Origin of the sequence: Methylobrevis albus (assembly GCF_015904235.1) — a bacterium.
Taxonomy (GTDB): domain Bacteria; phylum Pseudomonadota; class Alphaproteobacteria; order Rhizobiales; family Pleomorphomonadaceae; genus Methylobrevis_A; species Methylobrevis_A albus.
On record NZ_JADZLT010000016.1, the window covers coordinates 1 to 45,880 of the forward strand.

The window sequence follows — 45,880 nt, forward strand, 5'->3', positions numbered from 1 at the left end:
TACGTCGGCCGCAAGGACTTCGAGAACTACGCCGAATACCTCGCGCTCTATGGCAGCGAGCGGCTGATCCCGGAAATGCGCCGCGTGCGCATCTCCGCCCGGCGCCAGCTGCCGAAGGCGATCTGCACGCGCCTCGGCATCGCTTCGTTCGCCGAGGCGGTCGATCGCGACGCGGCCGAGTTGACGGCCCGGCTCGTCGCCGCCTGACGCGCGGGCGCGCCGAAGCGGATCGTGGAATCACGACGTCTGCGCGGGGCCTCGTGGGGTGCGCGGGTTCTGTCGGATTTGGCTTGAGGGGAATAGGGCATGGGTCTTGCTGGCATTAATCTGAATTCGATGGGCGGCGCGGACACGGTTTCGACCGGAACGACGGAGTCGGCTGGCAATGGCGACAACTTCGTCTACAACGTCGATGTTTCACCAGGGGAAACGGTGACGCTCACCGGCAACTGGGAGAGCGCTGATGGTGGAGACGGACAGTTCAACGGTTCCAACGGAAGTTACGCTGCCACCAATGGTCCAAGCTTCGGAACGTTTACACTGGATCCGGCCAGCGGCGCGATGAGCTGGACGTTTAACTATGACGACCTCGTCGCGAACGGTGGCCTGGAACAGTCGCCCGTCTTCCAGGTCTCCGGGCAGGATTTCTGGGGCAACCAGGACATCGACACCGTCACCGTCAACATCACCTGTTTCGTCGGAGGCACGCTGATCGCGACCCCGGCCGGCGAAGTGCCGGTGGAAAGCCTTGCCATCGGCGATCTGGTGACGACGGCGGACGGGCGCGCGGTGCCGGTGAAGTGGATCGGCCGGCAGACCATCCGCAATCACGTGTTCGTGTCGGACCGGATGATGCCCGTGTGCATCGCCGCCGGGGCGCTGGGCAGCGGCGTGCCGCACACCGACCTCTATCTCTCGGCCGACCACGGCATGATCGTCGACGGGCTGGTAGTGAACGCCGGCGCGCTGGTCAACGGCGAGACGATCCGCTTCGTCTCCCTCTCCGACATGCCGGCCGAATTCCGCTACTACCACGTCGAGACCGAGGCGCACGACGAGATCCTCGCCAACGGCGCGCCGGCGGAAACCTTCGTCGACTACGTCGGCCGCAAGGACTTCGAGAACTATCAGGAATACCTCGACCTCTACGGCAGCGAGCGGCTGATCCCCGAGATGCGCCGCGTCCGCATCTCCGCCCGGCGGCAGTTGCCCAAGCATCTCCGCGACCGCCTCGGCGTCGCCTCCTTCTCCGAGGCGGTCGACCGCGACGCCGCCGAGTTGATGGCGAGGCTGATCGCCGCCTGACCTGCAAGGCGCGCCTCGCGCGAGTATCCAGGCAACGCGTCTTTGCCACGGCCCCGGGCATCGCCGCCGGGGCCGTGGCTCGTGAACCCGGTGGAGGCAGATGGCGATCGGAACGGGACCGGCGGCGCTGGCGCGGATGGCGGCGGTCGATACCCTCGTCGCCGCCGGCGACCTCGACGGCGCGCTCGCCCATGTCGATGAACGTCTGGCGCACCGGCCGGGCGACGCGGCCTTCCAGCTCAGGCGCGGCGTCCTGCTGCGCCGGCTGCACCAGCATGGCGAGAGCCTCGCGCAGCTGTCGGCGCTGTTCGAGCGCTTTCCGGACGACGTCGAGGTGCGGCTGGAACTCGCCGCGGCCCGGCGCATGGCGGGCGACGGCGACGGCAGCATGCGGCTCTATGCCGAGGTGCTCGCCGAGGCGCCGGCGAACCGCGCGGCCCTTATCGGCCGCATCGACACGGCCCTGCATTTCCAGTTGACCGACGCGGCGCTGCGCCATGCCCTCGCCGGCCTCGCGGTGCTGCCCGGTCATGTCGGCCTCGCCGTGAAGCTCGGCGTCGTGCTGCGCAAGCTGCAGCGCCATGACGAAAGCCGCGCCCATCTCGCCGCTCTCGCCGCGCGCCATCCGGATAACCTCGCCGTGCGGCACGAACTCGCTGCCGCCTGCCGGATGACCGGGGATCGCGCGGCCAGCATGGGGCTCTACGACCGGACGCTCGCCACCGATCCCGGCAATCGCGACGCGCTCGTCGGCCGGGTCGACACGGCGGCGCATTTTGGCCGCGTCGATGAGGCGCTCGCCCATGCCGAGGCCGGCCTCGCGCGGCGGCCGGCGGAGCTGAAGCTGCTGGTGAAGAAGGGCGTCATGCTGCGCGAACTCGGGCGCCTCGACGCCTGCGTCGCGCATTTCGCCGACCTCGTCGCACGCCGGCCCGGCAACCTCTGGTTCCGGCACGAACTTGCCGCCGCCAAGCGCCAGATGGGTGATCGCGAGGCCAGCCTGCGGCTCTACGACGAGACGCTGCGCACGCTGCCCGGGCACCGGGTGGCGCGGCTCGGGCGGCTCGATACGGCGGTGCGCCTGGCGGGGAGCGACGAGATCGAGCGGGAACTTTGCGCCGCGCTCGGTGCGCTCGGGGCCGCCACCTCGGACGCGGGCCGCATCGGGGCCGCCTCGCTGGTGTGCCGGGCGCTCGCGGGCCTCTCGTCCGACCGCGCCGGGGTGGTGCTGCGCGCCCAGCGCGACCTCCTCGCCGCCGCGCGCGACCTGCTGCCGGGCAACCTGCTCTGGAGCGTCTACGAGATCGCCGATCTCCTCGGCCTCGGCGCGGACTATGCGCCGTTCGCGGCGAGCCTGCTTGCCCGCGAGACGATCGGGCCGGGCGAGGCGCGGCGGATCCTCATGAAGATCTTCGAGGTCGGCCTGCCCGGCTGGCCGGACATCGGCGCCTTCGTCGAGACCCGGATTCCGCCGGGCGATCGGCAGCTCTTCGCGCTCGAGCGCCGCGCCCTCGAAGGCGGCGCCGCCGCGGCGCTCGCCGCCCGGCCCCGCGTCCCCGGGCGCCGGCGCCCCGCGTCGGAAGTCCTGCTGCTCTCCCGCCTCCTCGTCCGCGTCGGCCGGCCGCGCCGCGCGGCGCGCTATCTCGGTCTCGCCGCGCGACAGGCGCCGCATGATGCCACCCTGTTCCGGGCGCATGTGCGTGCGCTGCTCGCCTGCGGTGCCGGCGAGCTGGCCGCCGCCCGCCTTGCGGCGCGGCTGGCGGAGGGCGCGGACCTTTCGCCCGACTGGCTGGCAGCCCTCTCCGACGGTCTCGCCGAACACGGCGACCTCGAGGGGGCGCGGTCACTGATCGAGCGGCACCGCAACGGCCAACTGCCGCCGAGGCTGCAGCACACCTACATCAACGTGCTGTTCGGCCTCGGCGATACGGTCGCCGCCGCCGCCGAGATCGCGCGGTTCCGCGACGCGGGCATGAACAAGCACGCCGCCCATTTCGCCCCGTCGCTGCTCGGCCTGCTCGCGGCCGACGCGCTGATGCAGGATGCCGATCCCGCGGCGGAGCCGGAGTTCGCCCTGGTCTCCCCGGCGATGCGGACGGTGCGCGACTGGCGGCAGCGCCCCCCCGCCGGCGCGCGCCCCGCCGCCGGCCCCGTGCCGCGGAAAATCGTGCAGTACTGGAACGATCCGGTGCCGCCGGCCGAGATCGCGGCGATCATGCGAAGCTGGGAAGCCGCCGCCGGCTTCGCCTATCATTGTTTCGACCGCGCCAGGGCGCTCGGCTTCCTGCGCGAACGGCTCGGCATCGACTGGGCCAAGGCGTTGAAGCACGCCGTCTCGCCGGCCGAGGAGAGCGACTACTTCCGCCTCTGCTACCTGATGCTCGAGGGCGGCCTCTACGCCGACTGCGACGACTGGCTGACCGGCGACGCCGAGGCGCTCGCCGGCGGCTCACCCGGACTGACGGTGATGCTCGAGCCGCGCGGCACGATCGGCAACAACCTCATCGTGGCCGCGCCACGTCATCCGGTGCTGGTCTGGGCCGCGGCGGCGGCCCGGCGCGCGCTGCTCGAGCGCCATAACGACAGCACCTGGACGAAGACCGGCCCGGGCCTGCTCACCCGCGCCGTCGCCCACTACCTCACCCGGTCGGACGCCGCCGGCACGCCCCCCGACGTCGCCATCCCGCACCGCTGGCAACTCGCCGCCCACGTCAGCTTCCACGTGCCGCTGCCCTACAAGCGCAGCCGCGGCTACTGGAACCGCCAGAGCATGGCCGGCGACCTCGCCCATTTCGGCGCGGCGTTCCGGGCGGTGGCGGGCGGGTGAGGGGGGCGGAATCATCGGCCGCACGAGCCCGAACCATGGCGAACCGATCGGATCACGATTCGCCCGCCAGCGATGGCTGGCCGCTGGGCGCCTGAATTGTCGATGAGTACTCTGGGAAAAGGGAGAGACTGGTGGAGCCAGGCGGAATCGAACCGCCGACCTCTTGAATGCCATTCAAGCGCTCTACCAACTGAGCTATGGCCCCACGCGTCTCTGTCGGAAATCGGCGTTCGCCGGTTTCCCTCGGGCGGTTCGTCACGAGGAGGATCCGTCCGTCGATTCCGTCGGTCCGAAGCGGACCGGGCGGCCGGAGCGGGCTCCGGGGTCGACGGCGCCGGGTATACTGACGCCCCGGCGCTCGATCAAGCGGTTTTTTTGACAACGTGTGACAGTCGCCGAAAACCCCGCAAATGCGCCGCCGATCCAGCCCACGGGCCGGCCGGCGGCACGGCCGTTCAGCGCTCGTCTTCGCTCTCGACGTCGCCGATGATGTCGGCGACGTCGTCGTCACCGTCCTCGTCTTCCTCGAGGAAGGCATCGACGACTTCCTCGTCGTCGTCTGCCACGATGCCGGCCTCCTCGAGGTCCGGCACGTCGTCGTCGGCGTCCGGCTCGGCGTCTTCGAGCGGCACGAACTCCGGCTTCAGCGCGGCGTCCTCCTCCTCCTCGATCTCCTCTTCCTCGACGACCTTGACGGCGCGTTCGGGCGCCGCTTTCGACCGCAGCACGACCTCGAAGGCCGACAGCGGATACGACTTGCCGGTGAAGGGCGAGACGATGGGAATGCGGTTGAGATCGTAGAACTTGCGCCCGGTCTCGGGGCAGATCCGCTTGGTGCCGAGTTCTTCTTTCGCCACGGGTGGCCTCTGATGGCTAAAGTGGGAAGGGGAAAAGTCTGCGGGTCGAGATATCTGCAAGCATCCGGCCTGTCAAAGCTGATCTGACTTGTGAGCACTTCGCGCCCCGCAGCCGGTGCGGCGAAGCGCCGGTGCCGGCCGGCGTGCGCTTCCGAGATGGCGGCGCGCCCGCGCCCGTGCTATGGGGCGCTCCGAATTTTTTGCGCCCGCCGGCTTGCCGATGCAATGCCGACCCGAGGACACCCGTCGATGGCCGCCCAGTCTTCCGCCGCTCCCCGCCCGCTTTCCGCCGGCCGCTCCGGCCCGCTCACCGGTCGCTTCCGCGTTCCCGGCGACAAGTCGATCTCGCACCGCGCGCTGATGCTCGGCGCGCTCGCGACCGGCGAGACGGTGGTGACCGGCCTGCTCGAGGCCGGCGACGTGATGAACACCGCCGCCGCGATGCGCGCCTTCGGCGCCGCGGTGACGCGCGATGGCGACGGCACCTGGCGGGTGCGCGGCGTCGGCGTCGGCGGCCTGCTCGAGCCGACCGGCGTCGTCGACTTCGGCAACGCCGGCACCGGGGTGCGCCTTTGCATGGGCCTCGTCGCCGGCCAGCCGATCTCGGTCACCTTCACCGGCGACGGCTCGCTGGTGAAGCGGCCGATGGGCCGGGTGCTGGAGCCGCTGCGCCGCATGGGCGTCGAGGTGATCGCCCGCTCCGGCGACCGGCTGCCGCTGACCCTGCGCGGCGCCGCGACGCCGCTGCCGATCGAATACCGCGTGCCGGTGCCCTCGGCGCAGGTGAAGTCCTGCGTGCTGCTCGCCGGCCTCGGCACCCCCGGCGTCACCACGGTGATCGAGCCGGTGTTCACCCGCGACCACACCGAGCGCATGCTCGCCGGCTTCGGCGCCGCGATCGAGGTCGAGACCGATGCGGACGGCGTGCGCACCATCCGCCTCGAAGGCCGCCCGGAGTTGAAGGCGCAGCACGTCACCGTGCCGGCGGACCCGAGCTCGGCCGCCTTCCCGATCGTCGCGGCGCTGATCGTGCCGGGCTCCGACCTCACCGTCGAGGGCGTGCTGATGAACCCGGCCCGCATCGGCCTGATCACCACGTTGATCGAGATGGGCGCCGACATCACGCTGGAAAACGAGCGCGAGAGCGGCGGCGAGAAGATCGCCGACGTCCGTGCCCGCGCCTCTGCCCTGAAGGGCGTCACCGTGCCGCCGGAGCGGGCGCCGTCGATGATCGACGAGTATCCGGTGCTCGCCGTCGCGGCCGCGGTCGCCGAGGGCGAGACGATGATGCTCGGCATCGAGGAGATGCGGGTGAAGGAATCCGACCGCGTCGCCGCGGTCGCCGCCGGCCTCGCCGCCAACGGCGTCAGCGTGCGCGAGGGCCCGGACTGGCTCGCCGTCACGGGGGGCCGGGTGCGCGGCGGCGGCCATGTCGTCACCCACCTCGACCATCGCATCGCCATGAGCTTCCTCGTGCTCGGCTTCGTCGCCGACCGGCCGGTGACGGTCGACGATGGCGCGGTGATTGCGACGAGCTTTCCCGACTTCGAAGCGTCGATGACCGCCGCCGGGGGCGGTTTCACGGAGGAACAGGCCGCATGATCATCGCGATCGACGGACCCGCGGCATCGGGCAAGGGCACGCTGGCCCGCCGGCTCGCCAGGCACTTCGGCCTGAACCACCTCGACACCGGCCTGCTCTACAGGGCGGTCGGCCAGCGCCTGCGCGCCGCCGGGCTCGATCCGGCCGACGAGGCGGCGGCGGTGCGGATGGCCGAGACGCTCGACCCGACCGGGCTCGATCCCGAGGCGCTGTCCGGCTCCGCCGTCGGCGAGGCGGCCTCGGTGGTCGCGGCGATCCCGGCGGTGCGCGCCGCGCTGCTCGACCTGCAGCGCCGCTTCGCGCATACGCCGCCCGGCGCCGTGCTCGACGGCCGCGACATCGGCACGGTGGTCTGCCCCGACGCAGAGGTGAAGCTCTTCGTCACCGCGAGCGCCGAGACCCGCGCCCGCCGCCGCCACGTCGACGACCTGCGCATCGACCCCGCCACCGCGTTCGAGACCGTGCTCGCCGATATCCAGAAGCGCGACGACCGCGATTCCTCGCGCGAGGTGGCGCCGCTCGCCGCCGCCGAGGATGCGGCGGTGCTCGACACCACCGACCTCGACGCCGAGGGCGCGTTTCGCGCGGCGGTCGCCCTCGTCGAGGAGGCGATGGCGCTGAAGTGACCCGATTTGCCGCGGCTCACGCGGCTTTGCCTTGCCGCGGCCGGCCATTCGGCGTATAGAGCCGCGCAATCGACGGTGCCCGCTTTGCGGGTGCCGCCGTCAACGTCGCCGTCCGCTCCGCCTCGCGCCGGCCCACACCCCTGAAGGGGCGTGGTCGCCTCCCTTGGGAAAGGGCAGGCGCGGAGCCCACGTCGACGCCCGTGAACACCAGCCCAGCCGGCGCCGCCAGACATGGCACCAGGAGTTTGAATGTCCGCCAACAATCCATCCCGCGAGGATTTCGCCGCTCTTCTCGAGGAGTCCTTCGCCACGTCCGAGCTCTATGAGGGCGCGGTCGTCAAGGGCATCGTCATCGCCATCGAGAAGGACCTCGCGGTCATCGACGTCGGTCTGAAGGTCGAGGGCCGGGTTCCGCTCAAGGAATTCGGTGTCCGCGCCCGCGACGGCGAGCTCAAGGTGGGCGACGAGGTCGAGGTCTACCTCGAGCGCGTCGAGAACGCCCTCGGCGAAGCGGTCCTGTCGCGCGACAAGGCTCGCCGCGAGGAAAGCTGGGTCCGGCTCGAAGTCGCGTTCGAAAAGAACGAGAAGGTCGTCGGCCACATCTTCAACCAGGTCAAGGGCGGCTTCACGGTCGACCTCGACGGCGCCACGGCCTTCCTGCCGCGCAGCCAGGTCGACATCCGCCCGGTGCGCGACGTCGGCCCGCTGATGCACACGCCGCAGCCGTTCCAGATCCTCAAGATGGACAAGCGCCGCGGCAACATCGTCGTGTCGCGCCGCGTCGTCCTCGAAGAGACCCGCGCCGAGCAGCGCTCCGAGCTCGTCCAGAGCCTAGAAGAGGGCCAGACCGTCGAGGGTGTCGTCAAGAACATCACCGACTACGGTGCCTTCGTCGACCTCGGCGGCATCGACGGCCTGCTGCACGTCACCGACATCGCCTGGCGCCGCATCAACCACCCGACCGAAGTGCTGTCCATCGGCCAGACGGTTCGCGTGCAGATCATCCGCGTCAACCAGGAAACGCACCGCATCTCGCTCGGCATGAAGCAGCTCGAGAGCGACCCCTGGTCCGGCATCGAGGCGAAGTACCCGGTCAACACCCGCTTCACCGGGCGCGTCACCAACATCACCGACTACGGCGCCTTCGTGGAGCTGGAGCCGGGCATCGAGGGGCTGATCCACGTCTCCGAGATGAGCTGGACCAAGAAGAACGTCCATCCGGGCAAGATCGTCGCCACCTCCCAGGAGGTCGAGGTGATGGTGCTCGAGGTCGATCCGGTCAAGCGCCGCATCTCGCTCGGCCTGAAGCAGACCCTGCAGAACCCCTGGGAAGCCTTCTCCGAGAAGTACCCGTCCGGCGCGGTCGTCGAAGGCGAGGTCAAGAACAAGACCGAATTCGGTCTGTTCATCGGCCTCGACGGCGACGTCGACGGCATGGTCCACCTCTCGGACCTCGACTGGAACCGTCCGGGCGAGCAGGTCATCGAGGAGTTCAACAAGGGCGACATGGTCAAGGCCGTGGTGCTCGACGTCGACATCGACAAGGAGCGCATCAGCCTCGGCATGAAGCAGCTCGGCGGCGATCCGATGGATGCGGCCTCGGCCGGCGAACTCCGTCGCAACGCCGTGGTGACCTGTGAGGTCGTCGAGATCAAGGACGCCGGCATCGAGGTGAAGATCGTCGACACCGACATCACCGCCTTCATCCGCCGCGCCGACCTCGCCCGCGACCGCGCCGACCAGCGCCCCGAGCGCTTCGCCGTCGGCGAGAAGCTCGATGCGCGCATCACGCAGTTCGACAAGAAGACCCGCAAGGTCGGCCTGTCGGTCAAGGCGCTCGAGATCGCCGAAGAGAAGGAAGCCGTCGCGCAGTTCGGTTCGTCCGACAGCGGCGCTTCGCTCGGCGACATCCTCGGCGCGGCGCTGCGCGCCCGCCAGGACGACGACGCGGCGTGAGGACTCCCCTCCGCCTCGCGCGGAGCTGACGATCGGCAAGGCCGGGCCGCGCAAGCGGTCCGGCCTTTTGCTGTTCGGGGCTGGGTCGTGCCGTGCGGCTTCCCTCCTCCCGTGCTGCGCACCTCCCCCGCAGGCGGGAGAGGGGACGATGGGGGATGGGGCTTTAAAAAAACGAAGGTTGCGCCGGACCGAAGTGCTGATGGCCGAGGCGTCCTCTCCTCCTGCGTCCCCTCTCCTGCGAAGCAGGGGAGGGACAGGGAGGGGGCCGCCCCACGGCAAGACCGCAGCCGCCCGCCTTGCACCCGCCCGCCCGCCCGTCTATTGCGGGACACCGGCGACCAGCGCCCGTGACGGAGACGCATGACCGAGGGCCCCCGATCTCCCGCTCCCGCCGCCCCGGCCGGCGAGCCGCCGCAGCGGCCGGCCTGGATGCCGCCGCCGGCGGCGCGGCTCGGGGCGTGGCACTGGACGCGCAACGATCTGCCGTGGCTCGGCCGCAGCCTCGGCGGCGGTCCGCTGCGCTCGCTCGCCGCCCCGCCCGGCGGGCTCGACGGCGTGCTCGGCTGGGGGCTGAAGCCGCTGGCCCATGCCGCCCGTGTGGTCGCAACCCTGCGCCGGCTGCCCTACTGGACGGCGGAGGACGGGCTGCTGCGCTCCGTCGGGCTCGGCAAGTCGGGCGTGCCGTCGATTTCGGTGGTCGTCGACGACATCGGCATCCACATCGACGCCCGCCGTCCGTCGCGGCTCGAACGGCTCTGTCTGGAGGCGCCCGACCCCGCCCTGCGACAGCGCGCAGGCGCCCTGCGCCGCAGCCTCGTCGCGCAGCGCCTGACGAAATACAATCATCTGCCCGACCGGCCGCTCGGGCTCGGCCCCGCGCCCGGCCGCCGCATCCTGCTCGTCGACCAGGTGTTCGGTGATCGCTCGATCGCGGGCGCCTGCGCCGATGCCGCCGCCTTCGCGGCGATGTGCGCCGCCGCCGATGCCGCGCCCGGTGCGGTGATCTGCGCCCGGGTGCATCCGGACGTCGCGGCCGGCTACGTCGAGGGCTACCTCGCCCCGCTGCTCGGCCGCCGGCCGGATGTCGTGCTGATCGACGGCGAGGTGGCGACCCACGCCGTGCTCGACGCCGTCGACGAGGTCTGGACCGTGTCGAGCCAGATGGGTTTCGACGCGCTGCTGCGCGGCATGCCGGTGCGCTGCTTCGGCGTGCCGTTCTATGCGGGCTGGGGGCTGACCGACGACCGGGCGGATACGGCGCTCGCGCGGGCGGCGCTCGCCCGGCGCGCGCCGCGGCGGCTCGATCTCGACGATCTCGTCGCGGCGGCGCTGATCGCCTATCCGCTCTACGCCTGCCCGGACACCGGCCGGCCGATCACGCCGGAGGCGGCGGTCGAGCGGCTCGTCGCCGAGCGGGCGGCCTATTTTGCCCGCTGAGCAGCGCCGCGCTCAGTTGCCGACGGCGCGGTAGACCGTGAGGCCGGTCATCGCCGGCTGCGTCACCGTGGTGACGAGCTGCAGGAACTTGCGGGTTTCGTTGAGGCCGGCCGGGGCGACATAGACGAGGTCGCCGTCGAACACCTCGAACGACTTCGCCATGAAGAGGCCCGAGGGGTCGCGCAGGTTGATGCGGTAGATCACCGGCACGTCGCCGGCATAGGCGTTGACGACCTGGCTCTGCGGCACCAGCCGCTGCACCACGGGGCGCTGCTCGACGCGGTAGATGAACACGCCGGCCGGGTCCGAGCGCTCGTCGACGAGGCCGCCGACCTTGGCGAGCGCCTCGTTCAGCGTCAAGCCTTCGGCGTCGAACGGCACCTCGGCGCTCTGGCCGAGCGCACCGAAGGCCGTGAAGGTCTGCGGGATGCGGGTGAGCGACAGCACGTCGCCGGCGGCGAGATAGATGTTCTCGGACGGATCGTCGATGATCCGCTGCAGCGGCACGCGCGCAGTCGCGGTGCGGCGGGTCAGGCTGACGAAGGTCTCGTGCGCAGGCGCCTTGACGCCGCCCGCCGTGGCGATGACGTCGAGCAGCCGGTCACCGTTCGGCGACAGCGGGATGCGCCCGCCGCCGACCACTTCGCCGGTCACCGTCACGGTGTTGAAGACGCTGGAGGTGACGTTGACCAGCGCCTGCGGCTCGATCGCCTTGCCGGCGAGGGCCGATTCGATGTCGGCGCGCACCTCGTCGGGCGTGCGGCCCGCGGCCTGGATCTGGCCGGCATAGGGAATGCTGATCTTGCCGGCCGAATTGACGGTCTGGTCGGGGATCGTGGCGCTTTTCGAGCCCGACCCGGCGATCGAGCCGGTCTCGCCCGAGAACAGGCCGCCGGAGGCCGCCTCCCAGATCACCACGGAGATGCGGTCGCCGACGCCGATCCGCCCGGTGGTGCCACCGCGCTGTCGGCCGAATCGCGCGGCGAAGGTCTCGTTGGTGCGGCCGCGCAGCGCGGAGATGCTGACCGGATTGACGTCGATCACCTCATACGACGTCATCGCGTCGGAGCCGACGCCGGCCTCGGAGAGAATGGTCGATGCAGACGGGCCTTCGGCCGGCAGGCTTGCGCAAGCGCCGACCGCAAGGGTCGACGCAAGCAGGACACTCGCTCGAAAACGCATTCCCGTCCGCTCTCCTGTTCCCGACGCCGCCGACATCCCGGGAAGGGCGGCAGCATCGCACAAGTCGGGCCTACTCGAAACTCGTCGGCGATCCCCGTCCTGGAGAACGCTGGGGAAAGCCGACACGACCCCGACTTTGGATCGAAACTGACCGGGTGGGCTTAACATCCCGTTATGCTTTTTCAGACGCGATCCGCAAGTCCGTGTAGCGCCCGATCGTGTCCGAAGCAAGCCGGGCCTCCGGCGGAGCACCGCGGCGCCCGCCGGGCGGCCCGGACAGCGCTTCGGTCCCCCTTTACCGCGGCGGCAGCGGCGCTGTAGCGTCGCCGCCGAATGCCGCCGCGGCCGCGGCGACGGGCCGCGCAGCGAGGAAGACGATGAGCAGCAACGACTTCGGATCTCTCGCCGACGGCCGCGCGGTCGAGATCGTCCGCCTCGCCGGCGGCGGGATCGTCGCCGAGGTGCTGAGCTACGGCGCCATCCTGCGCGACCTCCGGCTCGCGCTGCCCGGCGGCGAGCGGCGCCTGGTGCTCGGCTTCGACCGCATCGCCGACTACGAGATGCATTCGCCATACTTCGGCGCCGTCGTCGGCCGCTGCGCCAACCGCATCGGCGCCGGCCGGTTCCAGCTGGACGGCCGCGACCACCAGCTCGACCTGAACGACGGCGGCCGGGCGCATCTGCACGGCGGCGTTGAGGGGTTCGACCGCAAGCTCTGGACGATCGAAGCGGCGTCGACTGATTCGGTGACGCTCACCCTCGGCTCCCCCGATGGCGACCAGGGCTATCCGGGCACGGTGCAGGCCCGCTGCCGCTACACGCTCCCCGGCGAGGGCGTGCTGGTGATCGAGCTCGAGGCCGAGACCGACGCGCCGACGCCGGTGAACCTCGCGACCCACAGCTATTTCAACCTCGCCGGCACGCCGGACATCCTCGGCCATGTGCTGGAGATCCCGGCGGAGGCCTACCTGCCGGTCGACGGCGCGCTGATCCCGACCGGCGAGATCCGCCCCGTCGCCGGCACGGGCTTCGACTTCCGCAAGGCCCGCCCGATCGGCGCCGCGGACCGGCCGGAACGCGGCTACGACCACAATTTCGTCGTCGCCGAGGCGCGCAGCAATGTGCTCCGGCTGATGGCCCGCCTGACGGCCCCGGCCGGCGACGTGACGCTGGACATCTGGTCGACCGAGCCCGGCGTGCAGTTCTACGACGGCAACATGCTGGAGGTGCCGGTGCCGGGGCTGGACGGCGCGCGCTATGCCCTCAACGGCGGCCTCTGCCTCGAGCCGCAGGGCTTTCCCGATGCGGTCAACCGGCCGGAGTTCCCCGCGGTGATCCTGCGCCCGGGCGAGACCTACCGCCAGCGCACCGAATACCGGCTCGGCGCCGGCTGATCAGCCCGCCTCGTACTGCGCGACCTCGTCGGCGCTGCCGCAGACGATCGGTGCGCGGGCGTGGAGATGCGCCGGCACCTTGTCGAGGATCGCGGCGCCGTTGCCGTCGGTGGCGCGTCCCCCCGCCTGCTCGACCAGCATGGCGATCGGGTTGACCTCGTAGACATGGCGCAGCCGGCCGTTCGCCGCGTCGGGCCGCGCGTCGGCCGGGTAGAGGAACAGCCCGCCCGCGAGCAGGATGCGGTGCATGTCGACCACGGCCGCCGACTGCCAGCGCAGCCGGAGGTCGCGGCCGCGCGGGCCGGCGGCGCCGGCGAGCGCGGCGTCCGCAAAACGGGTCAGCTTTGCCGGCCAGTGGCGTCGGTTGGCCATGTCGGCGCCGAACTCGCCGCTCGTCGCCGGCACCTGCAGCTTCCGCCCGCCCTTGAAGCGGCCGTCGCGCCGGTCGAGCGTGAAGAGATACGTGCCGTCGCCGAGCGTGAGCCCCAGAACCGTCTCGTGGCCGTAGATCAGGTAGCCGGCGGCGATCTGATTGCGGCCGGCCTGAAGAAACGCGTCGCCGCCCGGCACCGCCGGCAGCACCGAAAAGAAGGTGCCCAGCGCCGCGGCGAGGCCGATGTGCGAGGAGCCGTCGATCGGGTCGAAGGCGGCGGCGACGAGGCCGGCGGGATCGCCGGGGATGACGGCCTCGGCCTCCTCCGACCCGACCGCCGCGACGCCGGCGGCGAGCAGCGCGTCCGTGAACATTCCGTGCGCCGCGACGTCGAGCGCCTTCTGCTTGTCGCCGTCGCTGTTGACACCGACGATCCGCCCCGGCTCCTCGAACAACGCCCCGTCGGCAAGCCGGGCGCCGAGCGCGATGCCGGTCGCAGCGATCGCCCGGACGGCGGCGACGGCGGCGAGCCGCTGGGGATCGGCGCCGGCCGCAGCGGCGAGGTGGTCTTCGAGGCTGATCATGACGGCTCCTGGAGGGTCGGCAGTGCGCCGGCGTGCGGGGCAGCGGCGGGCGCGGGGGGCTGGCGCCTTCCTACCAGCGGAACGCCGGCAGCACCACGTCGGGCACCGCGCGGTAGCGGGCGAATTCCGCGGCGAGGTCGGCCGGCCCGAGCCCGGCGCTGACCCCCGTGCAGACGAGGGCCGCCGCCGCGCCGATGCCACGCGCCCCGGCGACGTCGTGCTCCACGCTGTCGCCGATACACACCACCCGCGCGTCGGCCGCGACGCCGGCGAGGGCGAGGCGGTAGATCGCGGCGTGCGGCTTGCCGATCCACGTCACCGGCCCGCCGAGTTCCGCATAGAGCGCGGCGATGCGGCCGGCGCCGAAGGCGAGGCCGGTCGGCGTCAGCATCAGCCGGTCGGGATTGGTGCAGAGGCACGGCACGCCGCGCCGGGCGGCGTCGCCGAGCAGGGCGGCATAGGTCTCGAGCGGCACCACGTCGCCCCGGCTGCCGGCGATGATCACGACGTCGGCCTCGGCGCCGGTGGAGGCCTCGCCCCAGTGCAGCGCCTCGGCGAGGTTGCGGTCGCCGGAGCCGGAGATGGTGAGGCAGCGCCGCCCGCCGCCGGCGGCGACCGGGGCGTCCGGCCCGAGCATCAGCGCCAGCGCCGCGTCGCCCGAGGTGACGACGGCATCGAAGCTCGCCGGGTCGAAGCCGAGGTCCGCGAGGCGCGCGGCGTTGAAGCGGGCAGGGCGGCCGGAGTTCGACAAGACGACGATCCGGCCCCCCGTCGCCTTCAGCCGGGTGAGCGCCTCGGCGGCCCCGGGAAACGCCGCGCTGCCGTCGTGCAGCACGCCGAACTGGTCGACGAGATAGACATCGAAGGCGCCGGCGAGGTCACGGACGCCGCGGCCGGGCGCGGGGAGGGCGGTCATCGGCGCGAGTTCTCCGTCGGGTCCGGTATCACCGGCATGCGCGGCAAGCTAGCGCGCGGCGGGCGCCCGGAAACCTGCCGTGCCGGCAGGACAGACCGGCGCCGGGTGCGGGTCTCGTCAGCGCTGCGCCGTCTGCCAGTTCGCCGCTTCGTAGCGCGGCGCGTTCGACGGCGCGAGCCGCGGCCGGCCGAGGATGTGGTCGGCGGCCTTCTCGCCGATCATGATCGTCGGCGCGTTGAGGTTGCCGGTCGTCACCGACGGCATGATCGAGGAATCGACCACGCGCAGCCGCTCGACGCCATAGACCCGCGTCTCGGCGTCGACGACGGCCATCGGATCATCCTTCGCGCCCATCTTCGCCGTGCAGGAGGGATGATAGGCGCTCTCGACCTTCTCACGCACGAAGGCGTCGATCTCGTCGTCACTGGTGACGTCGGCGCCGGGCTGGATCTCGCGGCCGCGATAGGGGTCGAACGCGGCCTGCGCGAAGATCTCGCGGGTGAGGCGCACGCAGGCGCGCATCTCGGCGAGGTCGTCGGGGTGGCTGAGGTAGTTGAAGCGGATCTTCGGTGCTTCGAGCGGATCGGCCGAAGCGAGCCGCACCCAGCCGCGGCTCTTCGAGCGCATCGGCCCGACGTGCGCCTGGAAGCCGTGTTCGGAGGCGAGGCCCTTGCCGTCGTAGGTCACGGCGAGGGGGAGGAAATGATACTGGATGTCGGGATAGGGGATCCCCGGCGCCGAGCGGATGAAGCCGCAGGTCTCGAAGTGGTTGGTGGCGCCGAGGCCCTTCTTGGTCAGCAGCCAGCGCAGCCCGATCAGCCCGCGCGCAAAAAGCCCCATCGACGAATAGAGTGTGATCGGCAGCTTCGAGGCGACCTGGAAATAGAACTCGAGATGGTCCTGCAGGTTTTCGCCGACGCCCGGCAGGTCGTGCACCACCGGAAGGCCGTGCGCTTTCAGCTCCGCCGCCGGGCCGATGCCTGAGAGCTTCAGCAGCTGCGGCGAGTTGATCGGCCCGCCCGACAAGATCACCTCGGCATTCGCCCGGGCGATGTGCTCGGTGCCGCCGCGGAGATATCTCACGCCGACGGCGCGCCGGCCCTCGAAGACGATGCCGGTGGCGCGGGCGTGGGTGACGACCGAGAGATTGGATCGCGACATCGCCGGCTTCAGGTAGGCGTTCGCCGCCGACCAGCGCACGCCGTCCTTCACCGTCATGTCCATCCGGCCGAAGCCTTCCTGGGCGTGGCCGTTGATGTCCTCGGTGACGGGATAGCCCGCCTGCCGGCCGGCCTCGACGAAGGCGTGGTAGAGCGGGTTTTCCAGCCGGCCGTAGGTCGTCGCCAGCGGGCCGTCGCCGCCGCGATATTCGTCGCCGCCCTCGCGCCGCGTCTCGGCGCGCTTGAAATAGGGCAGCACGTCGGCATAGGCCCAGCCCGCCGCCCCCTCGTCGCGCCAGCGGTCGAAGTCGCCGGGATTGCCGCGGACGTAGACGAGGCCGTTGATCGACGACGAGCCGCCGAGCACTTTTCCACGCGGGCAGTGCATGCGGCGGCCGCCGAGACCGGGCTCCGGCTCGCTCTCGTACATCCAGTTGTATTTCTTCATGTTCATCGGGATCGACAGCGCGCTCGGCATCTGGATGAACACCGAGCGGTCGGAGCCGCCGAACTCGAGCACCAGCACGCTGTGCCGCCCGTCCGCCGACAGCCTATCGGCGAGCACGCAGCCCGCCGATCCGGCGCCGACGATGACGTAGTCGAAGGTGGAGGTGGTCATCGATCGATCCTTGGTGGAGCTTCGTCGTGTGGCGGGCCGGGCCCTTGCCGTGTGGCCTCCCCCCCTCCCTGTCCCTCCCCCGCTTCGCAGGAGAGGGGACGATGGGCGAGAGGGCCTTCGAAACACTGAGGCTGCGCCGGGCCGAAACGCTGTTGAAGCCGTCGCCCTCACCTCCTGCGTCCCCTCTCCTGCGAAGCGGGGGAGGGACAGGGAGGGGGCAGCGGCGCCCGCCGCCTTACACGCCCTCTCAGTACGGCGCCTCGACCCGGCCGAGGTTGACGTAGACGCTCTTCAGCTGGGTGTAGTGCTCGATCGCCGCCTTGCCGTTCTCGCGGCCGAGGCCGGACTGCTTGGCGCCGCCGAACGGCAGCTCGATCGGCGTCACGTTGTAGTGGTTGATCCAGCAGGTGCCGGCCTCGAGCTGCGCAATCACCCGGTGCCCCCGCGCGAGGTCCTTCGTGAAGACGCCGGCGGCGAGGCCGAAGTCGGTGGCGTTGGCGCGCGCGATCACCTCGTCCTCGCTGCCGAACGACAACACTGTCATCACCGGCCCGAAGATCTCCTCGCGCACGATCGCCATGTCGTCGGCGCAGCCGTCGAACACGGTGGGGGCGACGAAGCAGCCGGCGCCGAGCCCGCCCGCCGTGACGCGCTCGCCGCCGACGAGCAGCTTCGCGCCTTCGGCCGTGCCGCGCGCGATGTAGCCGAGCACCTTTTCCATGTGCGCTTCCGAGATCAGCGCGCCGACCTGCGTCGCCGGGTCGAGCGGATCGCCCACCGTCATCGCCGCGACGCGGGCGACCAGCTTGTCGAGGAAGGCGGCCTTGATGCTCTGGTGCACGAAGACGCGGGTGCCGTTCGAGCAGACCTCGCCGGCCGAATAGAAGTTGGCGAGCAGCGCGCCGGAGACCGCGTCGTCGAGGTCGGCGTCCTCGAACACGATCAGCGGCGACTTGCCGCCGAGCTCCAGCGTTACGTATTTCAGCGTGGCCGCGGCATCCGCCATCACCTTCTTGCCGGTGCCGACCTCGCCGGTGAGCGAGACCTTGGCGATCTTCGGGTGCCGCGTCAGCAGCCGGCCGGTGTCGGCAAAGCCCTGCACCACGCTGAAGACGCCGTCCGGCACGCCGGCTTCCGTCATGATCTCGGCGAGCTTCACGGCGGTGAGCGGGGTCAGTTCCGCCGGCTTGAAGATCATCGCGTTGCCGCAGGCGAGCGCCGGCGCCGACTTCCAGCACGCGATCTGCAGCGGATAGTTCCAGGCGCCGATGCCGGCGACGATGCCGAGCGGCTCGCGCCGGGTGTAGCCGAAGGCGGTCGGCCCGAGGTCGACGTGCTCGCCCGACAGCGTCGCGGCGAGCCCGGCGTAATACTCCAGGCAGTCGGCGCCGGAGATCACGTCGACGACGCTGGTCTCCTGGATCGGCTTGCCGGTGTCGAGGGTCTCGAGCCGGGCGAGCTCGTCGTTGCGGGCGCGCAGGATGTCCGCGACACGCTTCAGGATGCGGCCGCGCTCGGCGCCGGTCATCGCCGCCCAGACCTTCTGGCCGCGCGCGGCGGCGGCGACCGCCGCCTCGACCTCGGCCTCGCCGGCAATCTCGACCCGGGCGAGCACGGCACCGGTGGCGGGGTTGACGCTGTCGAAGGTCTCGCCACCTGCGGTGTCGACGAAGCGACTGCCGATATGGTTGCGGACGAGCGGAACGGCTGAACTCAAGGACGAAACTCCGGGCAGGGACGGCACCGACGCGATCTGTGCGTCGACGAAGGCGGTGGCGATGGCGCGGGCGGTGCCGCTGTCGGTCTCGCCCGTTGCAGACAGCGTCGAGCGCAGCCAGAGGCCGTCGATCACGGCGGCGATGGCGATGGCGAGGCGCTGGGCGTCGGCGGCGGGCACCAGCGCGCGCAGCGGCTGGCGCAGGTTGGAGAGCATGCGGCTCTGGTAGACCCGCTGCACGCGGCGCAGGCGGTCGGAATGCAGCACCTGGCCCCAGAAGGCGAGCCAGACCGAGCAGGTGCGCTGGTCGAATTCCTCCGGCGCGAGGTTCGCCTCGATCACCGCCTGCAGCCGGGCGCGCGGCGTGCGCGCCTGCTGCAGGCGCACCAGCACCGCATTGGCGACGCGGGAGGCGAGGAAGCGCAGCGTCGCCTCGAGCAGCCCGTCCTTGTCGCCGAAGTAATGCGCGACGAGGCCGGGCGAGACGCCGGCGCGCCGGGCGATCTGGGCGAGCGTGGTGGCGTTGAACCCGACCTCGACCAGCGAATCGATGGTCGCCTCGATCAGCTGGCGCCGGCGCACGTCTTCCGGCTCGCGCCGGCGTCCGTCCTCGATCTCGATCTGCGCCACGTCGCTCTCCGTCGGCTTTCCGGCCGTCGCGACGCCCCGATCAGAGGGCGCCCGACAGGCTTGCCTTATTGAATGATCGAATAATACACGGCGGCCGAGCGAACGGAAGTCGAGACTTTGGCCAGCCTGCACAAAAGCTCGCCGCGCTGCATCTGCGTGCTTTTGCTGCGCTGCGGCGCGGATTTGTGCGGTTCGTGATGCAAAAATGCGCGTGACAAGCGCAGCGACTTCGTATTGATTGCTTAATCAATAGAGCTCGCACAGAGCCATGGGAACAGCTGCCGACGATCGCATGAGCCGATCGTCGGTGCGGACTTCGGCGCGACGCTCCTTTGGGGTGGCTGCGATCGGGTGACCGCGACGACGACGGGCGCTAAGCTCCGCGTCGCCGGCCGGCAGGGGCGTTGCCGCACGACGGCCGCAGGGCCGCGCGGACACGGACAGACAGCGAGGGGAAGAGCGAACCATGACGAAGATCAGCATTTCGGCTGCGGCGACGAGGGCCGGGCTCGCCGGCGTGGCGCTCGCGGGCGTGCTCTACGCCGGGCCGGCGGCCGCCGCCGATCCCGAGGCCTGCAAGACCGTCCGCTTCGCCGACGTCGGCTGGACCGACATCACCGCGACGACGGCGATGGCCTCGGCCGTGCTCGAAGGCCTCGGCTACACGCCGACGACCCAGGTGCTGTCGGTGCCGGTGACCTACGCGTCGCTGAAGAACAAGGACATCGACGTCTTCCTCGGCAACTGGATGCCGACCATGGAAGGCGACCTCGCCCCCTACCGCGAGGACGGCTCGGTCGAGGTGCTCGGCGTCAATCTCGAGGGCGCGAAGTACACGCTCGCCGTGCCGGCGAAGCTCTACGACGAAGGCCTGAAGACCTTCGCCGACATCGCGACCTTCAAGGACAAGCTCGGCGGCAAGCTCTACGGCATCGAGCCGGGCAACGACGGCAACCGCCTGATCCTCGAGATGATCGAGGGCGACAAGTTCGGCCTCAAGAGCTTCGAGCTGGTCGAATCGAGCGAGCAGGGCATGCTGGCCCAGGTCGACCGCGCCGTGCGCCGCGACGAGGGCATCGTGTTCCTCGGCTGGGAGCCGCACCCGATGAACGCCAACTTCGAGATGAAGTATCTCGAGGGCGGCGACGAGGTGTTCGGCCCCAACCTCGGCGGCGCCACCATCTACACCAACGTCCGCGCCGGCTACACGGGCGAGTGCCCGAACGTCGGCGCGCTGCTCGCCAACCTGAAGTTCACGCTCGAAGCCGAGAACGTCGTGATGGGGTACATCCTCAACGACGGCATGGATCCGGCGCTCGCCGCCGAAAAGTGGATCAAGGACAATCCCGCCGTGCTCGACGGCTGGCTCGCGGGCGTCACCACGCTCGCCGGCGAGCCGGGGCTCGACGCGGTGAAGGCCGACCTCGGCCTCTGACAGGGGGCCGCGCCGCACCGGGGCCAGTCCCCGGTGCGGCCGTGCCACCACCCGAAGCCTCGATGCAAGAGACCTGATGCACGAGGGCGCCGGCGACCGCCGGGGCCGCCGGACGCGCACGTCCGCCATCCGCACCGCCAAAGCAGAACGGGGCAACGCCGATGTACGACTGGTTGACCGAGCACAAGATCCCGTTGGGTCTCTGGCTCAGAAACGTGGTGAATTTCCTCACCGACAACGTCCAGGGCCTGTTCGACCTGATCTCGCTGGTGCTCGGCGGTCTCGTCGACGGCTTCACCGCGGCGCTGCTCTGGTTCAACCCCTTCGTGCTGATCGCCCTCGTCGCGGCGCTCGCCTATGCGCTGCACCGGTCGCTGGCGCTGGTCGGCTTCATCGTCGCCGCCTTCCTGTTCATCGCCAACCTCGGCTACTGGGAAGCGACGATGCAGACGCTGGCGCTGATCTTCTGCGCCACCATCGTCTGCGTCGTGATCGGCGTGCCGATCGGCATCCTCGCCGCCCACCGCCCGCGCTTCTACGCGTCGATCCGGCCGGTGCTCGACCTGATGCAGACGCTGCCGACCTTCGTCTACCTGATCCCGACGCTGGTGCTGTTCGGCCTCGGCGCGGTGCCCGGACTGATCTCGACGGTGATCTTCGCGATCCCCGCCCCGATCCGCCTCACCCATCTCGGCATCTCCTCGGTGCCCAAGCAGCTCTATGAAGCCGGCGTCGCCTTCGGCGCCACCCGCAAGCAGCTCCTGTTCAAGGTCGAGCTGCCCTACGCGATGCCGACCATCATGGCCGGCGTTACCCAGTGCATCATGCTGAGCCTCTCGATGGTCGTCATCGCCGCCCTCGTCGGCGCCGACGGGCTCGGCAAGCCGGTGGTGCGCGCCCTCAACACCGTCAACATCGCCATGGGCTTCGAGGCCGGCATCGCCATCGTCCTCCTCGCCATCGTCCTCGACCGGGTCTGCAAGAGCCCCGAGCGCAAGTCGAAGAGGAACTGACCGATGCCCGCCGTCGAATTCCGCAACGTCGACATCGTCTTCGGCAGCCGCCAGAAGCAGGCGCTCGCCATGATCGATCGCGGCGCCACCCGCGACGAGATCCTCGCCGAAACCAACGCCGTGCTCGGCGCCGCCGGCGTCAGCCTCACGATCGAGCGCGGCGAGATCTGCGTGCTGATGGGCCTGTCGGGCTCCGGCAAGTCGACCATCCTGCGCGCCGTCAACCGCCTCAACGAGGTCGCCCGCGGCGAGGTGCTGGTCGAGCACGACGGCCGGCAAGTCGACGTCGCCTCCTGCGGCGAGGCGGAACTGCGCGACGTGCGCATCAAGACCGTGTCGATGGTGTTCCAGCAGTTCGGCCTGCTGCCCTGGCGCACCGTGCGCGAGAACGTCGGCTTCGGCCTCGAGATCCGCGGCGTGCCGGCCGATGAGCGCCGCCGCATCACCGACCAGAAGCTCGCCATGGTCGGCCTCACCGCCTGGGCCGACAAGTATGCCCACGAGCTCTCCGGCGGCATGCAGCAGCGCGTCGGCCTCGCCCGGGCGTTCGCCACCGACGCCGACATCCTGCTGATGGACGAGCCGTTCTCGGCGCTCGACCCGCTGATCCGCGACAAGCTTCAGGACGAGCTGCTCGACCTGCAGAAGTCAATCCAGAAGACGATCATCTTCGTCAGCCACGACCTCGACGAGGCGCTGAAGCTCGGCAACAAGATCGCCATCATGGAAGGCGGCCGCATCGTCCAGGCCGGCACCGCCGAGGACATCTTGCTGCGCCCGGCCAACGCCTACGTCGCCGAGTTCGTCAAGCACATGAACCCGCTCAACGTGCTGCGCGGCACCTCGGTGATGCGCCCGGCCGAGACGCTCCGCCGCGAGGCCGGCTGCGTGCTGCTCGACGCCGAGGGTGCGGTGCGCGTCACGGTGGATGCCTCCGACCGGCCGATCGCGGTCGACCTCAACGGCCGCAAGGGCGTGCTCGGCACCATCGACGACAGCGGCGAGCGCATCGAGGCCGACTGCGACGTCATCGTCGCCCCGGTCGACCTCAAGCTGAAGCAGGCGATCGCGCTGAAGCGCCAGACCAACCACCCGATCCTGCTCGTCGACAACCTCGGCCGCCTCGCCGGCCTCTGCGACGACGAGGAGATCTACCGCGGGCTGCTGCAGCGGGGGAACTGAGGGGCGGAGTCCGAGGCTCACCCCTCATCCGGCCTTCGGCCACCTTCTCCCGCAAGGGGAGAAGGGAAGGGGACCGAGAGGCTGGGGATTAGCCACCGGATACGTGGACCGATCGAGCGCTCCACTTCCTTCTCCCCTCGCGGGAGAAGGTGCCCGAAGGGCGGATGAGGGGGGCCTACTGCCCCCCTCCCTCACCCCGTCCAGCCGAGCCCGCCCGCGATGCAGTTCATCGAAAGCAGCAGGGGGACGAGCGACTCCTGCGAGCCCTCCGCCGCAGCGCCGCCCTTGTCGCGGAACTCGCGCAACAGCTCGACCTGCCAGCGGTTGGTGCGTTCGATCATCGGGCGCACGTGCTCGGTGCGCCGGTAAAGCGCCGGAAAGCGCGTCGCGAGCCGGCTCTCGCCCGAGATCGCCAGCACGTGCTTCACCGTGCGGGCATATTCCTGCCGCACCATGCCGAGGATGCGGTCGCGCACCTCCTCGTCCGGCACCAGTCCGGCGTAGAGCGCGGCGATCTCCATGTCGGCGAGGTAGAGCGTCTTCTCGACCTCGTCGATCATCAGCCGGAAGAAGCGCGACTGCTCGAACATCGTCCCGAGCAGCACCCGGCCATCCTCGCCGCGCACCTTGAGGAACGAGTCCAGCGCCGTCCCCATGCCGTACCAGCCGGTGATGAGATGGCGGTTCTGGCTCCAGGCGAACACCCACGGAATGGCGCGCAGATCCGCGAGCGCCCGGGCGCCGAAGCGGCGGGCCGGGCGCGAGCCGAGCTTCAGGAGCGCGAGTTCCTCGACCGGGCTCGCGGCGTTGAAATAGTCGATCAGCCCGGGCTGCTCGATCAGCTTGCGGTAGGAGGCGAGCGACAGGCCGGCGAGCGCTTCCACCGCCTCGTCGTGGCCGGCGTTCGGCAGCGGCTCGCGCGGCGACTTCACCGTATGGGCGAGCACGCTGGCGGCGAGCAGCTCGAGCTGGTAGCCGGCCGAGCCGCGGTTGGCGAACTTCGACGACACCACCTCGCCCTGCTCGGTGATGCGCAGCCGGCCGCCGACGGTGCCGGCCGGCTGCGCCGCGATCGCGCGCCCCGTCGGCGCGCCGCCGCGGCTGACCGAGCCGCCGCGGCCGTGGAAGAAGCAGATCTTGACGCCGCCCTTGCGGCCGACCTCGACGAGGCGCTTCTGCGCCTTGACGAGCTCCCAGCTCGAGCACAGGAAGCCGCCGTCCTTGTTGCTGTCCGAGTAGCCGAGCATGATCTCCTGCACCTGGCCGCGGGCGCGCAGCGAGCGGCGCACCACCGGCTCGGCGAACAGCTCCTGCATGATGCCGGGCGCCGCCTGCAGGTCCTCGATCGTCTCGAAGAGGGGGATCACCGTCACCGGCTCCTCGCCGCCGGCCCCGTTGACTTCCTCGCCCTGGCGCAGGCCGGCGTAGGCCGCGAGCAGGTAGAAGGCGAGCACGTCGGCGGCGGTGCCGGTCATCGACAGGATCAGCGCGCCGATCGCCTTGGCGTCCGGCCCGCCGCGCGCCTCGCGCACCACGTCGAGCACCGCCATCATCTCGGCGGCTTCCGCGGGCAGGGCGGCGCGGTCGACCGCCGGCAGCTCGGCCTTGGCGAGATCCTGGCCGATGCGGGTGCGCCAGAGCCGCGAGTTGATCTCGGGCACCGGCACGCCGGGATCGAGCTGCTGCCAGATCGCCTCCAGCGTGCGGTTCACCACGGTGGAATTCTGGCGGATGTCGAGGGCGGCGGTGCGGAAGCCGAAGATCTCGACCTCCCAGCGCAGCGGCCGGATCCGCATCACGGCAAGGTCCGGCGCGTCGACAGCGGCGAGCGCCTTCTCGGCCGAAAAGAGGTGCCGCGCGAGCTCCGCCGGCGAGCCGTAGGGCTTGGCGCCGTTGGACGTGTCGCCGCCGGTCGCCACCAGCCGTTCGAGCACGGCGACGAAGAACTGCCGGAACACCTCGCCCGGATTGCGCCGCACGATCTCCTCGCCCGAGCCCGACGTGCGGATCACTTCGGCCAGCGTCCGGGTGAACTCGGCCGGCAGCGCCACCGAGCCGGACGAGATGCTGAGCGTCCGAATGAGGTCGACCACCCGGGCCGAGATCCGCTCCACCGCGGCGCGGCGGTATTCGCCGAGCGCCGCGCGCGTCGTCTCGGCGGTGACGAACGGGTTGCCGTCGCGGTCGCCGCCGATCCAGGTGGCAAAGCGCAGCACCGGCGCGACCGGGATCGGCGTCTCCGGATAATGGCGGGCGAGCGCGATGGAGAGGCTCTCCATCACCTGCGGCGCCTGCTCGTAGAGCGTCTCCTGGAAGAAGTGCAGCCCCCAGGCGACCTCCTGCTCGACGGTCGGCTTCTCGAGCCGCAGCTCGCCGGTCATCCAGAGCAGGTCGATGTCGTTGCGCAGCTGCCGGCGCAGCGCGTCGCGCTCGCGCGGCGTCCAGCGATTGGATTCGAGACCGACGAGGCCGCGGTAGATGCGGCGGTGGATCTCCAGCACCGTGACGCGCTTCGCCTCGGTCGGGTGCGCGGTGATGGTCGGGCAGGCCTCGGTCTCGGCGAGCGCGCGGGCGAGTTCCTCCGGCCCGACGCCGGCCGCCGCGATCTCGGCGATCACATTGGAGAACGAGCCGGTGACCTGGTCGGGCCCGCCGGTCGATTCGAGGCGGCGGCGCGCGCGCATCGCGACGTTCTCTTCCGCGATCGACAAGAGCTGGAACCAGATGCCGGTCACCTGCAGCGCCGGGACGCGCAGGTCGGGGGGCACCGCGGCGCCGCCGCCGCTGAAGACATAGCGGCCGAGGGCGGGCTGGCGCACCTTGATCACATCGGCGAGCAGCTCGTAGAGCAGCTCGAACACCTCGGTGAACTCGTCGCTGTCGGCCGGCGGCGCTGCGAGATTGCGCCCCTGTTCGAGCATGGTGGCAGGCATGGTGCGGTCTCCGCCTTCCGATCGTTGCCTCGGCGGAATGCGGAGCGCGCCCCGCCGCGCGTTGCCCCTTTAGTAGTAGAATGGAACAGCAGCGGCGACGGCGTTGATGCCGCAGGGCGCGCGTGCCGCAGGGGGCAGGTCGGGGGAAGAGGTCCGGGCGGAACCGGCGCCGTCAGAAGTGGTCGCCGCGCAGCACGAGCACGTCCGACAGGGTCAGGATGCCCATCTGGCGGCGGACGAGCTTGAAGACTGGGTCGACCACGGTGTCGACCCGCTCGGCCGCCACGATCACCGTCACCACCACCATGGTGCCGGCGGCGGTCGCCTGGCCGTCGCTGCTCCACGATCCGCCGTGACCGCTGCCGGCCAGCGCCGGCACGACGGTGTAGCCGGTGACGCCGAGCCCATCGAGCAGCGTCGTCAGGCGTCCGACGACGACGGCCTCGACGATGATCTCGAGCTTCTTCTTGGTGAACCACTCCATTGTCAGACCCCCGCGACGACCTCGGCCAGCGCCAGGTAGAGCGGCAGGCCGATGGTGAGATTGAAGGGGAAGGTCACCCCCAGCGACAGCGTCAGATAGAGCGCGGGATTGGCCTCGGGCAGGGCGAGACGCATCGCGGCCGGGACCGCGATGTAGGACGCCGACGCCGACAGGCTGATCAGAAGCGCCGTGCCGCCGAGCGACAGGTCGAGCCCGAGGGCGAACAGGGCGGCGAGCAGCGCCGAGACCAGCGGGAAATAGACGCCGAAGGCGATGACGCCGGGCGTCAGCACCCGCGCCCCCTGGCGCAGGCCGCGTCCCGCCACGAGGCCCATGTCGAGCAGGAACAGGCACAGCACGCCGCGGAAGGGATCGACGATGAACGGCGCGATCATGCCGAGCCCGCGTTCGCCGGTGATCCAGCCGATCAGGAACGACCCGACCAGCATCACGATCGACCCGTTGAAGGCGATCTCGCGCAGCAGATGGCCCGTGTCCCCGTTGCCGTTGCCGTTGCCGTCGCCGTTGCCGTCGCCGGCCTCGGGGCGGCGGCCGCGCCGGGCGATCAGCAGCGCCGAGACGATCGCCGGGGTCTCCATCACCGCGGCGACGGCGATCAGATAGCCCTCGAAGTCGACGCCGAGCTGGCGCAGCATCTCGGTCGCCGCGACGAAGGTGACGATGGAGATCGAGCCGTAGTGCGCGCCGACCGCGGCGGCATCGACCAGCGACAGCCGCGTGGTGGCCCGGAGCAGCGCGACGCCGATCAGCGGGATCACGAAGGACAGCACGATCGCGGCACCGATGGTGCCCAGCATGCCGAGGCTGAGCCCGGTCTTCGATACCTCGACGCCGCCCTTGAAGCCGATCGACAGCATCAGGTAGAGCGCCAGCGTCTTGGCGACGGCCTCGGGCACCGAGAGGTCCGAACGGACGAGGGCGGCGAACAGTCCGAGCGCGAAGAACAGTACCATCGGGGACGACAGGTTCTGCTGCGCGAGATCCATGGCTCCCATCGACCCACCCTTTGCTGATCGGCGCGGAAGATATGGCGCGTTGTGCGGCGCAACAAGATCAGCCCGGTGGGCCGGATCCCAGCCGGGATGATTTGTCACGCGGCGGCGCTGCGGATCGATCCGGGCGCCTCCCGGACGGGCCGGCCGCAGCGGATCGGGCGCCGCATCGGGCGCGCCCGGCATCGGCGCGCGGATCGCCGCCCGCATCTGATTCGCGCGCCGCCCGGCGTTCTCCCCCTTGCCGACCCGCCCGATTCCGCTGGCCGAACTCCTGCCTTGCCAGCGGGCAAAAATTGCGCTTGCCTGCGAACAATGCAGGGGCCGTCGCCGCTGCGGGGTGAAGCCGTCGGCGGTGCGTCTTGGTGGAGCGAAGCGGACCCGAAGCGGGACTTTCAGGATCGACGCCGGTCGCCGCGGCGCCGCTCGTCGCGGTCGATGCCGTCAGCAAGGTGTTCGCCGGCCACGGCGGCGGCGCCGAGACCCGGGCGCTCGACGACGTCAGCCTCGAAATCCGCGCCAACGAGTTCTTCACGCTGCTCGGGCCCTCCGGCTGCGGCAAGACCACGCTGCTCCGCCTCGTCGCCGGCTTCGAGCACCCGACCGCCGGCACGATCCGCCTCGACGGCACCGACATCCTGCCGCTGCCGCCGCACCGGCGGCCGGTCAACACCGTGTTCCAGTCCTACGCCCTATTCCCGCACCTCACCGTCGCCGAAAACGTCGCCTTCGGGCTCGAGCGGCTCGGCCGCCCGGCGGCGGAGGTGAAGGACCGGGTCGCGGCGATGATCGCGCTGGTGCGCCTCGGCGGGCTGGAGCGGCGCAAGCCCGCGCAACTCTCCGGCGGCCAGCAGCAGCGCGTCGCCTTCGCCCGGGCGCTGGCGCCCGCGCCGCGGCTGCTGCTGCTCGACGAGCCGCTCTCCGCCCTCGACCTGAAACTCCGCCGCGAGATGCAGGGCGAGCTGAAGCGGCTGCAGCGCGAGACCGGCGTCACCTTCGTCCTCGTCACCCACGACCAGGAGGAGGCGCTGGCGATGTCCGACCGCATCGCGGTGATGCGCGCCGGCAAGGTGCTGCAGCTCGGCGCCCCGGCCGAGATCTACGACCGGCCGGCAACGCGCTTCGTCGCCGACTTCATCGGCGAGGCCAACATCGTCGCCGGCGCCCGGGTCGGCAGCCCGGCGCCCTTCGTCGCGATCCGCCCCGAGCGCACCACGATCGCCCCCGCCGGTGCGGCCGGCCTTGCCGCCACCGTCACCGCGGTCACTTTCCTCGGCTCCGACACGCTCTACGACATGGAGCTTGCCGGCGGCGGCGCGATGCGGGCGCGGCTGCGCGAGCCGGTGCCCGGGCTCGCCCCCGGCGCGTCGGTCACGGCCGGCTGGCCGGCCGATGCGGCCCGCCCCGTGGCGGAAGACCCATGAGCGCGGCGCTCGCCCCCGCCATCACCCCGGCGCCCGCCGCCCCGACGGCGCCGGGCCTCGCCGCGCGCACGGTGACGCTGCTCGTCCCGGCGGTCGCGGTGATCGTGCTGTTCATGGTCGTGCCGATGCTGATCGCGGCCGGCTATTCGTTCCTCACCGCCGGCGCCTACGGCGGCGTGCGGCTGCCGCTCACCGCCGACGCCTATGTCCGTTTCCTGTTCGACCGCGACCTCGACGACAGCCTGATCTTCGACACCACCTACATCGGCATCTTCGCCCGCTCCTTCGTGCTCGCGGTGCTGACGACGCTGTTCTGCGTCGCGATCGGCCTGCCGCTCGCCTGGTTCATCGCCTGCCGCGAGCGCCGCGCGCGCGATGCGCTGCTGCTCGCGATCACCATCCCGTTCTGGACCAACCTGCTGGTGCGCACCTATTGCTGGGTGCTGATCCTGCGCGATCAGGGCCTGCTCAACGGCGCGCTGCAGGCGAGCGGGCTGACCTCGGCGCCAATCACCTTCCTCTATTCCAACGAGGCGATCCTGCTCGGCCTCGTCTATTCCTTCCTGCCGTTCATGGTGCTGCCGATCTATGCGGTGGTCGAGAAGATCGACCCGCGCCTGATCGAGGCCGGGCACGACCTCTATGCCGGCCGACTCGCCGTGTTCCGCCACATCGTCTGGCCGCTGGCGCGGCCGGGGATCGCGGCGGGCACCCTGCTCGTCTTCGTGCCGGCGCTCGGCGCCTTCCTCGCCCCCGACCTCCTCGGTGGCGGCAAGAAGCTGATGATCGGCAGCCTGATCCAGCTGCAGTTCACCTCGTCGCGCAACTGGCCGTTCGGCGCCGCGGCGGCGATGATCCTGATGGCGCTGGTGCTGGTCGGCCTCGTCGTCATGGCGCGCAGGCGCGGCGCGGGGGCGCCGCGATGAGCGCCGCCCGCGGCTTCGACTGGCGCCGCACGCCGGGCCTCGGCACCTTCACGGCGCTGGTCTTCGTCTTCGTCTATGCGCCTCTCGTCGTCCTCGTCGTCTACGCCTTCAACGCCTCCAACCTCGCGCTCGTCTGGGGCGGCTTTTCCGTCGAGTGGTTCGCGAAGGCCCTCGGCAACGAGAACCTCCGCCGCGCCGCCACCAACAGCGTCATCGTCGCCGTCGTCGCCACCGTCGCCGCGACGCTGCTCGCGCTGCCGGCGGCGCTGGCGCTGGAGCGCGGCCGCGCGTTCCGCGGCAAGGCGGCGGCGGAGGGCCTCGTCGCGCTGCCCCTCGTCGCGCCCGAGATCGTCACCGCGATCGCGACGCTGGTGTTCTTCTCGGCGATCGGCCTGCGCCTCGGCCTCGGCAACGTCGCGCTCGCCCACATCGTGTTCTGCATCCCGTTTGCGATGCTGCCGATGCGGGCGCGGCTGCGCGAGATGAGCCCCGACGTCGAGAACGCCGCCCGCGATCTCTATGCCGACGAATGGCAGGTGTTCCGCCGTGTGACGCTGCCGCTGATGGCGCCGGGCGTCGTCGCGGGCGCCATGCTCGCCTTCATCGTCTCGCTCGACGATTTTCTGATCACGCTGATGGTCGCCGATGCGGGGGCGACAACCCTGCCGGTCTATCTCTACGGTATGCTCCGTCTCGGCGTGACGCCGGAGGCGAACGCGGCCGCGACGATCCTGCTCGCCGTGTCGGTGACGGTGGTCGTGGTGGCGACGCTCGTGATGCGGCGGGGGGAAAGAGCCGTCGCGGCCTGAGCACCGTCACCGGCGTTTCGCGGCCGCTGCGCTATTGCAACGAACCAAACCGGACCGGTGCAGCATGCCGGCCGATCCAAGGGGGACAGACATGAAGACCGCCGTCCGCGCATTCGCCTTCTCGCTCGCCGCCTGCGCCGCCGGCGCGGCCCAGGCCGAGGGCGAACTCTTCATCTACAACTGGTCCGACTACACCGCGCCGGAGCTCGTCGAGAAGTTCCAGAAGGACACCGGCATCAAGGTGACGGTGGATTCCTACGATTCCAACGAGACCCTGCTCGCGAAGCTCAAATCCGGCTCGGCCGGCTACGACATCATCGTCGTCTCGTCCGACTTCGTGGAGATCTTCGCCAAGGAAGGCCTGATCGCCGAGATCGACGCCCCGACGCTCGCCGGCTTCCCCAATCTCGACAAGCGCTGGACCGGCCCGGTCTGGGATCCGGACAACGCCTACACCGTGCCGTGGAACTGGGGCACGACCTCCTATTCGGTCAACACCGACAAGGTGAAGGAGGGCACCGACAGCCTGAAGCTGCTGTTCGAGCCCCCGGCCGAGATCGCCGGCCAGGTCGGCATGTTCGGCTCGCCGTCGGAAGTGATCGCGCTCGCCCAGCGCTATCTCGACATGGATCCGTGCCAGACCGACACCGAGAACATGAAGAAGGTGCAGGACCTCTTGCTCGCCCAGGCACCGGCGATCAAGGTCTACAACTCCGACGGCATCATCGAGCGCCAGGCTTCGGGCGAAACGCTGGTGCACCAGCAGTGGAACGGCGCCGCCATGCGCTCGCGCGAGCTCAACCCGGCGATCAAGTACGTCTATCCGAAGGAAGGCGTCGTCGGCTGGATGGACAACGTCGCGGTGCCCGCCTCGGCGAAGAACATGAACAACGCGCTCGAGTTCATCTCCTACATCATGCAGCCGGAAAACATGGCGCTGCAGTCGAACTTCACCAAGTACGCCAACGCGGTGACCGGCTCCGAGGCGTTCTTCGAGGCCTCGATGCAGGGCGCGCCCGAACTGATCACCCCGGAGGATGTCAAGGTGGTATTTACCCCGGCCTGCTCTGAAGAGGCGACGCAGCTGATGGACCGGGTGTGGACGCGGTTGAAGCGGTAAGAGGGGATTTCGGGGGGCGGGGCCGGCGCAAGCGGCCTCACCCCTCTCCCTGTCCCTCCCCCACAAGGGGGGAGGGGACCATCAGGGCAATACAGAGTGCCTCACTGATCTTTCGTCGATACGCCGATGCTGCTGTGGCGTCGAAGCATCACCACCATCGTCCCTCCCCCCCTTGTGGGGGAGGGACAGGGAGAGGGGTAAGGCCCCACGGCACAGTCTCGCGCCGTCATCCCCCGCCCCAACCAACAAAAACCAACCCGCCACAGGACCCTCATGAAAACCTTCTATTCCGAGGCCCACCGCGGCCATGCCGGCCATTTCGAACTCGCCGGCGGACGCCTGGTGCCGTGCTTCGAGAAGCCGGTCCGGGCCGAATATGTCCGCGCCCGCGTGGAAGAGGTCGGCCTCGGGCCGGTGCTCGCGCCGAAATCCTGGTCGCTCGACGCCGCCGCCAGGGTGCACGACGCCGGCTATCTCGATTTCCTCGGCAGGGCCTGGGACATGTGGGCGGCGGAGGGCAACCACACCACGGCGCTGGCGATGACCTGGCCGGTGAGGGGCCTGCGCAACGACATCGTGCCGACCTCGATCGAAGCGATGCTCGGCTACTATTCGATGGACGCCGGCGCCGGCTTCATGCCGGGCACCTATGCCGCGATCCGCGGCTCGCTCGATTGCGCGCTGACGGCGGCAGAATGCGTCGCCGGCGGCGAGGCGGCGGCCTTCGCGCTGTGCCGCCCGCCCGGCCACCACGCCGGCTCGGCCTTCATGGGCGGCTACTGCTTCATCAACAATGCCTCGGTCGCGGCACAGTGGCTGCGCGACAACGGCGCCGCCCGCGTCGCGATCCTCGACGTCGACTACCACCACGGCAACGGCACGCAGGAGATCTTCTATGCCCGCGGCGACGTGCTGGTCTGCAACATCCACGGCGACCCCAACACCGAGTATCCGTTCTTCCTCGGCCACGTCGACGAGACCGGCACCGGGGCGGGCGAGGGCGCCAACGCCAACTATCCGCTGCCCTTCGGCACCGATTTCGAAAGCTGGGGCGCGGCGCTCGACCATGCCTGCGGCCGGATCGAGGCCTTCGGCGCCGACGTCGTCGTCGTCTCGCTCGGCGTCGACACCTTCGAGCGCGACCCGATCAGCCACTTCAAGCTGACCTCGGCCGACTATCCGAAGATCGGCGCCCGCATCGCCAAGCTCGGCCGGCCGACGCTGTTCGTGTTCGAAGGCGGCTATGCGGTCGACGAGATCGGCATCAACGCCGTCGGCGTGCTCACCGGCTTCGAGGGGCGTTAAGCCTTTCCGGGCAATGCTGCGCTGCCGCCCCGCCGCGCCATCCGGCCGCCGGGCGGCGGCACACCAAGGCCCGCAGAAGAAGGGCCGGCAACAAGGACCGCCGCCATGCGCACGATCACCCTCGCCGCCACCCAGATGGCCTGCGACTGGGACATCCCCGGCAACCTCGACCGCGCCGAGCGCCTCGTGCGGCAGGCGAAGGCGGCCGGCGCCGACGTCGTGCTGATCCAGGAGCTGTTCGCGTCGCCGTATTTCTGCCAGGAGCAGGTCCACAAGCATTTCGAGCTGGCCGCGCCGCTGGAGGGCAATCCGGTGGTGGCGCGCTTCGCAGCGCTCGCCGCCGAACTCGGCGTCGTGCTGCCGGTGAGCTTCTTCGAGCGCGCGGGCCAAGCCTTCTTCAATTCGGTGGCGATGGTCGACGCCGACGGCAGCGTGCTCGGGCTCTATCGCAAGAGCCACATTCCCGACGGGCCGGGCTACAACGAGAAGTTTTATTTCTCCCCCGGCGACACCGGCTTCAAGGTGTTCGCCACCCGCTTCGGCCGCATCGGCGTCGGCATCTGCTGGGACCAGTGGTTCCCGGAAACCGCGCGCGCGATGGCGCTGCAGGGCGCCGAGGTGCTGCTCTACCCGACCGCGATCGGCAACGAGCCACACGACACCGCCCATGATTCCAGCGGCCACTGGCAGCGCGTCATGCAGGGCCACGCCGCCGCCAACGTGATGCCCGTCGTGGCGTCGAACCGCATCGGCACCGAGATCGCCGCCAACACCAACGCCCGGCTCGATTTCTTCGGTGCGTCGTTCATCGCCGACGCGATGGGCGCCAAGGTCGCCGAGGCGGACGGCGCCTCGGAAACCGTGATCACCGCCACCTTCGACCTCGACGCCATCGCCCGCCAGCGCCGCGACTGGGGCGTCTTCCGCGACCGCCGCCCGGAACTCTACAAGCCGCTGCTGACGCTCGACGGGCGTCGGTGAGGGGGAGAGCGGCGCCGCAGAGAACATCCCTCCCCCTCGTGGGGAGGGTGGCGCCGCAGGCGCCGGGAGGGGGACGGCCTCTCCATAGCATGAGGCGATGCTGCTACCCCTCCCGACCCGGCCTCTGGCCGGGCCACCCTCCCCACAAGGGGGAGGGATTTCTCCCCCTCACGCCGACGGCCGTGTCATCTCCTCCGGCACCACGAAGCGCTCGTAGTCCTCGGCCGTCACGTAGCCCGACGCCAGCGCCGCGTCGCGCAGGGTGAGGCCGCCCGCCTGGGCGGTTTTCGCGATCTTCGCCGCCTTGTCGTAGCCGATGTGGCGGTTGAGGGCGGTCACCAGCATCAGGTTGCGGTCGAGGTTGTCCGCGATGCGGGCAAGGTTCGGTTCGATGCCGACGGCGCAGTGGTCGTTGAACGCGAGGCAGGCGTCCGAGATCAGCGCCACCGATTCCAGCACGTTGTGCACCATCACCGGCTTGTAGACGTTTAGCTGGAAGTTGCCCTGGCTGCCGGCGAAGGCGACCGCGGCGTCGTTGCCGAACACCTGCACGCAGACCATCGTCATCGCCTCGCACTGGGTCGGGTTGACCTTGCCGGGCATGATCGACGAGCCGGGCTCGTTCTCCGGGATCAGCAATTCGCCGATGCCGCAGCGCGGGCCGCTCGCCAGCCAGCGCACGTCGTTCGCCATCTTCATCAGCCCGCCGGCGAGCGTGCGCAGCGCGGCCGACGCCTGCACCAGCCCGTCGTGCGCGGAGAGCGCGAAGAACTTGTTGTCGGCCGAGCGGAACGGATGGCCGGTCAGCGCGGCGATGCGGGCCGCGGTGCGGTCGCCGAATTCGGGATGCGCGTTAAGCCCGGTGCCGACCGCCGTGCCGCCGATGGCGAGATCGCAGAGGCCGGCGACCGAGGCGCGCACCGCGGCGAGGCCGAAGTCGAGCTGCGCCACCCAGGCGCCGATCTCCTGGCCGAGCGTCACCGGCGTCGCGTCCTGCAAATGGGTGCGGCCGGTCTTGACGATGCCGGAAAACGCGTCCGCCTTGGCCGCGAGCGTGTCGCGCAGCTGCGTCACCGCCGGCACCAGCCGGCCTTCGATCTCCTCGACGGCAGCGATGTGCATCGCGGTCGGGAAGGTGTCGTTCGACGACTGGCCGCGGTTGACGTGGTCGTTCGGGTGCACCGGGCTCTTCGAGCCGACCACACCGCCGGCGAGCTCGATGGCCCGGTTGGCGATCACCTCGTTGGCGTTCATGTTCGACTGGGTGCCGGAGCCGGTCTGGAACACGACGAGCGGGAACTCGCCGTCGTGCCGGCCATCGATCACCTCGTCGGCGGCGGCGACGATCAGCCGGGCGATGTCGGGCGGGATCTCGCCGAGGTCGCCGTTCGCCTCGGCGGCGGCCCGCTTCAGCACGCCGAGCGCCCGCACCATCGGCCGGCCCCAGCGGAACCGGTCGACGCCGATCGGGAAGTTCTCGATCGAGCGCTGCGTCTGTGCCCCCCAGTAGCGATCCGCCGGGACCGCGATCTCGCCCATGGAATCGGTTTCGCGGCGCACGGCGGCTGCCGTGGCGGTGGAATCGGCGGTCGGGGTGGTGTGGGGCACGGGGCTGGCTCCTCGGGGTGGGGCGTGGCGATCGTCCCCCCGCATATCGCGGCGTAAGCCTGCCACCGCAAGGCAAAAAGCCTATTCGGCCGCCCGCAGCCCCGCCGCCGCCGGGCGGCGGGCGTGCGCGGCGAGCCCCGCCTCGGCGAGATCGGCGAGCACGGCGACGAGGGTTTCTGCCGGGATCGCGCCGCCGGGGGCGATCGGCAGCAGCCCGGGGCGGAAGGCGAGGCCCTGCGCCACCAGCCAGCGGGCGGCAAGATCCGCCTCCGCGGCCGGCACGCCGTAGGCGCCGACCACCGCCCGCGCCGCGCCGAGGAACGGCGGCTCGCGGTCGGCGACGAGCCGTGCGAGATGGCCCGACGGGCGCACGACCTCCCAGGCGAGCAGGCGCGCGAGCACCTTCGCCCCGGCGATTTCGCCGGCGCTTGGCACGACGAGGGCGGCAAGCAGCGCCTCGAGGCGCTGCCGGGCGGGAGCGCCGGCGTCGGCGAGGACGAGTTTCTCGGCCTCATAGCATTCGTCAAAGGCGTAGCCGATCACCGCCTCGTAGAGCAGTTCCTTCGAGCGGTAGTGATAGTTCACCGCCGCGACGTTGGCGGCGGCGCGCTGGCAGATCTCCTTGATCGAGCCGAATTCAAATCCTTTCGCCGCAAAGACGTCGAGGGCCGCGTCGAGCAAGCGCCAGCGGGTGCGGAAGGATGTTTTCGACACCGTCATCGGTAACGCCTCGTTCATCATGGTGAACGAAGGATTAACGGCGGCCCGGGCTGCTGCGCAACGCGCGCATTCGCACCGTTACAATTTGAAATCCGACTGGTCGTCCACTTGCGCTAGTCCTTGATGGCGCGATCGCGCCCGGCTCGCCGGACCCACCCGACGCGCCGAAACTGGCGATGAAGGACGATCGACATGAGTGTCGGTGGAATAGGCGGCTTTTCGGCCGCCAGCATGGCATCCCGCCTGCTCGGCAAGGCGGACAAGGACGGTTCGGGCGGGCTGACGCTCGATGAATTCGCGGCGACGGCGGCGTCGAAGGGCGGCAATTCCGTCCAGGCGAACGAAAAGGCCTCGGCGATCTTTTCCGCGCTCGACAGCGACGCCGACGGCGCGATCAGCGAGGGCGAGCTCGCCTCTGGCATCGAGGCCTTCGCCTCGGAGACCGCGACGGCGCTGCTCGGCGTGCAGGAGCGCGGCGCGGGCGGCCCGCCTCCGGGTGGACCGCCTCCGGGTGGTCCCCCTCCCGGTGGTCCGCCTCCGGGCGGTGCCCGCGGCGGCATGTTCGAGGAGACCGACGAGGACGAGTCGGGCACGCTGTCGCTCGAGGAATTCACCGCGACGCTGTCGGAACTCGGTGCCGACGAGGACGCGATTTCCGAGCTGTTCGCCACCATCGATGCCGACGGTGACGGCGAGATCAGCGAGGCGGAGAATTCCGCCTTCGAGGAGGAGATGCAGGCGAACCGGCCGCCGCCTCCGGGTGGTCCGGGTGGACCGCCGCGCGGCGGCGACATGAGCGGCAGTGACGCGGCGCAGCAGATCGCCGATCTGCTCGCCGCGAGCGACACGGATTCCTCCGGAACGGTCTCGCTCGAGGAACTCGCGGCGACCGGCGAAGACCTCGGGCTCTCGTCCGAGGACGTCGAGACCCTGTTCTCGGCGCTCGACACCGATGCCGACGGCGCGGTGGGCGAGGACGAGACGGCGGCCTTCGGCGAGGCGGTCTCGGCCGCCATGTCCGCGATGGCCGCCAACGCCTACGCGTCGAAGAGTTCGGTCGATCTCGTCGCCCTGTTCGACGAAGCGGCCTGACCGACCGGCCGGCGTGCCAGCCGCCGGCCGGTCCATGCCCGCGTGTCTCGGGCAACCGATGCGGCGCGGGCGGCCGGGGCGATGACGCCCGCTCCGGCCGCCGTCTGCTATGATCGTCGGCGCCGCGCCGCCGCTGCGCAAGGTGCCTGACCCGTGTCCCCGAAAAGCGTCCGAGCCGCGATGTCCGAGTCCCTGGCAATCCGCCGCCCCGAGCCGCCGCATGTTCTCGTCGTCGAGGACGACCCCGGCATCCGCGGCCTCGTCGAGGCCTTTCTCGGCGACCAGGGCTTCCGCGTCTCGGCGGTCGCCGACGGCCGGGCGATGGACGCCGCCCTGGTGCGCGGCGGCGTCGACATCATCGTGCTCGACGTCATGCTGCCGGGCGAGAGCGGCATCGCCATCTGCCGCCGGCTGCGCCGGTCCGGCGGACCGCCGATCCTGCTGCTCACGGCGCGCGGCGAGCACGCCGACCGCATCGACGGGCTGCAGTCGGGCGCCGACGACTATCTCGTGAAGCCGTTCCACCCCGGCGAACTCGCCGCCCGCATCAACGCGGTGCTGCGCCGCTGGAGCGTGCCGCCGGAGAGCGATCCGCGCGCCGTCGCCGCCGAGATCGCCGCCTACCGCTTCGAGCGCTGGACGGTCGACCTCGCCCGCCGCCAGTTGCTCGACGGCGAGGGCGTCCGCGTCACGCTGACCAGCGGCGAGTTCGACCTGCTCGCCGCCTTCTGCCGCAGCGCCGGGCGCATCCTCACGCGCGACACGCTGCTCGAGACGACGCGTCGCCGTGTCGCGGGGCCGTTCGACCGCAGCGTCGACATCATGGTGAGCCGGCTGCGCCGCAAGCTCGGCAACGACGCCGCCGGCGAGGACCTGATCACCACGGTGCGCAACGTCGGCTACCTCTTCACCGCCGCGGTGACGAGCGTGCCGGCGGACGCGCCTGCGGTCACGTCATGATCCGCGGCGCGCTGCGGCGGATCGGGGCGCGGGGCATCGGCGTCCAGATCGCGGCCTTCGTGGTGCTCGCGGTCGTGATCACCAACGCGTTGGTCTTCGGCGCCGGCCTCGCCCTCGGCCTCGCCCTCGGGCCCCCGCTGGATTTCGACGGCACGGTCGAGGATCTGTTCGCCTATGGCGGCCGCATCGCGACGGTCGCGACGCTGGTCGCCACCGCGCCGGACGCGGCCCGCCCCGCCGTCGCGGCCCGCGCCGTCGCCGAAGTCCCGGGTGTCTTCGCCGCGGCGGCGGACGACGCGCAGCAGGTGGTGCCGCTGTCGCCGGAGCGGGCGCGCAGCTTCGAGGCGCGGGTGATTCCGCGCCTCCTCGCCGCCCGGCTGGACGGGCGCGGCCTCACCTGGTGGCTGCAACCGCCCACGCAGGCCGACAGTCGTTATCCAGGGGTCGTGGTCGATTTTTCCGACGGCCTCCGCCTGCGCTTCGAGCACGCCGGCGCCGATCTGCCGCGCCCGCCGCACCGCTTCGGCGTGATCGCCTTCGGCGTCATCGCGACCATCGTGACGATCGCGCTGCTGCTCGGCTGGACCAGCCGGGCGATCAGCGCGCCGCTGGAGCGCCTCGCCGCCAGCGTCGCCGGCGGCGGCCTCGACGGTCCGCCGTTGCCGCAGGAGGGCACCGCGGAGGTGCGCCGGCTGGCGGCGGCGCTCGAGGCGATGCGCGCGGCGCAGCGCGCCATGCTCGCCGGGCGCACCGAGATGCTCGCTGCCGTCGGCCACGACCTGCGCACGCCGCTGACCCGCATGCGCCTGCGCGCCGAGGCGATCGGCGATCCCGCGCTGCGCGCCGATTTCGCCGGCGAGATCACCCGCATGGCCGATCTCACCGACAAGGCGCTCGCCTTCCTGCGCGGCGACGTCTTCGACGAGCCGTTCACGCGGATCGATGCCGCCTCGCTGATCGCCAGCCTCGTCGACGACCTGATGGATGCGCGCGGCATGGCGGCGGACGCCGGGCCGCAGGTCGACCTCGAACTGCCGCCGCGCCTCGTGGTGCGCTGCCGGCCGGAGATCCTCGCCCGCGGCGTCGGCAATCTCATCGAGAACGCGCTGAAATTCGCCGCGCACCGCGTCGTGGTGCGGCTCGCCGTCGCCGGTGAGGCCGTCGTCATCGCGATCGACGACGACGGGCCGGGCATTGCGCCCGAAGCGCGCGAGGCGCTGTTGAAGCCGTTCGCCCGCGCCGACGCCGCCCGCGGCGATCGCCGGGGCGGCTTCGGCCTCGGGCTTGCGATCGCCCGCCGCGCCGCCGAACAGCACGGCGGGCGCCTAGTGCTCGGACGGGCGTCCCTCGGCGGCCTCGGCTGCCGCATGGAACTGCCGATCGTCGAGGCCGCCGCCGATGCCCGCGCCGGGATCAGCCCTTGATCGCGATCACCTGGATCTCGACCTTCAGCGCCGGGTCGGCGAGCTTCGCCTCGATGCAGGCGCGGGCCGGACCCTGGCCTTCGGCGACCCACGGATCCCAGATCGTGTTCATCGCGGCATAGTCGGCGATGTCGGCGAGCCAGACGGTCGCCTGCACGATGGCGGTCTTGTCGGTGCCGGCCTCGGCGAGCAGGGCGTCGATGCGGGCGAGGATCTGTGCGGTCTGGCCGCGCACGTCCGCCGTCTCGTCCTCGGCCACCTGGCCGGCGAGCACCACCGCGGTGCCGGCGAGCGGATAGGTCACCATCTGGCTCATGCGGGCGTTGGTGTGGAAGCGCTGGATCATCCGGGTCGGTCCTCGTCGCTCGGGCGTCGCCGGGGTGGCACGCCTTCGGGTGGCATATCGGTACGGCCCCGGCATAGCGGGGCCGTGACGACTTGCAAAGGGCCGACGCTGCCGTGTCCGGCCGTCGTCAGCGGTAGCGCAGCGGGCTGAACGGCGCGAGGTCGATCGTCGGCGGGCGGTCCTCGACGATGTCGGCGACGAGGGCGGCCGAGCCGCAGGCCATGGTCCAGCCGAGCGTGCCGTGGCCGGCGTTGACGATCAGATTGTCGAACACCGCCTTGCCTATGATCGGCGGCCCGTCCGGCGTCATCGGCCGGAGGCCCGACCAGCGCTCGGCACCTGCGAGCGCCGCCTCGGGGATCTGCGGGAACAGCGTGCGGGCGACGTGGAACAGCGTGCCGAACCGCTTCTCCTTGCGCGACAGGTCGTAGCCGGCGAGTTCCGCCGTGCCGCCGATGCGGATGCGGCCGCCGAGCCCGGTGAGGCCGACCTTGTGCTTCTCGTCGTAGACCGTGGAGTGCGGGCCGTAGGTCTCGCTGTCGGCGGCGATGGTCAGCGAATAGCCCTTCATCGGATAGATCGGCAGGTCGAGCCCGTGCGGTGCGAGCAGGTGCTTGGTGCCGACGCCGAGCGTCGCGACCACCGCGTCGCCGGCGATCTCGCCGTCGCTGGTGTCGACCGCGACGACCCGGCCGCCGGCGGTGAGCAGCCCGCGCACCGAGGTCCCGAGCCGCACCGTCACGCCGCGGTCGGCGGCGCGCTGCAGCAGGCCGAGCGTGAACAGGCGGCAGTCGCCGGTCTGGTCGCCCGGCAGCAGCACGCCGCCGACGACGCCGGCCCGGTCGACGTCGACATTCGGCTCGAGCTGCGCGAATTCGTCCCGCGTCAGCCGGCGCGCCGGCACGCCGAGTTCGGCGAGCGCCGCGAGGTCCTTGTCATAGGCGTCCACCTCCGCCTTCGAGCGGAACGCGACGCGGGTGCCGCGCTGGCGACCGTCGTAGTCGAGCGCCTCCGCGGTGCGCAGGTCGTCGAGCCGGTCGCGGCTGAGTTCGCCGAGCCGCACCATCGCCTTCTTGGACAGCGCGTAGCGCGCCGGCGTCGCCGACATGTACATGCGCCAGAGCCAGCCGATCATCACCGGGTCCGGCAGCTTGCCGACCACCAGCGGCGAGTGCGGCCCGAGCATCCAGCGCACCGCCTTCTTGACGAGGCCGGGCGCCGCCCACGGGGCCGACAGCGCCGGCGAAATCTGGCCGGCGTTGGCATAGGACGTGCCGAGCGCCCCGCCCGACTCGCGCTCGACCAGCGTCACCTCGTGGCCGGCGACGGCCAGCGCATGGGCGGTGGTCACGCCGACGACGCCAGCACCAAGTACGATCACATGCATGCGCACCATCCGAACCGGAACACGCCGAAAGGCGCCAGGACAGCCGGCAAACCGGCGACGCTGACCCCACCATGTTTTGCCGCAGCGCGAAAGAGGGATTGCGGCGGCGTCCCGATCGCGACCGTCCCTGCGGCGGGCCGTCGCGGCCATGCCGGCCGCGCCTCACCGAAAACCGCGGGTTTCCGGGCTTAATCGTTACAATCTTTCGATGAATTGCATCACAGCCATGCATTTGCTGCATTGCACAATCGTATGGATTACTGCATATTCCCCTTGCCCTCTTTGGGCGTTTCCTCCCTAGACTTCAGACCGCCCCCGGGCGGTCTTTTTTTTGCCCGGACGCCGGAACGGCCCCGTTCTCCGCGGCTTTTCGGCGTTCAGCCCGCAGCGGCGGCCGGCTCCGCCACCGTCTTGCCGACATAGGCCGGGGCGGGCCGCATCAGGATCGCCTGCAGCCGTCCGGTCAGCCAGGCGATCGCCGGATCGTCCGCCGCCTGCGGGCTGGTGAGGATCGTGAGGTCGAAGCCCGGCACCTCGAGCGGCGGCGCCATGACTCTCAGGTCCATGAAACTCGCGAGCTTGCAGCACACCCGGCTCGGCGCGGTGATGATGGCGTCGCTGCCCGCCACGGCCGCGAAGGCCGGCATGAACTGCGGCATCACCGCCACGATCCGCCGGCTGCGACCGAGCCGCTGCAGCACCGGATCCACCGCGCCGACGCTGTCGGCGGCGGGTGACACCAGCACGTGACCGAGCGCGCAATAGCGGTCGAGGTCGAGCGTCTCGCCGATCAGCGGATTGGCCCGGCGCGCGGCGACGAGGAAGCGCTCGGGATAGAGCAGCGTCTGCCGCCCGGCGGCGGGCGAGAACGAGCCGATCGCGACATCGATCTCGCCGTCGCGCACCCCGGCCTCGGCGTCGGCGCGGCCGAGGGTGCGGAACACGAGCCGGCTTGAGGGGGCGAGTGTCGTCAGCGTCGCGAGCAGTTCGGCCCCGACCTGGGCGATCAGGCTGTCCAATGCCGAAATCGTGAACCGCCGGGTCGACGTCGCCGGATCGAAGCCCTGGCCGATCCGCACCGCCCGGCGCACCGCCGCCAGCGCGTCGCGGATCGGCTCGGCGAGCTCCAGCGCCCGCGGCGTCGGCGCCACCCCGGCCCCGCGCCGGACGAACAGCGGATCCCCGAAAATCTGCCGCAAACGCCCGACGGCGTGGCTGACCGCCGATTGGGTCAGGCCGAGATCGCGCGCCACCGCGCTCATGTTGCCCGATGCGATCAGCGCGTCGAACACGATCAGCAGGGTCATGTCGAGTCGTCTGATATGAGCGGTGTCGATGGTTCTCATGAAATGAATTCGGTTCTGTTGATAGTTCTGCGTTGATACACCTAGATTGGAACGGCTGCAAAATGCGGCTCCGGTTTCGGACCGTGCCGTTTACCTCGAGATTTGCCGTCCGGCAGGCTCGGTCCCCGGCGTCGATCCACCCGCCCGCCGTGACGGCCCGGCGGGCGACGCCGTCGCCGGTCGGCGCAGTCCGCCTTTCATCGCGTCCGCCGCCATGGCGGGCGCCGTATCGCACTACTGGCCGCACCCCCGGTTCCCCCCGACCGGGCACACGGAGACACCCGATGATCAACCTCACCATCAACGGCGTCGACATGTCGATCGATGCCGAGGAGGACACGCCCCTGCTGTGGGCGCTGCGCGACGACCTCGCGATGACCGGCACCAAGTTCGGCTGCGGCGTCGGCCTGTGCGGCGCCTGCACCGTGCATCTCGACGGCGTCGCCGTCCGCTCCTGCCAGACCAGCATCGGCGACGCCGTCGGCAGCAGCATCACCACCGTCGAGGGCCTGTCCGGCAAGGCGGCCGAGGCCGTCAAGGCGGCCTGGATCGAGGCGCAGGTCGCCCAGTGCGGCTACTGCCAGTCCGGCCAGATCATGTCGGCGACCGCGCTGCTCACCGAGACGCCGAAGCCGTCCGACGAAGACATCGAGATGGCGATGGACGGCAACGTCTGCCGCTGTGCCACCTACCAGCGCATCCGCACCGCCGTGCACCGCGCGTCCGAGCTGATGGAGGGCTGATCCGATGCTGCACCTGATGGACCATCCGATCGCCCACCGCTTCGGCGCGCGCGCCACCACCCGCCGCGGCTTCCTGAAGGTCGCCGGCGGCGCCGGTGCCGGCCTCATCGTCGGCATGATGCTGCCGGCCGGCGCGGCGCTGGCCGCGACGCCCGAGGGCGGCCCCGCCGCGTTCAACCCCTTCGTGCGCATCGCCACCGACGGCCGCGTCACCGTGCTGATCAAGCACCTCGACAAGGGCCAGGGCATCGCCACCGGCCTCGCCACCCTCGTCGCCGAGGAACTCGACGCGTCGCCCGACCAGATCGCGGTCGAGTTCGCGCCCGCCAACGCCGAGCTCTACAAGAACCTCTTCTTCGGCATCCAGGGCACCGGCGGCTCGACCTCGATCGCGAATTCCTGGGAGCAGTACCGGAAAGCCGGTGCCGCCGCCCGCGCCATGCTGGTCGAGGCCGCCGCGGCGAGCTGGGGCGTTCCGGCGTCCGAGATCACCATCTCGGCCGGCACGCTCGGCCACGGCGACCGCACCGCGAGCTTCGGCGAATTCGCCGACGCGGCGAGCGCCCTGACCCCGCCGGCCGACCCGGCGCTGAAGACCCCCGACCAGTGGGTGCTGATCGGCAAGAGCTTCCCGCGCGTCGACATCCCCAACAAGTCGTCCGGCGCGCCGAACACCTACGGCATGGACATCCACATGGATGACATGCTGGTGGTGACGTTGATCCGGCCGCCGAAGTGGGGCGCCGTGGTGCAGTCGTTCGACGCCGCCGAGGCGCTGAAGGTCAAGGGCGTCGTCGACGTGAAGTCCGGCCCGTTCGGCGTCGCGATCTTCGCCGAGAAGACCTGGCCGGCGATCAAGGCGCGCGACCTCGTCACCGTCACCTGGGACGAGGCGAACGCCGAGACCCGCGGCACCGACGCGCTGATCGCGGAATACCGCGAACTCGCCTCCACCCCGGGCCCGGTCGCCCGCGACGGCGACGCCGAGACGGCGCTCGCTTCCGCCAGCGAGGTCGTCGAGGCCGAGTATCTGTTCCCGTTCCTCGCCCACGCACCGATGGAGCCGCTCGACACGGTGATCCTCGCCGAAGAGGGCAAGGTGACGATCTGGACCGGCGCGCAGATGCCGACCGTCGACCAGATGGTCGCCGGCTCGATCCTCGGCGTCGGCCCGGAGCAGGTCACGGTGAACACTTTCTGGGCCGGCGGCTCGTTCGGCCGCCGCGCGGTCTACAACAGCGAGTACGTCGCGGAAGCCGCCCTCGTCGCCAAGGCCTGGGGCAAGCCGCAGCCGCTGAAGCTGGTCTGGACCCGCGAGGACGACATCAAGGGCGGCTACTACCGCCCGATGTACCTGCACAAGGTCCGCGCCGGCATCGCCGCCGACGGCACCGTCTCGGGCTGGGAGCACCGCATCGTCGGCCAGTCGATCTTCACCGGCACCGCCATGGAGCAGATGGTGGTGAAGGACGGCATCGACGCCGCGTCCGTCGAGGGCATCGACGACACCACCTACGACCTGCCGGGCCTGCGCGTCGAACTGCACTCGCCGAAGCTCGGCGTGCCGGTGCTCTGGTGGCGCTCGGTCGGCCACACCCACACGGCCTACGTGATGGAGACGATGATCGACGCCCTCGCGGCGAAGGCGGGCAAGGATCCGGTCGCCTTCCGGCTGGAACTGCTGAAGACCGATCCGCGCAAGGTGGCGGTGCTGAAGCTCGCCGCCGAGAAGGCCGGCTGGGACACCCCGGCGCCGGAGGGCCGCTACCGCGGCATCGCCGTGCACAAGTCGTTCAACACCTTCGTCGCCGAAGTCGCGGAAATCTCCTACGCCGACGGCGACCTGAAGGTCGAGAAGGTGGTGTGCGCGGTCGATTGCGGCATCGCGATCAACCCGGACAACATCAAGGCGCAGATCGAGGGCGGCGTCGGCTTCGGCCTCGGCGCGGTGCTGCGCAATGCGGTGACGCTGACCGACGGCGCGATCGACCAGGCGAACTTCGACACCTACGAGCCGCTGCGCATGTCCGACATGCCGCAGGTCGAGGTGCACATCGTCCCCTCCGCCGAGCCGCCGACCGGCGTCGGCGAGCCCGGCGTGCCGCCGATCGGCCCCGCGGTCGCCAACGCGATCTTCAAGGCGACCGGCAAGCACCCGCGCCACCTGCCGTTCACCATCGGCGACTTCGTCTGACGGTGTGACTTCTGGGGGTCCCGCGGCGTTGTGCCGTGGGGCCTCCCCTCCTCCCTGTCCCTCCCCCGCTTCGCAGGAGAGGGGACGCAGGAGGTTAAGGCGTCGAAACGAAGAGCGTTTCGATTCGGCGAAACGGTTGTTGGACGAAAGCCCTCTCGCCCATCGTCCCCTCTCCTGCGAAGCGGGGGAGCGACTGTGTTTCGGGTCAAGCGCTTTGCCATGGTTTCTTGTCCCGGATGATGGCGTTGAG

36 protein-coding genes and 1 tRNA gene are annotated in these 45,880 nt (G+C 70.8%); 22 read left to right on the top strand and 15 right to left on the bottom strand.

Going from position 1 to position 45,880, the window contains the following annotated elements:
• The 3 genes from I5731_RS00040 to I5731_RS00050 all read left to right on the top strand — a co-directional run.
• The coding region (locus I5731_RS00040) for a hypothetical protein (RefSeq protein ID WP_197309308.1) at positions 1-207 on the top strand (207 nt) is incomplete at its 5' end.
• 354 nt (positions 208-561) lie between these two features.
• Positions 562-1,305: a Hint domain-containing protein gene (locus I5731_RS00045; RefSeq protein ID WP_197309309.1), complete on the top strand. Its 744-nt coding sequence runs from the start codon at positions 562-564 to the stop codon at positions 1,303-1,305.
• A 100-nt stretch (positions 1,306-1,405) separates the two neighbouring features.
• Positions 1,406-4,132, top strand: coding sequence for a tetratricopeptide repeat protein (locus I5731_RS00050; RefSeq protein ID WP_197309310.1), 2,727 nt, complete (start codon positions 1,406-1,408; stop codon positions 4,130-4,132).
• A 129-nt stretch (positions 4,133-4,261) separates the two neighbouring features.
• On the opposite strand, the gene I5731_RS00055 is transcribed toward I5731_RS00050, so the two are convergent.
• Positions 4,262-4,337 (bottom strand) — tRNA-Ala (locus I5731_RS00055).
• A 250-nt stretch (positions 4,338-4,587) separates the two neighbouring features.
• Positions 4,588-4,989, bottom strand: coding sequence for a TIGR02300 family protein (locus tag I5731_RS00060; RefSeq protein WP_197309311.1), 402 nt, complete (start codon positions 4,987-4,989; stop codon positions 4,588-4,590).
• A 249-nt stretch (positions 4,990-5,238) separates the two neighbouring features.
• Between I5731_RS00060 and aroA the strand changes: the two genes are divergently transcribed.
• From aroA to I5731_RS00080, 4 genes are all read left to right on the top strand, one after another.
• Positions 5,239-6,591, top strand: coding sequence for a 3-phosphoshikimate 1-carboxyvinyltransferase (gene aroA / locus I5731_RS00065; protein ID WP_197309312.1), 1,353 nt, complete (start codon positions 5,239-5,241; stop codon positions 6,589-6,591).
• On the top strand, positions 6,588-7,217 hold the full coding sequence (gene cmk, locus I5731_RS00070) for a (d)CMP kinase (RefSeq protein ID WP_197309313.1): 630 nt from the start codon (positions 6,588-6,590) through the stop codon (positions 7,215-7,217). Before aroA ends, cmk begins: the two co-directional genes overlap by 4 nt.
• A 249-nt stretch (positions 7,218-7,466) precedes the next feature.
• Positions 7,467-9,173 (top strand): 30S ribosomal protein S1, encoded by a 1,707-nt coding sequence (gene rpsA, locus I5731_RS00075; RefSeq protein WP_197309314.1) that lies wholly within the window; start codon positions 7,467-7,469, stop codon positions 9,171-9,173.
• 360 nt (positions 9,174-9,533) lie between these two features.
• Entirely contained in the window at positions 9,534-10,610 is a 1,077-nt protein-coding gene (locus I5731_RS00080) for a capsular polysaccharide export protein, LipB/KpsS family (protein ID WP_197309315.1), read from the top strand.
• A gap of 12 nt (positions 10,611-10,622) precedes the next feature.
• Here I5731_RS00080 and I5731_RS00085 read toward each other — a convergent pair whose 3' ends face one another.
• Positions 10,623-11,792, bottom strand: a complete 1,170-nt coding sequence (locus I5731_RS00085) for a polysaccharide biosynthesis/export family protein (protein WP_197309316.1) — start codon at positions 11,790-11,792, stop codon at positions 10,623-10,625.
• A gap of 377 nt (positions 11,793-12,169) precedes the next feature.
• On the opposite strand from I5731_RS00085, the gene I5731_RS00090 reads away from it, so the two are divergent.
• The gene (locus I5731_RS00090) at positions 12,170-13,186 is read left to right on the top strand and encodes an aldose epimerase family protein (protein WP_197309317.1); all 1,017 of its coding nucleotides are present in this window, start codon (positions 12,170-12,172) and stop codon (positions 13,184-13,186) included.
• Here the strand turns inward: I5731_RS00090 and I5731_RS00095 are convergent, their stop codons facing one another.
• The 4 genes from I5731_RS00095 to betB all read right to left on the bottom strand — a co-directional run bounded on the left by I5731_RS00095 (position 13,187) and on the right by betB (position 19,185).
• Positions 13,187-14,143, bottom strand: coding sequence for a class 1 fructose-bisphosphatase (locus I5731_RS00095; RefSeq protein ID WP_197309318.1), 957 nt, complete (start codon positions 14,141-14,143; stop codon positions 13,187-13,189).
• A gap of 70 nt (positions 14,144-14,213) precedes the next feature.
• Positions 14,214-15,059: a TIGR01459 family HAD-type hydrolase gene (locus I5731_RS00100; RefSeq protein WP_197309319.1), complete on the bottom strand. Its 846-nt coding sequence runs from the start codon at positions 15,057-15,059 to the stop codon at positions 14,214-14,216.
• Positions 15,060-15,176: 117 nt separating this feature from the next.
• On the bottom strand, positions 15,177-16,838 hold the full coding sequence (gene betA, locus I5731_RS00105) for a choline dehydrogenase (RefSeq protein WP_197309320.1): 1,662 nt from the start codon (positions 16,836-16,838) through the stop codon (positions 15,177-15,179).
• 247 nt (positions 16,839-17,085) lie between these two features.
• A complete protein-coding gene (betB, locus tag I5731_RS00110; protein WP_197309321.1) occupies positions 17,086-19,185 on the bottom strand; it encodes a betaine-aldehyde dehydrogenase in 2,100 nt (699 codons plus the stop codon).
• Between the two features lie 466 nt (positions 19,186-19,651).
• Between betB and I5731_RS00115 the strand changes: the two genes are divergently transcribed.
• The 3 genes from I5731_RS00115 to choV all read left to right on the top strand — a co-directional run bounded on the left by I5731_RS00115 (position 19,652) and on the right by choV (position 22,815).
• A complete protein-coding gene (locus tag I5731_RS00115; RefSeq protein WP_197309322.1) occupies positions 19,652-20,620 on the top strand; it encodes a choline ABC transporter substrate-binding protein in 969 nt (322 codons plus the stop codon).
• Between the two features lie 161 nt (positions 20,621-20,781).
• Positions 20,782-21,633 carry a choline ABC transporter permease subunit gene (gene choW, locus I5731_RS00120; RefSeq protein WP_197309323.1) on the top strand — a complete coding sequence of 284 codons (852 nt, stop codon included), beginning with the start codon at positions 20,782-20,784 and terminating at the stop codon, positions 21,631-21,633.
• Positions 21,634-21,636: 3 nt separating this feature from the next.
• Entirely contained in the window at positions 21,637-22,815 is a 1,179-nt protein-coding gene (gene choV, locus I5731_RS00125; protein ID WP_197309324.1) for a choline ABC transporter ATP-binding protein, read from the top strand.
• Between the two features lie 191 nt (positions 22,816-23,006).
• Here choV and I5731_RS00130 read toward each other — a convergent pair whose 3' ends face one another.
• The 3 genes from I5731_RS00130 to I5731_RS00140 form a co-directional block, all read right to left on the bottom strand.
• The gene (locus I5731_RS00130; protein ID WP_235981448.1) at positions 23,007-25,748 is read right to left on the bottom strand and encodes a phosphoenolpyruvate carboxylase; all 2,742 of its coding nucleotides are present in this window, start codon (positions 25,746-25,748) and stop codon (positions 23,007-23,009) included.
• Positions 25,749-25,920: 172 nt separating this feature from the next.
• Positions 25,921-26,232 (bottom strand): P-II family nitrogen regulator, encoded by a 312-nt coding sequence (locus I5731_RS00135; RefSeq protein ID WP_197309325.1) that lies wholly within the window; start codon positions 26,230-26,232, stop codon positions 25,921-25,923.
• 2 nt (positions 26,233-26,234) lie between these two features.
• Entirely contained in the window at positions 26,235-27,239 is a 1,005-nt protein-coding gene (locus tag I5731_RS00140; protein WP_328837793.1) for a sodium-dependent bicarbonate transport family permease, read from the bottom strand.
• A gap of 458 nt (positions 27,240-27,697) precedes the next feature.
• Here I5731_RS00140 and I5731_RS00145 point away from each other — a divergent pair, with 458 nt between their 5' ends.
• The 6 genes from I5731_RS00145 to aguB all read left to right on the top strand — a co-directional run bounded on the left by I5731_RS00145 (position 27,698) and on the right by aguB (position 33,810).
• Positions 27,698-28,669 carry an ABC transporter ATP-binding protein gene (locus I5731_RS00145; protein ID WP_328837804.1) on the top strand — a complete coding sequence of 324 codons (972 nt, stop codon included), beginning with the start codon at positions 27,698-27,700 and terminating at the stop codon, positions 28,667-28,669.
• Positions 28,666-29,595 carry an ABC transporter permease gene (locus tag I5731_RS00150; protein WP_197309328.1) on the top strand — a complete coding sequence of 310 codons (930 nt, stop codon included), beginning with the start codon at positions 28,666-28,668 and terminating at the stop codon, positions 29,593-29,595. Before I5731_RS00145 ends, I5731_RS00150 begins: the two co-directional genes overlap by 4 nt.
• Complete coding sequence (locus I5731_RS00155; protein WP_197309329.1) at positions 29,592-30,404, top strand: ABC transporter permease; 813 nt, start codon at positions 29,592-29,594, stop codon at positions 30,402-30,404. The genes I5731_RS00150 and I5731_RS00155 overlap by 4 nt, the downstream gene beginning before the upstream one ends.
• A 91-nt stretch (positions 30,405-30,495) precedes the next feature.
• Entirely contained in the window at positions 30,496-31,524 is a 1,029-nt protein-coding gene (locus I5731_RS00160) for an extracellular solute-binding protein (protein WP_197309330.1), read from the top strand.
• A 273-nt stretch (positions 31,525-31,797) separates the two neighbouring features.
• Positions 31,798-32,829 (top strand): histone deacetylase family protein, encoded by a 1,032-nt coding sequence (locus I5731_RS00165; RefSeq protein WP_197309331.1) that lies wholly within the window; start codon positions 31,798-31,800, stop codon positions 32,827-32,829.
• Between the two features lie 105 nt (positions 32,830-32,934).
• A complete protein-coding gene (gene aguB / locus I5731_RS00170) occupies positions 32,935-33,810 on the top strand; it encodes an N-carbamoylputrescine amidase (protein WP_197309332.1) in 876 nt (291 codons plus the stop codon).
• A 168-nt stretch (positions 33,811-33,978) separates the two neighbouring features.
• Here the strand turns inward: aguB and fumC are convergent, their stop codons facing one another.
• Together fumC and I5731_RS00180 are read right to left on the bottom strand one after the other, a co-directional pair.
• Positions 33,979-35,418 (bottom strand): class II fumarate hydratase, encoded by a 1,440-nt coding sequence (gene fumC / locus I5731_RS00175; RefSeq protein WP_328837798.1) that lies wholly within the window; start codon positions 35,416-35,418, stop codon positions 33,979-33,981.
• An 81-nt stretch (positions 35,419-35,499) separates the two neighbouring features.
• Positions 35,500-36,138: a TetR/AcrR family transcriptional regulator gene (locus tag I5731_RS00180; protein WP_197309334.1), complete on the bottom strand. Its 639-nt coding sequence runs from the start codon at positions 36,136-36,138 to the stop codon at positions 35,500-35,502.
• Positions 36,139-36,330: 192 nt separating this feature from the next.
• On the opposite strand from I5731_RS00180, the gene I5731_RS00185 reads away from it, so the two are divergent.
• From I5731_RS00185 to I5731_RS00195, 3 genes are all read left to right on the top strand, one after another.
• A complete protein-coding gene (locus tag I5731_RS00185; protein WP_197309335.1) occupies positions 36,331-37,230 on the top strand; it encodes an EF-hand domain-containing protein in 900 nt (299 codons plus the stop codon).
• 180 nt (positions 37,231-37,410) lie between these two features.
• On the top strand, positions 37,411-38,190 hold the full coding sequence (locus tag I5731_RS00190; protein ID WP_197309336.1) for a response regulator: 780 nt from the start codon (positions 37,411-37,413) through the stop codon (positions 38,188-38,190).
• Complete coding sequence (locus I5731_RS00195) at positions 38,187-39,614, top strand: ATP-binding protein (protein WP_197309337.1); 1,428 nt, start codon at positions 38,187-38,189, stop codon at positions 39,612-39,614. The genes I5731_RS00190 and I5731_RS00195 overlap by 4 nt, the downstream gene beginning before the upstream one ends.
• On the opposite strand, the gene I5731_RS00200 is transcribed toward I5731_RS00195, so the two are convergent.
• The 3 genes from I5731_RS00200 to I5731_RS00210 form a co-directional block, all read right to left on the bottom strand.
• Positions 39,604-39,960 (bottom strand): RidA family protein, encoded by a 357-nt coding sequence (locus I5731_RS00200; protein ID WP_197309338.1) that lies wholly within the window; start codon positions 39,958-39,960, stop codon positions 39,604-39,606. The genes I5731_RS00195 and I5731_RS00200 overlap by 11 nt on opposite strands.
• A 127-nt stretch (positions 39,961-40,087) precedes the next feature.
• On the bottom strand, positions 40,088-41,347 hold the full coding sequence (locus I5731_RS00205) for a D-amino acid dehydrogenase (protein WP_197309339.1): 1,260 nt from the start codon (positions 41,345-41,347) through the stop codon (positions 40,088-40,090).
• Between the two features lie 377 nt (positions 41,348-41,724).
• Positions 41,725-42,693 carry a LysR family transcriptional regulator gene (locus tag I5731_RS00210; protein ID WP_197309340.1) on the bottom strand — a complete coding sequence of 323 codons (969 nt, stop codon included), beginning with the start codon at positions 42,691-42,693 and terminating at the stop codon, positions 41,725-41,727.
• A 284-nt stretch (positions 42,694-42,977) separates the two neighbouring features.
• On the opposite strand from I5731_RS00210, the gene I5731_RS00215 reads away from it, so the two are divergent.
• Positions 42,978-43,436, top strand: a complete 459-nt coding sequence (locus tag I5731_RS00215) for a (2Fe-2S)-binding protein (protein WP_197309341.1) — start codon at positions 42,978-42,980, stop codon at positions 43,434-43,436.
• 4 nt (positions 43,437-43,440) lie between these two features.
• Positions 43,441-45,630 carry a xanthine dehydrogenase family protein molybdopterin-binding subunit gene (locus I5731_RS00220; protein ID WP_235981449.1) on the top strand — a complete coding sequence of 730 codons (2,190 nt, stop codon included), beginning with the start codon at positions 43,441-43,443 and terminating at the stop codon, positions 45,628-45,630.
• The last annotated feature ends 250 nt before the right edge of the window (positions 45,631-45,880 follow it).

What these genes read in the sequence shown, in the direction of transcription:
- I5731_RS00205 (WP_197309339.1), bottom strand. Translation starts at nt 41,347, where the DNA reads ATGCATGTGATCGTACTTGGTGCTGGCGTCGTCGGCGTGACCACCGCC.
- rpsA (WP_197309314.1), top strand. Translation starts at nt 7,467, where the DNA reads ATGTCCGCCAACAATCCATCCCGCGAGGATTTCGCCGCTCTTCTCGAG.
- I5731_RS00115 (WP_197309322.1), top strand. Translation starts at nt 19,652, where the DNA reads ATGACGAAGATCAGCATTTCGGCTGCGGCGACGAGGGCCGGGCTCGCC.
- choW (WP_197309323.1), top strand. Translation starts at nt 20,782, where the DNA reads ATGTACGACTGGTTGACCGAGCACAAGATCCCGTTGGGTCTCTGGCTC.
- I5731_RS00210 (WP_197309340.1), bottom strand. Translation starts at nt 42,693, where the DNA reads ATGAGAACCATCGACACCGCTCATATCAGACGACTCGACATGACCCTG.
- I5731_RS00165 (WP_197309331.1), top strand. Translation starts at nt 31,798, where the DNA reads ATGAAAACCTTCTATTCCGAGGCCCACCGCGGCCATGCCGGCCATTTC.
- I5731_RS00220 (WP_235981449.1), top strand. Translation starts at nt 43,441, where the DNA reads ATGCTGCACCTGATGGACCATCCGATCGCCCACCGCTTCGGCGCGCGC.
- I5731_RS00130 (WP_235981448.1), bottom strand. Translation starts at nt 25,748, where the DNA reads ATGCCTGCCACCATGCTCGAACAGGGGCGCAATCTCGCAGCGCCGCCG.
- I5731_RS00190 (WP_197309336.1), top strand. Translation starts at nt 37,411, where the DNA reads ATGTCCGAGTCCCTGGCAATCCGCCGCCCCGAGCCGCCGCATGTTCTC.
- I5731_RS00080 (WP_197309315.1), top strand. Translation starts at nt 9,534, where the DNA reads ATGACCGAGGGCCCCCGATCTCCCGCTCCCGCCGCCCCGGCCGGCGAG.
- I5731_RS00100 (WP_197309319.1), bottom strand. Translation starts at nt 15,059, where the DNA reads ATGACCGCCCTCCCCGCGCCCGGCCGCGGCGTCCGTGACCTCGCCGGC.
- I5731_RS00150 (WP_197309328.1), top strand. Translation starts at nt 28,666, where the DNA reads ATGAGCGCGGCGCTCGCCCCCGCCATCACCCCGGCGCCCGCCGCCCCG.
- I5731_RS00200 (WP_197309338.1), bottom strand. Translation starts at nt 39,960, where the DNA reads ATGATCCAGCGCTTCCACACCAACGCCCGCATGAGCCAGATGGTGACC.
- I5731_RS00215 (WP_197309341.1), top strand. Translation starts at nt 42,978, where the DNA reads ATGATCAACCTCACCATCAACGGCGTCGACATGTCGATCGATGCCGAG.
- I5731_RS00185 (WP_197309335.1), top strand. Translation starts at nt 36,331, where the DNA reads ATGAGTGTCGGTGGAATAGGCGGCTTTTCGGCCGCCAGCATGGCATCC.
- I5731_RS00140 (WP_328837793.1), bottom strand. Translation starts at nt 27,239, where the DNA reads ATGGATCTCGCGCAGCAGAACCTGTCGTCCCCGATGGTACTGTTCTTC.
- I5731_RS00155 (WP_197309329.1), top strand. Translation starts at nt 29,592, where the DNA reads ATGAGCGCCGCCCGCGGCTTCGACTGGCGCCGCACGCCGGGCCTCGGC.
- aroA (WP_197309312.1), top strand. Translation starts at nt 5,239, where the DNA reads ATGGCCGCCCAGTCTTCCGCCGCTCCCCGCCCGCTTTCCGCCGGCCGC.
- I5731_RS00085 (WP_197309316.1), bottom strand. Translation starts at nt 11,792, where the DNA reads ATGCGTTTTCGAGCGAGTGTCCTGCTTGCGTCGACCCTTGCGGTCGGC.
- I5731_RS00050 (WP_197309310.1), top strand. Translation starts at nt 1,406, where the DNA reads ATGGCGATCGGAACGGGACCGGCGGCGCTGGCGCGGATGGCGGCGGTC.
- cmk (WP_197309313.1), top strand. Translation starts at nt 6,588, where the DNA reads ATGATCATCGCGATCGACGGACCCGCGGCATCGGGCAAGGGCACGCTG.
- I5731_RS00090 (WP_197309317.1), top strand. Translation starts at nt 12,170, where the DNA reads ATGAGCAGCAACGACTTCGGATCTCTCGCCGACGGCCGCGCGGTCGAG.
- I5731_RS00195 (WP_197309337.1), top strand. Translation starts at nt 38,187, where the DNA reads ATGATCCGCGGCGCGCTGCGGCGGATCGGGGCGCGGGGCATCGGCGTC.
- I5731_RS00180 (WP_197309334.1), bottom strand. Translation starts at nt 36,138, where the DNA reads ATGACGGTGTCGAAAACATCCTTCCGCACCCGCTGGCGCTTGCTCGAC.
- choV (WP_197309324.1), top strand. Translation starts at nt 21,637, where the DNA reads ATGCCCGCCGTCGAATTCCGCAACGTCGACATCGTCTTCGGCAGCCGC.
- aguB (WP_197309332.1), top strand. Translation starts at nt 32,935, where the DNA reads ATGCGCACGATCACCCTCGCCGCCACCCAGATGGCCTGCGACTGGGAC.
- I5731_RS00095 (WP_197309318.1), bottom strand. Translation starts at nt 14,143, where the DNA reads ATGATCAGCCTCGAAGACCACCTCGCCGCTGCGGCCGGCGCCGATCCC.
- I5731_RS00135 (WP_197309325.1), bottom strand. Translation starts at nt 26,232, where the DNA reads ATGGAGTGGTTCACCAAGAAGAAGCTCGAGATCATCGTCGAGGCCGTC.
- I5731_RS00045 (WP_197309309.1), top strand. Translation starts at nt 562, where the DNA reads ATGAGCTGGACGTTTAACTATGACGACCTCGTCGCGAACGGTGGCCTG.
- I5731_RS00160 (WP_197309330.1), top strand. Translation starts at nt 30,496, where the DNA reads ATGAAGACCGCCGTCCGCGCATTCGCCTTCTCGCTCGCCGCCTGCGCC.
- betA (WP_197309320.1), bottom strand. Translation starts at nt 16,838, where the DNA reads ATGACCACCTCCACCTTCGACTACGTCATCGTCGGCGCCGGATCGGCG.